This is a genomic window from Enterococcus sp. DIV1758 (assembly GCF_051711985.1).
Classification (GTDB): Bacteria; Bacillota; Bacilli; order Lactobacillales; family Enterococcaceae; genus Enterococcus; species Enterococcus faecalis.
This window is the reverse complement of the sequence record NZ_JBIOOA010000001.1, coordinates 2,603,186-2,660,856: the sequence shown is the minus strand read 5'-3', so window position 1 is coordinate 2,660,856 and position 57,671 is coordinate 2,603,186. Positions and strand designations below refer to the sequence as shown.

The window sequence follows — 57,671 nt, the reverse complement described above, 5'->3', positions numbered from 1 at the left end:
AAATCAGAGACAAAGCAATGGCTAAGTTGGCATTGGAAATGATAAAAACATTGTCTGGTTTTGTCATCATGACTTCTTGAACAATTTTTTGATTGACGCTACCACCATATAAATCTGTTAAAATAATAGCTTGTTCTTCTGTGCCAAGGGACTGAAGAAACGTTTGAATAATTGGCGTGTAGTCCTCAGGAGTCACATAGGCATTGATGACCGCCAGCTCTTTTCCTTTGTCTGCGAGAATATCCAAGGAACTTTGGAAGCCTTTCGCTAAGTTTCCGTGACTAGCAATTAAAAATTTTCTTTTCATTCTTTTCACCTCACTTTTATATAAAGCAAGTTCTGTGCCAAAAAAGAGAACTCTAAATCCTTGATTTGAAAGGGTTTTGACGCTCTTGAAACTGTTTAAACAGTTTCAAGTCAAAATAAACACGTTATTCGTTGGCTAGTTTGTTGTTGAAAAATAGCTAAGCAAAACTGTGAAATTTAATCAAAATAACCCCCGTTTTTATCGAGAAGTGTTACAATAATACTCATGAATATTTATACATTAAGGAGAGTTACGAATGACTGATGCTCTTGTGATACAAGATTTACGCAAAGTGTACGCTTCAGGTGTTGAAGCGTTGCGGGGGATTGATTTAACAGTCGAAGAAGGCGATTTTTATGCTCTTTTGGGACCGAATGGCGCAGGAAAATCAACGACGATTGGGATTGTGACCTCGTTAGTTAATAAGACTTCGGGGAAAGTCAAAATTTTTGGGTATGATTTAGATACGGAAATAGTGCGGGCGAAGCAACAGATTGGGTTAGTGCCGCAGGAGTTTAACTTCAATCCGTTTGAAACGGTCCAGCAGATTGTGGTCAATCAAGCGGGCTATTATGGGGTGTCTCGTAAAGAAGCCATGAAACGGAGTGAAAAGTATTTAAAACAATCCAATTTATGGGAAAAACGGAACGAGCGGGCTCGAATGCTTTCTGGCGGAATGAAACGTCGCTTGATGATTGCTCGCGCGCTGATGCATGAGCCGAAGTTATTGATTTTAGATGAACCGACTGCAGGTGTCGATATTGAATTGCGCCGTGAAATGTGGGCCTTTTTACAAGAGTTAAATGCGCAGGGAACCACGATTATTTTGACGACCCATTACTTAGAAGAAGCTGAGATGTTGTGTCGCAACATTGGGATTATTCAGTCTGGTGAATTGATTGAAAACACCAGCATGAAGCACTTGTTAGCAAAATTACAATTTGAAACGTTTATTTTTGATTTAGCACCTTATACGCAGGCGCCAGTTATTGAAGGCTATCAAAGCGTATTTGAGGACGAGTTAACGTTAGCGGTGGAAGTGGAACGAAACCAAGGAGTCAATCACTTGTTTGAACAGCTAAGTCAACAAGGAATCAAAGTATTGTCAATGCGGAATAAGTCCAACCGTTTGGAAGAGCTCTTCTTGAAGATTACTGAGGATACGTACCAAAGGGAGGATCAACATGTTTAGTCTGTATTTTACTGCTTTAAAAAGTTTAGCTGTGAAGGAAACCAACCGTTATTTACGGATTTGGGTCCAAACACTGGTACCGCCAGTGATTACGACGTCCTTATATTTTGTGATTTTTGGGAAAATGATTGGCGGGCGAATTGGCGACATGGGCGGTTTTTCTTATATGGAATTTATCGTGCCAGGTTTAATTATGATGTCAGCCATTACAAGCTCGTACGCCAATGTTTCATCTTCCTTTTTCTCACAAAAATTCCAGAAAAATATCGAAGAAATTCTCGTGGCGCCAGTTCCAACTCATGTGATTATTTGGGGATTTGTGATTGGTGGCGTTGGTCGTAGTATTTTGGTCGGTGCGTTAGTCACCATCATTTCTCTATTTTTTGTGCCGTTGCACGTTGTTTCTTGGCTGATGGTCATCATGACTTTATTGATGACAGCGATTCTTTTTTCTTTAGCTGGTTTGTTAAATGGTATTTTTGCGCAATCCTATGATGATGTATCGATTGTGCCGACCTTTGTGTTACAGCCTTTAACCTATTTGGGTGGGGTTTTCTATGCCATTTCCATGTTGCCGCCATTTTGGCAAGCTGTCTCAAAAGTTAATCCGATTGTTTACATGATTTCTGGGTTCCGCTACGGTTTCCTAGGGGTTCAAGATGTGCCAATTGGTATTTCTATGACCATTTTAATCTTATTTATTGTCGTTTTATATGGCATTTGTTGGTACCTTGTAGAAACAGGGCGTGGCTTACGTAGTTAAGCCGTAAAAAGATTAAACTGTCTGAATCACTCATTCTAGCGAGCAGATTCAGACAGTTTTCTTGTTTCTAAGTATGCCTTTTTTGATTCTTCGTGCATTTCCCTGTATAATAGCAATGTTTCGCACCAGAATATGTCGACAAGTTGTCGTTGAAAATAAAGAAAAAATCAGAAACGGAGTATATGAAGATGAGCAAGAATTTTTGGGCAACATTGCCAAAGCCCTTTTTTGTTTTAGCACCGATGGAAGATGTTACTGATGTGGTCTTTCGTCATGTCGTGAAAGAAGCTGGAGCACCAGATGTGTTTTTTACAGAGTTTACTAATTCAGATAGTTATTGTCATCCTGCAGGAAAAGACAGTGTGCGCGGGCGCCTCGTTTTTACAGAAGATGAACAGCCAATGGTGGCACATATTTGGGGGGATAAACCGGAATTTTTCCGTGAAATGAGTATCGGTGTAGCGGAGATGGGCTTTCAAGGATTAGACATAAATATGGGCTGTCCTGTGCCCAACGTGGCTGAGCGTGGAAAAGGCAGCGGATTAATTTTGCGCCCAGAAGTCGCGGCTGAATTGATTGACGCCGCCAAAGCAGGTGGCTTACCTGTTAGTGTCAAAACACGCATTGGGTTTACTGAAATGGCGGAAATGGAGGCGTGGATCACGCATTTATTAGAGCAAGACATTGCGAATCTATCCATTCATTTGCGAACACGAAAAGAGATGAGCAAAGTGGATGCCCATTGGGAGGTCATTCCGCAAATTATGGCTATTCGGGACCGTGTCGCACCGCAAACGACAATTACGATTAATGGGGATATTCCCGATCGTCAAAAGGGCCTAGAATTAGCAGAACAATATGGTGTAGATGGCATCATGATTGGTCGGGGGATTTTTAAAAATCCTTATGCCTTTGAAAAAGAACCCAAAACACATACGCCACAAGAATTACTGGGCTTGTTACGTTTACAATTGGATTTGCAAGACAAGTATGCAGAATTGGTGCCTCGCTCCATCGTTGGGCTGCATCGCTTCTTCAAAATTTATGTCAAAGGCTTTCCAGGTGCCAGTGATTTAAGAGCACAATTAATGAATACAAAATCAACGGATGAAGTGCGCCAGTTGTTAGCGACGTTTGAAGCAGAACATGGTGTGCTTGACTAAATAAAAAAAGAGAGGAGGTAGCATTTTAGCTAATGCTACCTCCTCTCTTTTGAATGCTTAATGCGCAATCATTTCTTGGGCAATTTCTTGTTTGCTTAAGTCGCTTGGATAATACGTTGGCCAGTTGTCCATTTCATTGAACAGACTTTCTTGGCTATCGCCGCCGAAGAAGATGTGGAAATGAGCGGCTTTCGTTGGTGCAATGTTGTGGTCGCTAAATTGGACGTATTTAAACCGCCCAGCATTGGCATCGTCTGTTTCAAAAAGGAAACGGACGCCACGGTTGCCTTTTGCATAGTTTAAAATTTTATAACCGGCTGCTTTATAGGTGAATTTTTGTGGTTTGCCATCGACCAGAAACTCGATGGTGGAATCAGTGATGTTGATGTGGTCGACATCGGTTTGATAGCCGGCATCATAGTAGGTTTTGTATTCGGCTGGTGTTTTATCTTTTTTCAGTTTCGCTTTGTAATCGAAGACTTGGTCTAATGTGCCATCTTTTAATAAAGGATAGACGGATTGCCAATTTCCAGCGTAATCTGCCAGTGTTCTCTCAGCCACCTCACTGTCTTTGAAATAGCCGTTAGCCACGGTTTTTTCTGTTTTTTCAGAGGTTTCTGGCTGAACCTCTTTCCCGGCTGTATCTGTTGTTTTTTTCAAAGCAGTTAAGTTTTCTTTCATTACAGAAAGATAATCTTCGCCATTGTCCATTTGTTTTTGTGTCAAACTTTCTAGCGGGTTTAGGACTTCCAATTGAACATTCGCTTCGTCAGCTAACGTTTTAGCAATTTTATCGTTGGCATTTTTTTCAAAATAAATATAGCGAATTTGGTTGTCTGTGACATATTTTTTCAACTCTGCCAAGCGCCCTGCTGTTGGCTCTTGTTCAGGTGTTAAACCAGCTATTGGCACTTGTTTTAAGCCGTAATCTAAGGCAAGATAACCAAATGCAGCATGTTGGGTAACAAAACTTTTTTGCTTAGCGTCTTTCAAAGCTGTTTGGAACTCTTTGTCTAAGGCTGTTAATTTTGTTAAGTATTTTTCTGCGTTTGTTTCAAATGTTTTGGCTTTTTTAGGGTAAAGTTTGACTAATTGTTCTTTGATGTTTGTAACTTCTTGGATGGCACGATGGGGCGAAACCCAAGTATGCGGATCTAATTCATGGTGGTGGCCTTCTTCGCCATGTTCGTGGTCATGGTCGTGTCCGTCTTCGTCACTGCCAGGAAGTAAGACCATGTTTTCGGTACCTTTAATGACGTTCGGGGCTCCTTTTTTCCAGCCTTTAGCAGCTTTTGGTACCCAAGATTCCATATTTTCATTGTGGTAAACGAAAACATCCGCATCATGGATGGTAGCCATATCTTTGGCGGATGGTTCATAATCGTGGGGTTCAGAACCAGCAGGGATTAACAATTTGACGTCTCCTTCATCGCCTACAATATTTTTAGTGAAATCGTACATAGGATAAAAAGTCGTGACAATGGATAGTTTTTCTTTACCGTCAGCGGTTTTATCAGAGGTGTTTGTTTTGCCGCAAGCGCCGAAAAGGATTAGCGATAAGGCGGCTAACAGGGGAAGAGTAAATTTTTTCATAGGTGTGCTCCTTTAGTGAATTACGCAATTTTCTTTTGTTTATTGCGCTTATGTTCTTTAATGATTTTAAGTGCGCGTTTTCGTGTTTTGATGTTGGGACTTTTCAGTCGACGATAAGCGCTAGATAAGTCAGTTTTTTCCATTATATATAGGACCTCCATTTCGTAAAAAAATAATTTACGGAGTAGCTATTTTGTTGAGGGTTTGAAAGGTTTCTTGAATTTTTTTTGTCTCTAATTCTTTGCCAATCAGAACAATTGTCGTTTCTTGAGGGGGTTGATTCGTCATTTGAAAGGCCACTTGCTGGTTGACGCCTTGCATGGCAATGGCCAAGTCATGCTCCTGTAAGGCGAGAATCCCTTTGAAACGGTATAACTTTTCTTGATGCGTATACATTAACCAATCAAGCCAACGAGTGAAAAGAGGTTCGTTGAGGGCTGAGGACGCCGTTAGCGTGAGGGAGTGAAAGGTATGGTGATGATGCTCGTGGGCGTGCTCATGCGGGGAATGAGTCATTTCGTGTTCTGTAAGTGTTGCCGTAAACTTATTTAATTGAAAAAAGTCACTAGCCAAAAGGGGCTCGTTGGCTTGAAAGGATAAAATATCAGCAAAAGGATTAATGGTACGAAGGGTTTCTTGGAACGTTGGTAGCTGAGTGATGTCTGCTGGTTCCTTGACAGAAAAAAAGAGGCGATCTGCTAAGGCCAGTTGTTTGATGGCTTCGGTTTCTTGAAGTTGCTGTTGCCAATGATGCCCATCAACGACCGTTAAGAGACTGTCTATATAGAAATGATTTTTGATGTGCGGGGTCGTTAAAATTGTTTGAATGATTGGTTGCGGATCAGCAATGCCCGTTGTTTCTAAAATGACTTGGGCAACGGTTTGTTGTTCTTCTTGGTACACTTCTAAGATTGCTGATAAAGAGGCAAGAAGATCTCCTCGTAAGCTGCAACACATGCACCCATTATTTAATTGAATAATTCGTTCCGTGGTTTGTAAAAGTAATGCGTGGTCAACGCCTGTTTGACCAAATTCATTTTCAATAATAATAATTTCTTCTTTAGGAAACGGTGACTGCGCAAGCGCATGGTTAATTAAGGTTGTTTTTCCTGCGCCTAAAAAGCCAGAAACAATGGTGATTGGAATGCCCATCAAGTTTCCCTCCTGTTATTTGACTTCAGTGAAAAGTGCACGGCGCCGTAATTTTGGTGAATATTTTTTCAGCTGTAATTTTTCTGGTGTATTTCGTTTGTTTTTACTTGTTAAGTAAAGGCGCTCGCCAGTTTCAGCGCAAGCTAACGTAATGGTTTGGCGCATAGTTCCGTCCTCCAATTTGATTTTTTTAATTGCGTATAAAAGATAAAGGGGGCTGCGAGGTCAGCCCAAAGGCGACTGTCCTCGCTAGTTGTCTTTATCGAAATAATGAGTTACCAGCTTGCTTTTTTGACGCCAGGAATCAAGCCTTGGTGAGCCAATTCACGGAAACGAATCCGCGACATGCCAAATTTACGCATGTAGCCACGTGGGCGCCCATCTGTTTGATCGCGGAGTTTTAAGCGACTTGGATGAGCATCTTTTGGCAATTTGTTAAGACCTTCATAATCGCCAGCTTCTTTTAAGGCTTGGCGAATAGGCGCATATTTTGCAATCATTGCTTGTTGTTTTTTTGCTTTAGCAATTTTTGATTTTTTAGCCATAAGGCACTTCCTTTCTTTTTGGATTTATAAAATCTAAATCGTAATGGTTACGATTTGAACGGAAGTATATTATCAGGTGTTGCGTTGTTTGTCAAGTGAGAATTTCGTTTTTTTTAGGACTTGCTAAGTTGAGAAGTTAGAAATGTTTGTTTTAGCGCTGTTTTGTAGTATCTTTTAAGAAAGAGTAAAAAGGAGTGAAGATGGCAATGGTAGAACGTTTGACGATTATTCGTGGTGTGGAAAAATTTGAATTACAAACGAAAACAGCGCGCTGGGTGTTAGCAAAAGAAGAGGGATACTCGCCAGTTCAAATGCTCGTTTCGGCAATTGGCGCTTGTGGGGGGTACGTGTATCAATCCGTTTTGGAAAATTCGCACATTCCCTTTGAGTTTGAAAAAATAGAAGTCACGTATTCAAGAGAAGTAGAGAGACGCGCACAACCATTAAAACAGGTGACGATTCTCTTTTATGTGTCTGTTCCAGAAGCCTTTCAAGCACGGGCGACACGGTGTTTGAAGCTTGTCTCCCCAAACTGTCCAGTGATTCAATCATTAGCTGAAAGAATTACTGTCGAAGAAACAGTTGTATTTAAAAAGTAAACCATTAGAGACATTATCGTTACGAGCGCTTTTCCCTTTTTGGATGCCTCGTTTCTGAGAATGTCTTTTTTTAGTAGGAGCGTGGGGAAATAGCTGTAGAAACAGGAAATTTTTAATTCATTTGTACAAAATAATACAGACAAAAAACAGATAGTGTTTTTTTCACAAATAAAAAGGTTGCTTTTTTTTCTGTTTTAGTAGATGATGTAAGTAGTTACATCTCTGATATACCGCTGTTTTTCGAAACGTGTGTTATTTTTTAATTCGTAATAGTTTTTTTAAATCGTTTCACAGAATTACTTTAATTGTTATACAGTTTTTTTAGTTGTTATAGTTTGTTTGTCGGCCTTTAGGAGGTAATCATGATTGAGTTAGTGAATGTGTCGAAAGTCTATCAAGAGACACACGCGTTAAAAAATATTCACTTTTCTGTCCAACCAGGAGAAATCGTTGGGATTGTTGGGAAAAGTGGCTCTGGCAAGTCCACGTTGTTACGTTTGTTGAATTTAATGGAACAACCGAGTGAAGGGGAGATTCGTATTGATGGCAGAAATGTTCAAACCTTCTCTAAAAAAGAAGTTCGCCAGCAGCAACAACAAATGGGGATGGTGTTTCAGCATTACAATTTGTTAGAAAATTTGAAAATTTATGATAATGTTGCGTTGCCTTTGAAACTTTTAAAAGAGAAACAGCCTGAAAAAATTGAGCGTTTATTAACGTTTGTTGATATGGCCCATAAGGCAGAAGCGTATCCTGCTCAGCTTTCTGGTGGGGAAAAACAGCGTGTCTCTATTGCTCGAGCGTTGAGCCGTAATCCAAAATGGTTATTATGTGACGAGGCAACGAGTTCATTAGATGAAGAAAATACAGAAAGTGTCGTTCGACTATTACATAAGACGCATCAGGAATTCCGACCGACTATTTTCTTTGTCAGTCACGAATTAGAAACCGTGAAGCGCTTATGTAATCGTATCTTAGTGATGGAAAAAGGTCAGTTAATTGGCGAATTTCTGAATAATCCTCAGCAATATGAGGAAGAACCGCTTTCCTATTTAGAAAAAGTGGAAAGGAGTTTGCGTCCATGACTTTTTCAGAAACCTTTGCCGAATATTGGCCATCTATGCTGGTGGGTTTAAAAGAAACAGGGATTATGATGTCGATTTCGATGGCTATCTGTTTGCTTGTCGGCTTGCCTTTAGGCTTAGGACTATTTTTGGCTAATCCGAAAGTCAAAGGGCATCAACCTTGGCTGTACTGGGTTTTAAATTTCATTGTAACTGTTATTCGCTCGTTTCCTTATTTATTATTTGTGATTGCGTTGATTCCAGTCACTCGTTCTGTTTTAGGAAAGGCGTTTGGCCCAATTCCTTCCTCTGTGCCATTGAGTATTGTTGCGATCGCGATTTTTGCTCGCTTGGTTGAACAAGTGCTGTTGGATGTTCCAGAAGAAATTTATTTTTTAGCTAATTCGTTAGGTACCTCGAAAGTCCAATACATTTGGCACTTTTTATTGGTGGAAGCACGTAGTGGATTAGTCCTTGCTTACACAACCACGACAGTGAGTATGGTTTCATATTCCACGGTGATGGGTGTTGTTGGTGGCGGCGGGATTGGCGATTTTGCAGTTCGTGTCGGGTATCAACGTTATGAATACGGTATTATGTATGTTGCCATTGTGATTATGATTGCACTGGTCTTCATTTTACAAATGCTTGGGAACTTCATTGCCCAAAAACTAGACAAAAGAAAGTAGGAGGACAAAAGAATGAAGAAGTTTTATTTAGCAACATTCGCTGTTATTGCAACAGTCATTTTAGCTGCCTGTGGGGGAAATAAACAAGCAGATCAGAAAAAAGACAAGGAGATTACCGTTGCCGTGCAATTGGAATCTTCAAAAGATATCTTGGAAATTGCCAAGAAAGAAGCTGAGAAAAAAGGGTACAAAATTAACATTATGGAAGTGAGCGACAATGTTGCCTACAACGATGCCGTGCAACATGACGAAGCGGATGCCAATTTTGCCCAACATGAACCATTTATGGAAATGTTTAACAAAGAGAAAAAAGCTGATTTAGTGGCTGTGCAACCGATTTATTATTTTGCTGGTGGTTTCTATTCAAAAGAATACCAAGATGCGAAAGATTTACCTGAAAATGCCAAAGTGGGGATTCCTAGCGATCCAACCAATGAAGGCCGTGCTTTAGCAATTTTAAATGCAAACGGCGTGATTAAATTAAAAGAAGGTGTCGGCTTTAACGGCACGGTGGCAGATGTCGTGGAAAATCCTAAAAACATTACTTTTGAAAGCATTGATTTACTGAATTTAGCTAAAGCCTATGATGAAAAAGACATCGCTATGGTGTTCTGCTACCCAGCCTACTTAGAACCTGCTGGTTTAACAACGAAAGATGCGATCTTGTTAGAAGATGAAGAAGCAAGTAAACATTACGCATTACAAGTTGTGACACGTAAAGGCGAAAAAGATAGCGAAAAGATCAAGGTTTTAAAAGAAGCGATGACAACAAAAGAAGTTGCTGAATACATCAAGAAAAATTCTAAAGGCGCCAATATCCCTGCGTTTTAATGAATAGAAAAAATGAAGCCTCTTTTTTGAGAAGCTTCATTTTTTTCTTTTCCTTGATTTATAGTATAGTTAATAGGAAGGAGGTGCCGGTGTGGTCGAATTATTTATTTTAATGATGGAACGGGTGGGCTTAATTATTTTACTGGCCTTTCTTTTAGTGAATGTGCCTTATTTTAAGCGTGTTTTATTAAGTCGTGAAAAAATGTCTTCAAAAGTTCAGTTGATTTTGATTTTTGGTTTATTTGCTATTATTTCTAATTTTACAGGTATCGAAATCGCTAAGAATCAGATTGTTCCCAATAATTTACTAACCTATTTAAGCAGCAATGCTTCCATTGCGAATACGCGTACGTTAGTAATTGGCGTTTCTGGATTAGTAGGTGGTCCGATTGTCGGCAGTACGGTTGGTTTAATTGCTGGCTTTCATCGGGTTATTCAAGGCGGGGGGCATAGTTTCTTTTATGTGCCTGCTTCTTTAATTGTTGGCTTAATTGCCGGTTTTTTAGGGAGCCGCATGGCAAAGCAAACCGTTTTTCCGTCTGCCGGCTTTTCTGCCATTGTCGGAGCGTGTATGGAAATGATTCAAATGATTTTTATTTTCTTTTTCAGCGGTGATCTAGCGGATGGGGCTACGTTGGTTCGTTTTATTGCGCTGCCGATGATTTTGTTAAATAGCGTAGGAACGTTTATTTTTATGTCGATTCTAACGACGACATTGAAACAAGAAGAGCAGGCCAAAGCGGTTCAGACGCACGATGTTTTGGAATTAGCAGCGGAAACACTGCCATATTTTCGAGAAGGCCTCAATAAAAATTCCAGCAAAAAAGTTGCGGAGATTATTAAGCATTATACAAAAGTCAGTGCGATTAGCATGACAAACAGTCATCAAATTTTAGCTCATGTTGGCGCAGGAAGCGATCATCATATTCCAGAGCTAGAAGTCATCACGGAGCTTTCTCGGGAAGTGTTACGGACGGGCCAAATGACCATCGCGCATGCCAAAGAAGAAGTTGGTTGTTCGGACCCTAATTGTCCGTTGCAAGCGGCGATTGTGATTCCATTATTTTCCCATCAGCAAATTGTTGGCACCTTAAAAATGTATTTTACGGATCCAGCGCAGTTAACGCATGTCGAGGAGCAGTTAGCAGAAGGTCTTGGGACAATTTTTTCTTCACAAATTGAATTAGGTGAAGCGGAAGTACAATCAAAATTACTTAAAGAAGCTGAAATTAAATCCTTGCAAGCGCAAGTGAACCCACATTTCTTCTTTAATGCCATCAATACTATTTCCGCATTAATGCGGAAAGACAGTGAAAAAGCGCGGAAACTATTGCTCCAATTAAGTAAATACTTTCGAGGCAACTTACAGGGAGCCGTGCAAACTACGATCCCAGTTTCACAAGAACTAGAACAAGTAAAAGCCTACTTATCATTAGAACAAGCACGGTTTCCGAATCGTTATCAAGTAACATTTGACGTGGAAGAAGCGGTTGCTTCAGAAAAAGTACCGCCGTATGCGATTCAGGTGTTAGTGGAAAATACCATCAAGCATGCATTTGGCAGCCGGAAGGAGAACAATCAAGTTCGGGTAGTGGTCAAAGCAAAACAACACAAATTACATGTGGATGTGTATGACAATGGGCAAGGGATTCCTGAAGAACGCCGCTTGTTATTAGGAAAGACGACAGTGACTTCGGAAAAAGGCACCGGCACGGCACTGGAAAACTTGTCCCGCAGAATGGCGAACCTTTATGGATCAGAAGGTTGTTTTTTAATTGAAAATTTAGAGACAGGCGGGAGCCATGTTCATTTAGAAATCCCGATGGAACAGGAGGAATTAGATGCACGTATTAATCGTTGATGATGAACCCTTAGCACGAGAAGAATTGAGTTATCTTGTTTCCCAACATCCGCAAGTGACGAGCGTTGCAGAAGCGGATTCTGTGGCGGAGGCAATGGAAGAGATGATGGATCAAAAGCCAGATTTGTTATTTTTAGATATTCATTTGACCGATGAAAGCGGGTTTGATTTAGCGGAAAAATTAACTCATCTTAAAAAAGCGCCCTACTTGGTCTTTGCAACCGCCTATGATCAATATGCGTTAAAGGCCTTTCAAGTGAATGCAAAAGATTATATTTTGAAACCTTTTGAAGAAGAAAAAATAACACAAGTCATTGAAAAAGCATCGAAAGAAATGGGTCAAGCTGTCCCAGAAAACACTGCCGAAAAAGGACCAAAATCTGAAGCAATACCTATTCAAGGGGAAGACCGCATTTATCTTGTGGCGCCAGAAGATATTTACCTCGTTTCTGTCGAAGAACGGCAACTGAGCATTTTTGTAGATCAACAGGTCTACAAGATGACAGGGACCCTCAACAGTATCGAACAGAAATTACCTGCCACGCTCTTTATTAAAACGCATCGAAGTTTCATCTTGAATCGAACAAAAATTCAAGAAATTCAGCCGTGGTTTAATAACACGTTGCAAGTAATTTTAACCAACGGCTCAAAAGTACCTGTTAGCCGTTCATATGTCAAAGAATTTAAAGAAAAACTTGGCTTAAGTTAAAAAATCACCACTTGAAATGTCGAATGCATTTCAAGTGGTGATTTTTGCATTTGGTGAAGAAATTCTGGCATTTCATGAAAAAAAGCCCTTAAAAAAACGTTTTCTTTATATACTTAACCCATAGAAAACAGACAAAAGGGAGCGAAGAAGAATGGAAAAGAAAGTATATTCATTTTTACAACAAGCAGCAGTTTTTGCCATTATTATGTTAATCGCCAACGGCTTGGCGTTCATTTCCCCAATACCAATGCCTGCTTCAGTAATTGGCATGGTGTTATTGTTCATTGGTTTATGTACAAAAGTTGTTAAATTGGAGCAAGTGGAAGGGCTAGGTAATAGCTTATCAACGGTTATTACATTTTTATTTGTTCCTTCAGGGATTTCCTTAGTTAATTCTTTAGGGATTATGCAACAATTTGGCGTTCAAATTGTTTTTGTTATTTTAGTAGCGACACTAGCGTTACTAGCAACGACTGGTTGGACGGGCGCCTTTTTATTGCATATGAAAGATGCTCGAAAAGAAAAAGAACCCGCAGCAACGAAGAAAGCGAAAGGAGAGGTTCGCGCATGAATCCGTATGTTGGTATTATTATTTCATTAGCTGTATTTGGCATAGGTACTTGGTTGTTTAAAAAAAGTAAAGGTTTCTTCTTATTTACGCCATTATTCGTTGCGATGATTTTAGGCGTTGTCGTTTTAAAAGTAACAGGAATTAGTTACGAGCAATACAATGAAGGTGGCAAATATATCAGCTTCTTTCTAGAGCCTGCGACAGTAGCGTTTGCGATTCCTTTATATAAAAAGAGAGACGTGTTGAAAAAATATTGGTTAGAAATTTTAACGGCGTTAACAATTGGTTCTTTTGGTTCGCTAGTGGCTGTTTATTTTGCAGGAAAAGTGATTGGCATGGATAATCATTTAGTGGCCTCAATCTTACCACAAGCAGCTACAACAGCGATTGCCGTACCTATTTCTCAAACTGTTGGCGGCATTGCTTCTATTACGGCGTTTACCGTAATCTTCAATGGTGTACTAACCTATGCCTTGGGTCGAATTGCATTGAAATGGTTTAAGATTAACAATCCAATCGCCAAAGGTTTAGCTTTAGGTGCGGCCGGACATGCCCTAGGTGTGGCAGTTGGCATGGAAATGGGTGAAACAGAGGCTGCTATGGCTAGTATTTCTGTCGTAGTGGTTGGTGTAGTTACTGTTTTAGTGGTTCCTTTCTTTGCAACGGTCATTGGTCTATAAAAAGTGGGCTTCCCCACTTTTTATGAGTAGCTAATTTCTATCAACTAACAGTCTCTGCTTATTCTGTGAATGCTAGTTATCACTAATCCGCAGGCTCGGAGTTAAAATGAGTGTAAAAAAGCCAACCTTATCCATAGTAAGGTTGGCTTTTGTGTTGTTTACAGGATTTTTTGAATATAGATAGGGCGCACGGAAGGATTGACTAGTCTTTTTATAGAATGGTTGCTCCTAAAGTTTGTTTAAAGTGGCGTAACGCCCATTCGTGTCCTTGTTCATCAAAACTAGCAACGGCGCGTTCAGGAATCATTAATTGATAGCCTAAATTATAGGCATCGACAGCCGTATGCAACACGCAAATATCTGTACAAACACCAGTTAAACAAAGCTCTGTAATTCCTCGTTCTCGTAACCGAATGTCCAAATCCGTGCCACTAAAAGCAGAATAGTGCCGTTTGTCCATCCAATAAACGGTTGCCTCATTTTTGTGAGCTTGATAAAAATCAGCTAGCGAGCCAAACAGATTACGCCCGTCAGTTCCTAAGACATTGTGGGGCGGGAAAAGTTTATTTTCAGGATGATAGTGATCTAGGGGATCATGCCCATCAATGGCAAAAACCACAAAATCGCCATTGTCAAAATAGTGCTTTGTTTGTTGAACAAGGGCCGTTTCAATGGCTTGTCCAGCGGCACCAGTGGTTAGTTTTCCGTCTGTGGCGACAAAATCATTCGTATAATCAATGGAAATCAGAGCTTTCATTTGGCAACCTCCTAAAGGTTAAAGTCATTTTGTTCATTTTACAGCTTTTAAGAGGGCATTTCAAATGATAAAAGTACATCAAATTCTAAAAAAGCTGTTTCAAAATAAACGCTTTGGCTAAAAAACATGCTATAATTTTGCTACAAATTAAAGCAGGTGAATAGAGTGAAAAGAAAAATCGTACGTTTTATCCTTTGGTTGTTAGGAATCCTTGTGGTTATTTGCTTAGGTGTGTTTCTCGCCTTTCAATTATCTCCTAAGCCAGGCGCTTGGGTCATCAACCAGTTATTCGCAGGCGAAGTTGAAATAAAAGATTCAGCTTCCTATGATAAAGCATTGCCCAATGTTCAATTGCAAGAAAATCAAACATACCCTTCTTCAAGAAAAAAGAATACCTTTGATTTGTATTATCCCCAAGCGTCAAAAAAAGCGGTACCAGTCGTTTTATGGGTCCATGGTGGTGGCTATGTGGGAGGAGATAAGTCTGGGATGAAAGAGTTTGCGACACGTTTAGTGGCTGATTCCTCAGTTGCCTTTATTTCAATGAATTATGAATTAGCACCAGACGCACCTTATCCAAGCCAGCTCCAGCAGGTCGATGAACTTGTTCAATTTTTATTAGAAAAGAAACAAGCATATCCCATGTTAGATTTATCTAAGCTTTTTATTGGCGGGGACAGTGCGGGTGCACAGATTGCTCTACAATATGCAACAGTTCAAACCAATGCCAACTATGCCAAAGAATTAGGTATGACTGCAGCGTTGCCAGCTAACCATTTAAAAGGTACACTCTCGTATTGTGGTCCGGTGGATTTGAAACAAATGGCCAACCAACAAAGTGATAATCGTTTTATGAAATTTTTCGTTAAAACAGTGGCTTGGTCCTTGCTCGGCACTAAAGATTGGCAGACGAGCGCGGAACTGCAAGAAGTGAGTTTAGTGGATAAAGTCACCAAAGAATTTCCCCCGACGTATCTAACAGATGGCAATAGTTTTTCATTCCAAGAGCAAGGACTAGCCTTGGTTCAGCGGTTAAAAACTTTAAATGTTCCAGTTTCAGCTCTCTTTTTCAAAGATAAGAAAGCAACGATCACCCACGAATATCAATTCGACTATCAAACAAAAGAAGCTAAACAATGTTACCAAGAAACAGTCCAGTTTGTGAATACGTATAAATAAACAGAGGCCTTAGAAATATTTCTAAGGCCTCTGTTTATTTATTTTTGTCATTTTTTTAGCTGGGAAATATGTATAAATTAAACAAAAATGTTTATTTAATGATGTTTACATGAGAAAAAATCCGTGCTATACTACGAACTCGTTTGTTAATTTTAATGTTAAAAAACAACGTTTTTGTTATTTTTGTGAACAAATTAACATTTTATCTTACAGAAAATAGCAAAAAATTCGTTTAGTTAACAAAAAGAAAATTAAAAAATAAATTTTTTTTTTGAAATTAAGAAAATATCTTTAAAAAAATCAGAAGAAAACTTCGTATACTTGAGCCATAGGTTGGTTGTGGAAAGTTTACTTCGAGGGAGGAGTGATGAAGTTAATGAAAAAGAAAATCGCTGTTTTATTGGCAACTTGTTTACTTGTACAACCGTTTTTATCTGTTTCAGCGTGGGCGATTGAAGAGGAGCAACAAACGGAACGTACGCAGACACAGCCAAAAACAGCAGAAACCAGTACAAGTGAAGCAACAAAAGAAAGCAGCGCACATTCTACAGAACAGTCATCAATGACGGAATCTAGTGCTATCACAGAAAAAGTAACCACCTCTTCCACAGAAACAAAACCAAGCGAAGAGCAGAAGCAAATCACCTTGACCTTTGAAACAACGGATCAAGCTTTGTTTCTAAATGATGCCAAAAGTTATCAAGTGGTAAAAGAAAAAAATCAGCCACTTCGGACAGAAGAATTACCAAAATGGGCGAATAGTGAGGAAAATGCGACTTTCGTTGGCTGGTCTTATCAAGGAAAAACATATACAAATGAAGAACTTCTTCAATTAGAGTTTTCAGAAGATACACAACTTACGGCTGTCTTTAAACAGAAACTGACACGCATGGCCAGAGCTATCTCAGTTGATCAGTCCATTGCGGACACAATTGCTCCTGCAGATAAAACAAAAGTGATTGTTGTGCCAAGTCCAGCAGGAGATGGAGCAGCGTACAAAGAATATGCATCGACAGAGGCTGGCTTGAAAGAAGCCTTGTTTGATTTGTATCAACAGGGAAACAATGGCGATTTCACTCTTTATATAGGAAACAATATTACGACGAGTGCGGCGACCACCGCTAAAGTGATTCCTGACACCGTTACGGCAAGTAATATGACTTTTTACGCCTTGCAAGGCAAGGTCAATCATTTAGTGATTACTGGAAACAGTGCAGATCCGATTAGTATGGATCAAACGGCGCCAACGGGTTCTAAGACGTTAGGATTTAATCAAAATATCTTTTTTGGCTCAAACATCACTTTGAGAAATCTAAACTATACAGGTACGAATATGTATTTAAATGGTTACAGTTTGAACTTGAATGGCGGCTCTAGTGGAAACGGTCTGACCGTATACGGTGGAACGGATACAGGAGATGTTTCAGGAAACCCAACTTTAACAGTAAATAGTACAGGTACAGGGACATGGAATTTCTATGGCGGAAACCAAAATGGTGGTAATTTAGCTGGAAATCCTACGATTGTTATTAACAATACACGGAGCGGACTAAATACATTAAGTGGGGGCGCCAATATTGGGACAGTGACTGGGAATACTTCATTGGTTGTCAATGATTCTGGTGGCAGAATTGCTTCAATTTATGGGGGCGGTTATGGAACCAACGCAACCAACACAGCGAATGTTACTGGTAACGTCTCAACAAAGGTTGCAATTACGAATGCTACTACAGGTTTCCAACTAAGTACGTATTATGGCGGTGTTCAATACGGAAATATTGGTGGAAAAGTAACAAACGATATTTCTGGATATGGCCGTTGGTATACAGCGGGACAACGTTTTATTGGTGGCTCTTCCCGCGGCGATATAGGAACGAATCGTGCGACTGATGGAATTACTACAAATTTAAATACACAGTTGTATAGTGCGGGTCGTGCAGATTTTGAAGGAGGCAACCAATATTCTGGAACGATCATCGGAAATATTACGAATGTGGTTACAGCAGGAACGAATACCGCTGGTGGTATTAATGATTTTAACGGCGGTGCTGGTAACAATGTTTCAAAATTTAACAAGAGTCAAATTGGGGCCTCAAATGAAGCAACGTATGATGCTTATACACCACAGCAAAGAGCAGAATTAGCCAAATCGGCAGCAGCTTTTAAAGTTTTCGGAAATATTTCTTCTAAATTAGTCAGCGGTTCGTTTAATAATGGTGCAATTTATTCAACTGCAGCTGGCCGCGGCGGCTATATTGAAGGAAATACAACAATTGAAGTGGGAACAGCGAATGGTGATGGGTCTTTAGGTGGCGATGGTATGGCTTATTCAGGCGCAAAACCGACAAGCTTAGATTATTCAACGACCAATAAAAGTCGTGGGTATAATTCAGGTTGGGATATTGTTGGTGGCGGCGGCTATCCTGCTAGTAATGATACTTGGGATATCTATATAAAAGGAGATACTAAGACTGTTTTAAATAATACCATTGCTCGCTGGACATATGGTGGCTCTTTTTCAGGTGTTGTTGAAGGCAATACTTCTAACACATTGAATGGCGGGATTGCTGACACATTAGAAGGAACAGGCTATCAAGCAGCTCGAGTTTATGGAAACGGTCAAACAATTGTTAATAATGGCCAAGTCGATTGGTTTCTTTCAGGCGGTGGCTGGAATGATGCCAAAAATGTTGGGAATGTCGGCGTAACGGTTTATGAAGGAGTAATTAATGCTTCGATGGGCGCTTCTTATGGAGCAAGCGGTGGCCATACAATTACTGGTAATTCAGACAATCGCATCTACGGAGGAAATTTCTCAGGAACTCCTCGGACAGGCGCGAACGGTTTTTCAGGTGGTATTACCAATGCGGGCTCACTTCTTGGAAATGCCAAACTCTTAATTGATTTAAGAAACTACAACGGAGAGTTTAAGTTGCCTGGTAATACCTACATTACTGGTGGTCGGCCCTATGGTCAAAATACGACACTAGGAACGGATGAATCAAACACAATTACTTTAAATATTTTCACTAAAACAGGTGTGGAATCTCTAAATGGGGCCAGCATTTACGGTGATGGTGGAACCAATGCTGCGTATACCAAGAACGGCAAGATTACAATGAATATTCAAGCAGCGGGTTCTAGTATTGGAAATTTATATGCAACACAGTATTCCAATATCAGTGGCGGAAAAATTTTACGTGATGTTACCGCAAATGTTCAAGGTGCAGTTAGTATTAACGGTTTATCCGGTGGTTCATCAACAGATAATTTTACTAATGCAATTGTGAATGCTAGTTCAAATAAAGTGGCCTTTAACTTTGGGACTAACGTTGACGGCACCAATAACTATCAAACAGAACCACTAAATGCGACAGGCTTAGGCGTTGTCAACTTTACGGAATTGAATGTCACCAATGGCATTAAATTAATGGCTAATGGTGGGAACATCAAAAATGGCGTTTCTGCTACTGCCGCGAACCACAGTACGACTTACAATGAATTCGGATCAATTCATCTATCTAAAAACGCTGGAATTGGGATCACCAACACAGCCAATTTAATTTCAGCTAGCAAACTAACGGTTCAGGATCATGCAACATTAGAAACAATTCCTGGTACAGGTAAGGTAAACATTGCGGATTTTGAAGCCGTCGATCCAACAAAAGATGAACTTTTATGGATTAAACCAACGACAGATACAACTGCTTTGGTGGATAGCACAGGGACTTGGTTTGGAAATGTCAAAGCCTATCAGGTCTTAACGATTAATCCAACGGTCAATAATGCTACAAAACTTACGCCAACAACGTTTCATGGGATTGAAAAAGCGACTGGAAAAACATTTATTGGCGATAACGATGTGACCAAGGGTGCCAATGGCTATGGGATAGCAATTCCTGGCTCTATCATCGATTATGAAGTGGAAAACCCTGGAATTGTGGCAGGTGCAGGTACTATTTCTCATGATGTAAAAGAGGTCAAAGCTGGCAATGCGCCGTTAACCTTACAAGCGTGGGGCACCGAAGTAGCTGGACAAAAAGTTCAAAAAGGACGTTTGATGATTCCGACCTCAAGTACTTTAACACCAACCCTAAGCTTCCTTCCTGACGAAGTAACAGGTTCTTGGTTGCACCAAGGAACGGTTAAATCTAGTGAAGTTGGGAGCACGATAGAGCAAATTCCAGAGCAGAAAGATACCACCCCGCTTTCATGGAAAGCAACGAATACGAACTACAGTTATCAGGTAAAAGTTCAATTTTCAAATAAAGTGGAACTTTCAGGGCAATCGGTGATTGTCACAGAAGATGAGGCAGCGCAACTAACGACTGTCGATAAAGTAATAGAAATGCTTGGCGCAAAAGGTCGGCCGTTTTTCAAAACCTCATTAAAAGAGACGGATTTACCACAAATCCAAGCGCCGTTAGCAGAAAAAACTGTATCGCGGACACATGATATTCAATTAGAAGCAGGGACGTCAGGAGATAATTTGCAAAACAAAACGGTTCATTTAGTTGTTGTGAAAAATGAAAGTGTCCTTGCCAAAGATCGTTCGTTTGCCTTGTATGCGACAAGTGCGCATTTGAAATTAAAAGAAGCAAATGGCTTAACGAATTCAGACGAGTTGGCACAATGGACACAAGCAACGGTGATTTTCGCAGATGGTCGGGCCAATCAAACACCAAGTCTTGATGCCGCAACCTTCCAAGCCATTCAGCAAGCGAAACCAGAAGAATTAGCCAAAACAGTGCCAGCCAATTATCAATTTACAGAAGCTGGTGAAACGTTAAATAAAAAAATCAATGTGTCTATTTCAGGTGAATTAACGTTAGAAAAAGTACCTAAAACAATTGATTTTGGCAAACAAAAAATTTCTGCCAAGCCAGAAGTTTACTGGCCAACTCTTTCAGATGATTTAGTCGTTCAAGACACACGCGGGACAGAAAGTACGCCTTGGAAACTGAATGTTCAGGTAACGAATCCCTTAACGAACGGCACAGATCAATTGGAAGATTTGTCATTGGTTACAGACAAAGGAGAATTTTTACTCAATAAAGGAGATACGGTTGTTACAGAAAATGAAGGCTCCGGTTCAGGTAGTTATACAATTAACCAAGGTTGGGGTGCGGCAAACCAACGGGGACTTAAACTATCTGTGCCAGTCGAGAAACAAAAAGTTGGCGAATTCAAAGGGACATTGTCATGGTCATTAGTCATGGCACCATAACAAGGAGGAGAGAAGTGAGATGAAAAAATACCTTTTGCTTAGTTGTTTTTTAGGTCTTTTCAGCTTCTGTCATTCAGACACTGCGTTTGGGGAAGCAGCTTATGAAAATAGTGGTGTTGTCTCCTTTTATGGAACGTATGAATATCCCACAGAAGAGTCGACAACAGCGACTAGTAATTCTTCCACAACGACCGAACCCACCAAACCAGCTGACGGAGGCGCTTCATCCGTCCTTTCTTCTGGCGTATATGGGTCGCGACAAGGAAGATTACCAGCGACAGGTACCACCAATCAAGGACCATTTATTTATTTGGGAATCAGCCTTATCACTATAGGCATATTATTTATTAAAAGGAGAAGAGAAGATGAAAAAAACAGTATTAGCAGTAGTAGGGATTGTAGGATTTAGCGGTGTCCTAGCGACACAACAAGCATTTGCGGAAGATATTAACGTGAACTATACAAGTAATGGTGCCATTACATTTGAACCAGATACAGATCCAACGAAGCCAGTTAATCCAACCAATCCAGATGAAAAAGTTGAACCAGAAGATCCAACTGACCCAACTGGACCAAAACCAGGGACTGCAGGCCCCTTATCAATTGACTATGCTTCAAGCTTTCAATTTGGCGCCCAAAAAATCACTTCCGACACGAAAGATTATTACGCACAAATTCAAACATTTAAAGATGGAACAACAGGTCCAAACTATGTTCAGGTAACGGATAAACGTGGGACACAAGAAGGCTGGACGTTAAGCGCTGTACAAAATGCGCAATTCAAAACAGCCCAAAATGAAGAATTAGTGGGGGCCGCTTTATCGATTGCCAATGCAGGTGTGACATCGATTGTTGATGCCGCATACGCGCCAACACCAACAGCAGCACATACCTTTGTTCCTGGAACAGAAGTAGAATTAGTCAAAGCAGAAGATGGCAAAGGAATGGGGACTTGGGTCTATCGTTTTGGGAAAGATGCGACAGAAGGTGCTACTGCCGTGAAATTAAATGTCCCAGGTAAAGCGATTAAATTAGCAAAAGAATATCGTACGACCTTAACATGGACATTGAAATCTGTACCAACGAATGTTGGAGGCTAAGTAAATGAAAAAAACAGTCGTCTACTCCTTGTTATTCGGAACAATGTTGCTTGGCGCCACTGTTCCTGCTGAAGCGGCGACGGTCGTTTTTGATAGCGAACAGTCGATTGTTTTTACCCCAAGCACAGATGGGACGGATCCAGTAAATCCAGAAAATCCTGATCCAGAAAAACCAGTTCGACCAGTCGATCCAACGAATCCTGATGGACCTAATCCAGGTACCCCTGGGCCGCTTTCCATCGATTATGCCTCAAGTTTGGATTTTGGGAGTAATGAAATATCGAATAAGGATCAAACGTATTTTGCCAGAGCGCAAACCTATAAAAATCCAGATGGTTCAGCAAGTGAATTGGCAACTGCTAATTATGTGCAAGTAAGTGATTTACGGGGAACCAATGCTGGCTGGGTTTTAAAAGTGAAACAAAATGGTCAATTTCGTAATGCAGAAACATTACACAAAGAATTAACAGGCGCCACCGTCGCCTTTGCTGAGCCCAGTGTGCGCTCAAATGCGACGGACGTATTGCCGCCAACTGCTACCGCAAACATTCAATTGGATGCTGCAGGCGCAGAAACTGTTGTCATGCAAGCCCCAGAAAAGACCGGCGCCGGAACGTGGATCACGCTGTGGGGGCAAGCAGAAAAAGTGACCGAAAAAAATCAACAAGGACAGCAAGTAAATGCCACAATCACACGGGCAATCTCACTAACTGTTCCCGGGAAAACCCCTAAGGATGCAGTACAATATAAAACAACATTGACTTGGCTACTTTCAGATGTACCAGTAAATAATGGAGGGAAATAAATGAAAAAGACAAAAGTAATGACATTGATGGCAACCACAACTTTAGGCGCACTAGCACTTGTACCAATGAGTGCATTAGCAGTCGACGGTGGTGAATACCAAACAAACGGAGCGATTCAATTTGCACCAAATACGAACCCAACGAATCCAGTTGATCCGACGAATCCAGACCCGGATAAACCAATTACGCCAGTTGATCCAACTGATCCGACAGGGCCTAAGCCAGGGACAGCAGGTCCGTTATCCATTGACTATGCATCTAGTTTATCTTTTGGGGAACAAACGATTACCTCAAAAAATATGACCTACTATGCAGAAACACAAAAATACAAAGATAACGCTGGTGCCGACCAAGAAGGCCCAAACTTTGTTCAAGTCTCAGATAATCGTGGGACTGAGACAGGTTGGACGTTAAAAGTAAAACAAAATGGTCAATTCAAAACTGAAGCCAATCAAGAACTAACAGCGGCCAAAGTAACTTTAAGCAACGGACGCGTGGTTTCGGCTTCACAATCTGCAAAACCAACGACAGCGCCAGCTACGATTGAATTAAACCCAACTGGGGCTGAATCAGTGGTCATGGCTGCTGGCGATAAAGAAGGTGCGGGTACGTACTTAATGAGCTGGGGCGATAGTGTAGATGCCGCTAAAACAAGTATTTCATTAGAAGTACCTGGTTCAACCACAAAATATGCGAAAAAATACACGACAACTTTTACTTGGACTTTGACAGATACACCTGCTAACACAGGAAACTAAGAACGACAGCATACACGCAAGATCGGGATATAAGTCAAAAATTTTTTGGCTTATCTTTCGGTCTTTTGGTGCTTATAATACAACAAAGAATGACAGACATAGGAGAATGAATATGAACAGATGGAAAGTATATGCAACGGTAATCGCTTGTATGTTATTTGGCTGGATTGGCGTGGAGGCGCACGCTTCTGAATTTAATTTTGCGGTCACACCAACAATTCCCGAAAATCAAGTGGATAAATCAAAAACCTACTTTGACTTAAAGATGGCGCCTGGTGCCAAACAAACCGTAGAAATACAGTTACGTAATGATACAGATGAAGACATTACCATTGAAAATACAGTGAACTCAGCGACAACGAATTTAAATGGCGTAGTAGAATATGGCCAAAACGGGATCAAACCTGACAAAACTTTACGCTTTAACTTAAAAGATTATGTGGAAGCACCGAAAGAAATCATCTTGCCGAAACATTCCCAAAAGACCTTACCTTTAACCATCACGATGCCTAAAGATTCTTTTGATGGCGTGATGGCTGGCGGCATAACACTCAAAGAGAAAAAGAAAGAAACCACGACTTCTGCGGATCAATCAAAAGGGTTAGCTATTAATAATGAATACTCCTATGTTGTGGCCATTATTCTTCAGCAAAATGAGACAAAGGTTCAACCAGATTTAAAATTACTGGGGGTTAAACCAGGCCAAGTCAACGCGCGAAACGTCATCAATGTTTCTTTACAAAACCCACAAGCGGCCTATTTAAACCAATTACATTTAATCAACACTGTTTCAAAAGGAGGCGAAACGCTTTACCAATCCGATACTGAGGATATGCAAGTGGCGCCAAACTCTAACTTTAGTTACCCAATTTCTTTAAAAGGGGAACGATTAACGCCAGGGAAATATGTCTTGAAATCAACGGCCTATGGTGTAAAAGATGAAAAGGGCACCTATCAAGTCAAAGGTGCCAATGGTGAAGAACGGTACCTGTACAAATGGGAATTTACAAAAGAATTTACTATTTCTGGGGACGTTGCTAAAGAATTAAATGAAAAAGACGTAACCATTAAAGGAACCAATTGGTGGTTGTATCTACTGATTGCATTCATCATTCTAGCGCTGCTCTTATTGATTTTCTTCTTGTATCGTAAAAAGAAAAAAGAGGAAGAACAACAATCTGAGCAATAAAAAGAGCTATCTATTGACAAAAAGGGTTTTCCTTGTAAAAGTAAAGGTACTTTTACAAGGAATTGCTTCCCATAAAGTAGAGGTAGAGAGAGTGAGAAGCCATGAGAAAAAAGTATCTTTTTTTATTTAGTTCTTTGCTAATTTTTACGGCTGTCGAAATAGAACCAATTCAAACATTGGCGACACCTATTTATAATCCCTTAGAACCAACGGAAGAAATTCAACCAAAACCAGAATCAATCACCCCTCAGGAAAAGTCAGAACCGGAACAACCTGCGCCAACCCCTCCGGAAGATCAAAAAACAACGGTTCCTTCTGAAGAAAAAAAGCCTTCACCCAAGAAAAAAGACAAACCTGTGGAGAAACCGGCAATGTCAAAAGAAAAAAAGAAACAAACAAAAGAAACAACGGCTCATCCCCTACAAGTGAATAAAGATTTTGTCTTTCCTAACGGACTTGGTGCAGGCGGCGATGAAGAATCTGAAAGCTATTTAGCAGCGGTTGGGTACTTTCTTTCAGGAAATGGATTGTATGGGAAAAAAATGGATGTGAGAGAAGTCTATGATATTGATGATGTTTTTAAATAAAGTGGATAAAAGAAAAATCGCCTTATTTCAGTTACTGGAAAATGCACCGATGTTAACAGAGTCAAAAGAAACCGTAATGCAGGAGTTAGAATTATCTGAATTTATCGTGAACAAAACGGTCGCTGAATTAAATGCCGATTTTATTGAATTTGGTTTATCAGAGGATTTTCAAATTGTGAGCGATGGTATTTTCTTAACTCTTAATGAATCAGGAACGGAAACTTCCGCTACTTTGATTGATTGCTATATTAAAGAGTCGTTACGTTTTGCTATGTTTCAAGATTTCTTTTTTCAGCGTTTTGATTCTGTGAATGAGTTTGCTTTAGAACACTTTGTTAGTCACACATTGGCTTATAAGGAGTTCAAGGAATTAAAGAAAATGCTGGAAAATTACCAAATTACAATTAATAAAGAATTTCACTTAGTGGGAAATGAAACCAATTTACGCGAAGTAACAACACTGGTTTTTTTACAATTATACCAACGTGATTTTTCATTGTACGGTAAAAAAGTTTTAGAGCAGATTCGGAACTTTGAGCTATTTTTTTCTGAGAAGGTTCATCTTAATCAGCGTGCGGGCTATGCACAAGCTAAATGTTTTCATTTTTTGGCGGTTTCTTTAGTACGAACGCAGCAACAGTTTTATGTAGAGAAAAAAGTAGATTCGCAGGTGTTAAAACAATTAGCGGGTGACAATCAGCAGAATGTTTTCAATTGGTTAGAGAGTTTTCAAATCCCAGAACCACAACGAACAAACGAAGGCAATTATTTACTCTTATTTTTAATTGCTGAAGAGTGGCTTCAAGTAGCTTCAGCAGCACTTTGCCAAAGATTTGCAGAAATTCAACAATTGAATCGTGACTTGTTAAGTTATTTAAAATTACAATTTCAGCTTTCCGAGGAAGTCCTGCGAGGTTTTGAACAAAAAGTAACAATCGTTCATTTTAAATTGTTCCATTTTCCAATAGAAGCAAACTATAGTTATCGCAAAATGGATATAACCTACTTTGCAGAAACGTATACAGAGTATTTTTCTGCTAGTCGACAATTTATTCAAGAACAAAAAACGAATCCCGTTGTTTGGGATGCCAGACAGTTTTTATTTTATCGGTATCTGTTGTTAATGGTGGATGCGTTACCATTAAAAAAAGTTTTGGCTCCGATTACATTGTGTGTCGACTTTTCCTTTGGTGAAGCCTATAATCGTATGATACAAAAAAATATTGAAAAAATTACGGAATGGAATATCATTTTCAAAGCACATGTAGATGAAAGTGTACAATTAATTTTATCGGATATTCATTTTGTCGATTGGCCTGAGATTACCCAAATTATTTGGCTAGCACCACCACGTCCTGTTGATTGGTCGCATTTTATTAAAACGCTGAGTGCACTAAGACCGCACTCGGGAGAAGAAAACAAGGTCGGGACAGCACCGCTTAGCTCCGAGAAATAAGAAGAAATTTCCGGAAATTGTTCTTTAATTTTTGGAGACCAAGTAGGTATTGTTCATCATCGAATCACTACGTTCTTCGTGATTCTCAACAATTTCGGCTTATTTCCGAAGGAGCTGGTTCTGTTCCCGCCGTTTATCAGATTTTGAGCGTGAAGCAAAAATCCAAAGTGATTTTTGTACCACGCTTTTTCTTTTAGAATATAAAAATTAAAAATAATAAAAAAGTTGAAACTTTTTATGCTTGTGATTCGTCTATATAAGTGTACAGGAAAGGAGGTTCCAGAAATCGATGGTTTTCGATGGTTGGAAAAGAAAAAAACAAATTCGCGCGTTAGAAACGCTTGTAGATACCAAGTATGAAAAAATGTATCGCATTGCCTTTAACTATACACATTCGAAAGAAGATGCCTTGGATGTGATTCAAGAAAGCTTTGAAAAGGCACTGAAGGCCATCCAAAAAGGACCCGATATTAAGGATTTTGAAGCGTGGTTCTTTCGAATTCTGCTTTCTGTAGCGACAGATTATTGGCGTAAAAAGAAACGAGAAGCTGTTCATATTGAAAAAGATGAACATGTGTTAGCCCTTTTAAATAATCCCCAACGCAGTTTTTTAGAAATTGAAGAAATTATTAATCAATTAGATAGTCCCAATCGTGAAATTATTCTATTAAAATTTTTTGAAGGATTTACGCTAAAAGAAATCGCCTTGATCCTGGATATTAACGAAAATACGATTAAAACGAAGATGTACCGCAGTTTGAATGAACTCCGAAGTCTATTGAATTAGTAAAAGAAAGGAAGCGAAAAAATAATGGAAGATTTTGTAAAAAGCGTTGTTAAAAACTTTTCAAAAGAATACCGCCAACAACCGTTACCAACGGATCTACAAGCGGAAGTCAAAGCGCGTTTTCATAAAGAGAAAAAGCGGTACACCTGGCTTCGTTTTAGAAACCGCTCACTGCAAAGTAGTCTAGTAGTAGCTTGTGGCTTTGTCTTATCAGTCAATTTGTTTCCAGGTTTTAGTGAAGCAGCCCGCAACATCCCTGTGTTAGATAAAATTGTTCAATTAGTCACCATCAAAACGTTGACAGCGAAAAAACAGGAAAGTGAAGTAAACATCGATGTCCCTAAAATCCAAACATCCCAAGAATCTTCAGTAGCTGACACGCTCAACAAAAAATACTTGAAAGAAGCCCAAACAGAATTTCAACAAGTCAAAGGGCAATTGTTTGATGGTTCTCGTGTTTCAGTCACTGGAGATTATGAAAAAGTCGTGGACGACCGTCGCTTCCTAGTGGTCAAACGAACCTTCACAGAAATTAAAGGCAGCTCTGCGACGACAACGAAATATGACACCATCGACAAACGAGCCAATGTTGTCGTTTCACTCCCCTTAATTTTTAAAAATGATTTTTACATTGATGTCATTAGTAGTGAAATTAAACAACAAATAGCAGACCAAATGAAGAACGATAGCAATAAAATATACTGGTCCGAAAAAGAGGATGCCCCCAGTGATGTTCAACCCTTCAAAAAAATTAAAAAGGACCAACCTTTCTATATCAATGAAAAACACCAATTAGTGATTGTGTTTCCTCAAGGAGAAATTGCGCCTTACTATATGGGCACCCCTGAATTTGTGATCCCTAATCAAGTCATTGAGAATGAATTGGCAGCGCCTAATTATTTAAAATAAACTCAGCAAAAAACACGCGACATTTCTTAAAACTGTCGCGTGTTTTTTGCTGACCTAACCAAGTCAGTTGCGGTTTTACTGAGAGAAGCGTACACTAGAATTAAGCATAACAAGAAAGGGCGAATGGCAATGGAAAAATCAGAAAAAATTAGTATTTTACAAGATGTGGTTAAAATTAAATCTGTAAATGGAAACGAAGAAGAAGTGGCAATCTATTTACAAAATCTTTTGAAAAAATATGAGATCCCTTCTGAACTTGTTTCTTATGCACCAAATCGTAGTAGTTTGGTTGCTTATTTAGGTGAAAACCGAGAAAAAGTTTTAGGGTTTAGTGGCCACATGGACGTGGTTTCTGAAGGGGACGAAAGTCAATGGACTTTCCCGCCATTTGCGGCCCATATTGAAGGAAATAAATTGTATGGACGTGGCGCAACAGACATGAAAAGCGGCTTAGTCGCAATGGTTTTAGCAATGATTGAATTAAAAGAAAATAAAGTCCCATTAAATGGAGCGGTTAAATTTTTAGGTACAGTCGGCGAAGAAGTAGGCGAACTAGGAGCCGAACAATTAACTGAAAAAGGCTATGCGGATGATTTAAGTGCCTTAGTCATTGGAGAACCAACCAATTATAACTTGATGTATGCGCACATGGGTTCAATTAACTATTCTGTTGTGTCACACGGAAAAGAAGCCCACAGTTCCATGCCAGAAGAAGGCATTAATGCGATTAATAATTTGAACGAATTTATTACAGAAGCGAACCAACAAATGGCGGAAGTCACAGCAAACTATGAAAATCCTGAATTGGGTCGAACGATTCACAATGTAACCGTCATTAAAGGTGGTACACAAGTGAACAGTATTCCAGGTCAAGCTACCTTGCAAGGGAATATCCGTTCAATTCCAGAATTCAGCAACGACCAAGTTATTGCGTTATTACAAAAAATTGTTGATGAATTGAACAAAAAAGAAAAACATCAGTTAGAATTAACGATTGATTACAATAAAATTCCTGTAAAAGCTGAGAAAGATTCTGCGTTAATTCAAGCCATTCAAGCCCAATTTGACCAACCGTTGCCATTGATAACAGCAGCAGGAACCACAGATTTAGCTGAATTCACTAAATCAAAAAATAAATTTGATTGCGTTGTCTTTGGACCGGGCGTTCCAACTTTGCCACACCAAATCGACGAATATGTCGAAATTGATAATTATTTAGATATGATTGATAAGTATCAAGCGATAGCAAAAAGTTATTTAAATTAAAAAAATGTCACGTCTGAATCGTAAAGTTCAGGCGTGACATTTTTTATAAGGGTTATTCCACCACAGTCCATTCATTTAAGGTTTTGCCGTTCTCATCAACTAGCTCTAACCAGCTGTTTGTTCCAGCAAAATAGAGAAACAAGCCGACTTCATTAACGCTTTTTAAGACGATATCTTCCGTTGTGACAAAGTCTTTAAATTGGCCCTTGCGTTCATCACGAAGTTTTTCACCAAATCTGGCGGAGAAACCGACAGACCCGTCTTTATTTAAAGGGGCTTCTGGCATCATTGTCGCGCCAGCTTTAATAAGCATTTCATTGCGCTTTTGCCAAAAAACAGTTGCTTTGCTTTGTCGAGTATCAATATAAAAAGGAATTTGGCTAACTTCTTTTGTCCATTTGTGGCGTGCTTTGGCTGGTCTGGCTTTTTTCGGCGCCGGTTTTTTAAACAGAGAGTAGCCAAAACGTTCCAAGATAAAGGTGACCGTTTCTTTATAGTTAGTCACTGTCGCTACCGCACTTTTCGGAATTTTGACTGTCGTTGGGGTTGCTTCCAATGTTAAACCACTTTCTTTCGCATCATCTAGGAAAGCTTGCGCTAAATAGGCAAGTTCTGTGTCCCAAGTCGGTTTCAACAAAATCGAGTGATCAAAAGAAACTTCTTTATATGTAGCTTTTTCTTCAGCAAGTCCTAAAGCAACTAGTTGGTTATCTCTTAGCAAGAAAAGAATCGCTGCCTCTTTTTTCGGTAATTTAGTTGTTTGTTCAATGATTAAGTGGGCCTGATCGGCTAAGTCAATGAGTGTCTTTGTTTTTTTTAGATCAACGGTTAAATGTAAGTCCATGAAGTCTGCTCCTTTATCGTTAGTTTCTTCATTGTATCATGAAACAGTGTCTTCGTCTTTTAACGAGTCAGCAACCTTACAATATTGTTTGAAACAAAAAGAAGCTTTCATGATATACTTACTCACATGCATAATTTTTAATGAGGAAAGTAGAGGAACAAGAATGAAAACACTTGGCAATATTTTATGGTTCATCTTTGGCGGCTTTTTTGGTGGCTTATCTTGGCTATTTGCAGGCGTGATTTGGTGTATTACAATCATTGGTATTCCGATTGGTTTACAATGCTTCAAATTAGCGGGGTTGAGCTTTTGGCCGTTTAAAAAGCGAGTCGTGTATAGTGATAGCGGCGTATCTTTGGTGGTAAACATTATTTGGCTGATTATCAGTGGACTACCATTAGCAATTGGGCATTGTATTAGTGGCTTGTTGCTTTGTCTGACAATCATCGGTATTCCGTTTGGGCAACAGTCCTTTAAATTGGCGAAATTAGCATTAATGCCGTTTGGGGCCCGTGTGGTTTCAACAAATGATTTTTATTTTGAATAGTCAGAGGTTTCTCATTGACAAATAAAACGAAACAGCGTATTCTGTAAATGTAACAAATAACGTTACATTTAGTTTGGAGTGATTAGACATGGCCATGTCAACGAAATTAAGTGTTGCGATTCATATTTTAAGTTTGATTGAAACAGGTCCTCAAGAACAAGTGACTTCTGAATACATTGCTTCGAGCGTGAATACTAATCCAGTCGTTGTTCGACGACTAATGAGTCAGTTAAAAAAAGCCGGCTTGATTCATTCCATGCGTGGAGCCAATAAAAATACCTTATTAAAGAAACCAGAAGAGATCTCACTGTATGAAATTTATACAGCGGTTGAATTGGAACGAGAGATTTTCAATATTCATCAAAATCCTAATCCAAACTGTTCCGTTGGGGCAAATATCCAATCGGTACTAGAAACTGAATTTACTAAAGTGCAACAAAAAATGGAAGAAGAATTGAAAAGCATCACCTTAGCAGATGTGATTCATGAAATAGAAGTTAAGAGAGATAAGTAATCTCTCTACTTTTAAAGTGTCAAATGTAACTATTTTAGTTCTATTTAAAAATGAAAGGATGATTTACATGAAAGTAGCAGTATTAGGAGCAACAGGAAAAGAAGGACAATTACTTTTAGCAGAAGCTAAACGTCGCGGGATGGACGTTACAGCCATCGTTCGTAATGCCTCAAAAATAACAGATGGCACACCGACCATTGAAAAAGATGTTTATCAATTAACAACAGAAGATATTCAAGCGTTTGATGTATTAATTAGTGCCTTAGGATTCCCTAATGTGCAAGATTTCCCCAAATCTACCCAGCATTTGATTGAGATTTTAACCAATCAAAAAACGCGCTTGTTTGTCGTTGGGGGCGCTGGAACCTTATATGTGGACCCAGAACACACAACTCAATTAAAAGATACCCCATCATTCCCAGCAGAGATTCAGCCATTAGCTTCGGCGATGGGCGAAGCTTTAAATTTATTGAAAGAAGCTCAAAACATCCACTGGACCTATATTAGTCCTGCAGCCATGTTTGATGCTGAAGGTCCTGCGACAGGTCATTATGAAGTCGCTGGCGAAGAATTAACAACCAATAGCCAAGGTGACAGCTACATTAGTTACGCAGATTACGCCGTTGCCATGTTAGATGAAGTGGAAAGTAATGCACACCCAAATCAACGAATCAGTGTGTATCAATAAAAGAAACAAGAAAATGGGGCATCCGTTGTTTTAACGGAGGCCCCATTTTTCTTGTTTGATTAATTATTGCTAATGTATTTACTGTTTGGGTGCTCGGTATCCTGCTGCTTCTGCTTCTTCAACAGTAGAGAACCAAGCTACTGGATTCGTAGTTCTATTATAATATCTACTTCCAGGCACATGATAAATTCCATTACGTGACCCTTTAATTAAGGCGTTGCCACTTGGCGCTTCTGCAGCAGCCGTCTCGACTTCCGCCGGCGCCTGTGCGGCTTGTTGCGTCTCTGCTTCAGCTTGCGCTTTTGCTGCCGCTTCGGCTTGTTCTTTTTGCGCTTTTTCAGCGGCTAGTTTCTGAGCTTCTGCTTCTTTTCGTTGTTTTTCTTTGTGGGTATCTAACTGAGTTTTAACAACGGCTACCCGTTTTGTTAAAGCTTGATTTGGGGAGTTTAAAGCGTCAATTTGTTTGATCGCTTCATTATAGTAAGCTTCATTAGTTGGTTCTTGTTCAGCTTTTTCAACAGCGGCTGTCGCACTGGCGACTAATTGTTCATTTTTTTCTTTTTCAGCGATAGCAGTTTGAACAGTCGCTAAACGTTGTTGAAAGCCTTCTTTGCCAACTGGGGCAGCAGCTACTAATTTTTCAGCTGCTTGATAATCGCTTTTACTTTTAGATTTTTCAGCAGTTGTAACTGCTTCATCAACAGGTACTGCTTCTTTGATTTTTTCAAGGCGATCATTGTATTCCTCGTATTCTTGACTTAATGAAGATACTAAGGTTGCGGCTTCATCATAGTTTTTCTGAGAAGGTTGTTTTTCAGCGTAAGCTAAGGCTTTTTCTGTTTTGGCCAATTCTTGCTCAGAATCTGTGATGCTCGCAATAAATTCTTTTGACGGTGTGACTTCGACTGATTTTTCAACTTTGGTATCTTTCTTCTCAGCCACAAAGGTGATTTTTTGCGTTTTTTCATCGGACAGTTTTACTTTGTAAGCAAACGTTTTGTCTTTCGTTTTTACTTCCTTGCCATTGGCCGTTAGTTTGCTGTTGCCGTCGTATTCGCCTTTGATGGTGGCTGAGCCATTGGCATCGGTTTCAACACTCTCTGCATCAAGTGAAAGCGTTGGGGAAGAATCTGTCGTGGCAACCCCACCAATAAATAGAGCGGCACTTGCTAATGCGGCATAGCCATATTGTTTTTTCGGTTGTTTCTTAATTAATGCTTTGATAGCCAGTCCCCCGCTGACAAGTAGCCCTAATAGACCCAAAAGTCCTACTACTACACTCATTCATTTCTCTCCTTTCGATATAACGTTATTATACAATGTATTGTGAGAAAATGAACATTTTTTTCGTAATAATTAATAAATTTCCTGATAAAAAAATTATTTCCTGAAGCTCAAATTCTTTTGTAAAAATTTTGTTGTGCTAAAATGGAAAGTGAGTTTAACTACGTATGTTATTAGAGAAGGGGAAATCAATGAAAGCAGAAATCATTGCAGTCGGAACAGAGTTATTACTGGGACAAGTAGTGAATACCAACGCCACCTTTTTATCAGAAGAGTTAGCTGCGCTAGGCATCGATGTTTACTATCAGACCGTTGTTGGTGATAACGGCGGCCGCTTAGAAACGCTATTAGCAGAAGCAGAACAAAGAAGTGATTTAATTGTCCTTTGTGGAGGACTAGGACCAACAGAAGACGATTTAACCAAGCAAGTTGTTGCACAACATCTCCATAAATCATTAGTAGAAGATCAAGAAGGATTGAACCGCTTGCACCAATTTTTCCAACAGTCTAAGCGACCAATGACGGAAAATAATCTACGACAAGTGTTAGCCATTGAAGGTGGACAAGTTCTTCAAAACCAGACAGGATTAGCGGTTGGTTCTTTCGTAACAGAAGGGACAACAAGCTATTTGCTCTTACCAGGGCCGCCCAATGAATTAATTCCGATGTTCCAACAAGCGGCACGACCTTTATTGATTGATGCGTTTCCACAAGAAGAACAATTGATTTCAAGAGTCTTGCGTTTTTATGGGATTGGTGAATCACAGCTGGTGACCGAGATTCAATCGTTGATTGCGCACCAAACGAATCCAACCATTGCGCCTTATGCTAAGCCTAATGAAGTGACACTTCGTTTAACAGTTAAAACAAAAGACTTAGTAGCTGGCGAAGAATTATTAACAGCGACGGAAGAAAAGGTTTTAGCTAAAGTGGGAGACTATTTTTATGGGTATGGGGATGACAATAGTTTAGCCAAGGTAACAGTGGATTTGTTATTACAAAACGGACAAACCGTCACGGCTGCTGAGAGCCTCACTGCTGGCCTATTTCAAAGTACACTGGGGGAAATTGCGGGTGCTTCGAAGATTTTTAAGGGAGGCTTCGTGACGTATTCGCAAGAAACAAAAGAGAACTTTTTAGGAATTTCTCATGAACTTTTAGAAGAACATGGCACGGTAAGTGAAGCGTGTGCCAAAGAAATGGCAGAGAAAGCGCGTCAGTTAGCTAAATCTAACTATGGTTTATCATTTACTGGGGTCGCTGGTGACCCAATCGAAGGTCAACCGACAGGCACTGTTTGGATTGGGCTGGCGGAAGAAGGCCAACCAACCGTTGCAGAATGTTTCCATTTTAACCGTGACCGAAATTATATTAGACAGAGTGCGGTTATGCGAGGGTTAGATCTTTTGCGGCGCCGAATCATTAATAAAAAATAAATATGCGAATGTTTGTTCGGTTTTTTCTTGCTTTTTTGGTACAAAAGAGATATGATAGACCTACTAACAGGAAATGAAAAATAAGTTTATATAAATTAAAGGAGGATTATCCATTGGCAGATGATCGTAAAGTGGCTTTAGATGCCGCACTGAAAAAAATTGAAAAGAACTTTGGGAAAGGTTCTATTATGAAATTAGGCGAAAAAGCTGATCAAAAAATTTCAACTATCCCTAGTGGTTCTTTAGCGTTAGATGTTGCATTGGGCGTAGGTGGGTATCCACGTGGCCGAATTATTGAAGTATATGGTCCTGAGAGTTCAGGTAAAACAACTGTTTCTTTACACGCAATTGCAGAAGTGCAACGAAATGGTGGAACAGCCGCTTTTATCGATGCTGAGCATGCATTGGATCCTCAATATGCGGAGAAACTAGGCGTTAACATTGATGAATTACTTTTATCTCAACCAGATACGGGTGAGCAAGGCTTAGAGATTGCCGATGCCTTAGTTTCAAGTGGTGCGATTGACATCGTTGTCATCGACTCGGTTGCTGCGTTAGTTCCTCGTGCAGAGATTGATGGTGAGATGGGAGCGAGCCATGTCGGCTTACAAGCTCGACTAATGTCTCAAGCACTACGTAAATTATCAGGCTCAATTAATAAGACAAAAACAATTGCTATTTTCATTAACCAAATTCGTGAAAAAGTTGGCGTGATGTTCGGAAATCCTGAAACAACTCCTGGTGGACGTGCATTGAAATTCTACGCAACGGTTCGTCTAGAAGTCCGTCGTGCAGAACAGTTAAAACAAGGAACAGACATCGTCGGTAACCGCACAAAAATTAAAGTCGTTAAAAACAAAGTGGCGCCACCATTTAAAGTGGCAGAAGTTGATATCATGTATGGCCAAGGGATTTCCCAAGAAGGCGAATTACTAGATATGGCTGTGGAAAAAGACCTTATCAGTAAAAGTGGTGCTTGGTATGGCTACAAAGAAGAACGAATTGGCCAAGGCCGTGAAAATGCCAAACAATACATGGCGGATCATCCTGAAATGATGGCAGAAGTGTCTAAATTGGTCCGTGATGCATATGGCATCGGTGACGGTTCAACCATTACAGAAGAAGCAGAAGGTCAAGAAGAACTACCTTTAGATGAATAAATAACGAGTGAATACGACTCGTTAAGAAGAAAGACAACACTTACTGAACAGGACAGGTGTTGTCTTTTTTTGTTTCCTAAGGATAGGAAAAATATTTATTTGTAAGCGAATACAAGTTTTTTCTATAATTAAGACACAAAAAAGAAAGTGGTGGAGAAAATGAAAAATATTTTACTAATTTGTGGTTCGGGTGCATCAAGTGGATTCATGGCTGCAGCGATTAGAAAAGCTGCTAAAAAAAGACAGATTGAAGTGACAGTTAAAGCGACAAGTGAATCTCAACTGGATGAACGTATAAATGAAATTGATTGTTTGTTAATTGGACCACATTTAGCTTATATGTTAAATGATATTCAAGAGCAAATGGCTGAGAAAAAAGTGAAGGCTATGATTATTCCACAAGCTATTTATGGAACCTTAGATGGAGAAAAAGCCTTAGACCTAATAATGACAATGGAGGAATGAGTGAATGAAAAAAATTATGGATTTTATGACGAACTCTTTCGCGCCGAAAGTGAATAAAGTAGTTAAAAATCCTTGGATTTCTGCTATACAGGATGCAATTATGGCGGCTCTTCCATTGGTTTTTGTAGGTTCGTTAGTTACAGTGGTCTCTTTGTTAAAAAATCTCTTTCTAAGCATGCCAGATTTTTCAATGATTAGTAATTTTTCTTTTGGAATGTTTGGGTTAATCGTTTCGTTTATGATTCCTTATTATTTGATGGAGAAGAAAGGTCATAGCGGACAAAAATTAATAGCAGGTGCTACTAGCATTGTTTTGTTTATGATGTTGCTCTTTCCAACGTTATCTGAGAAAGGTGAAATTACCTTTATTCTTTCAAGGTTTGGTGCAACAGGGATGTTTTTAGCGATGATTACAGGCCTTTTTGTTAGTCTTGTGATGCATTTGGCTGCCAAAAAATCTTTTTTTGATGAAGATACACCAATTCCCGATTTTGTGGTTGGTTGGTTTAATAGTCTGCTGCCAATTACCTTTATCTTGTTTGTCGGTTGGTTGATCACTATTCAATTTAGGATTGATTTTTTTGATATCGTTATTCTAATTTTCAGTCCATTAGCAAATATTGTGCAATCATATCCGGGGTTTGTTTTATCTGTGTTTATTCCAGTCTTTCTTTATACATTTGGAATCTCTGGTTGGGTGATGATGCCTGTAATCTATCCTGTTTATATGGCTGGTTTAGCTGCAAATGCGGAAGCTGTAGCGAATGGTGGTCATGCAGTGAATATTGCGACACAAGAAACGTGTTACGCTTTTTCATCGATGGGCGGGATTGGTGCAACATTGTCCTTGTCTGTCATGATGGTTTTACTTAGCAAATCTGCACAACTAAAAGCAATTGGCAAAGCCGTGTTGATTCCTTCAATTTTTAATATCAACGAGCCACTAGTTTTCGGTGCGCCAATTGCCTTTAATCCATACTTGATGATTCCTATGTGGATTAATGCACTCGTTGTTCCATCAATTGCCTACGCTACGATGTATTGGGGATTCGTCAATATTCCTACGCAAAGCTTTTTATTATGGTATATGCCATATCCATTTACCTCTTATTTAGCGACACAAGATATTCGAGCGGTTGTTGTTTGCGTGCTTATTTTTGTCATTACATGGCTGGTATTCTTGCCATTTTTCAAAGCATATGATCAATCACTGCTTAAGCAAGAAAAAGAAGTGCAAAAAGAAGTAATTATTTAAGGTTAAAGGAGAGGTTATTATGGAAGAAAATGAGCAGTTAAATCAGTTATCAATGAATATTTTAATTCATGCAGGAAATGCGAGAGACCATCTAGTTCAAGCGTTAGAAAAATTAGAAGAGACTTCGTATGAGCAGGCACAAAAGGAGTTAATAGAGGCACGGAAAGAAGTCGTTTTAGCACATGGCATACAGACAGATACGTTACAATTAGAAGCTTCAGGAGAACAAATTCGTTACTCGACGCTGTTTTGTCATGCACAAGATACCTTAATGACGGCTCAAAGTGAAATTTTAATTGGTGAGCATTTAGTGAAGCTTTTTAAAAAGTTTAGTCAACAATTATGTCAGGAGGAAAAATAATGTTTAAAGATTATCAGATGCCAAAGGATTTTTTATGGGGTGGCGCAATTGCCGCAAATCAAGCAGAAGGAGCGTTTCAAGTAGATTGTAAAGGCATCAGTTTAGCGGATGTACACAAATACTATCCAGATAAAACAAATGCAGAAATCAGCCAAGAACAAATAAAAGGCATGTCTGTAGCAGACATTCAAGCGAATCTAGCAGATACTGATGGCTACTATCCTAAACGTCATGGGATTGATTTTTATCATACTTATCCAGAAGATTTAGCATTGCTTAAAGAATTAGGTTTCAAAACATTCCGAACTTCTATTGATTGGACGCGGATTTTTCCAACAGGGGAAGAAGAAACACCAAACGAAGCGGGCTTGGCTTATTATGATCGATTAATCGACAAAATCATTGAATTAGGGATGGAACCAATCATCACTATTCTACATTATGAAACTCCGATTGAAATTTCATTGAAATATGGTGGTTGGAACAATCGAAAAGTTATTGATTTATTTGTAAAATATGGCAAAGTCCTTTTGGAACGTTACAAAGAAAAAGTAAAATATTGGATTGTCATTAATCAAATTAATCTGATTCAATTTGAACCGTTTAACTCAACAGCAATTCCTTATGATACAGTGGATAATTATGAAGAAGCAAGTTTTCAAGCGATTCACCATCAGTTTATCGCAAGTGCACAATTAGTTGCGTACGCTAAAAAAATTAATCCTCAAATGCAAATGGGAACAATGGTTGCCGACTGTACTGTCTACCCTTTTTCGTGTAAGCCAGATGACGTCATTTTAGCCATGAAGCGAAATCGAATGGAATACTTTTATACAGATGTTCAATTTCGTGGTGAGTACCCGCAATATGCGTTGAACTATTTTGAAGAACACGGAATTGAGATAGATATTACACTTGAAGATCAACAAATGCTAAAAGAAAATACGATGGATTATTTAGCAATTTCTTATTATTATTCACAGATGGTTGATTCAGAAAAAAATTCAATGAATCCAGCATCTGTCACGCCAAATCCAACACTGAAAGTCAATCCTTGGGGCTGGGCAGTAGACCCTCAGGGATTATACAACTCACTTTCTCAATATTGGGATCGTTATGGGAAACCGATAATTATAGCGGAAAATGGGTTTGGTATGTATGATAAAGTGACAGATGGTCAAATCCATGATGATTATCGAATTTCTTATTTATCTGAACACATCCAACAAATGAAAAAAGCCATGTATGATGGCGTAGATGTGATTGCTTATTGTGCTTGGGGACCGATTGATATCATTAGTTGTTCTTCAGCGCAAATGGAAAAACGATATGGGTTTGTTTATGTTGATTTAGATAATGAAGGGAAGGGAACAGGAAAACGTATGAAAAAAGATAGCTTTACTTGGTATCAAAAAGTGATTGCAACCAATGGTGAAGAAATCTAGATTAATTGAAGAAGTTGATTATTGTTTTAATAAAAAGCAATCGTCTTCTTCTTTTCTTTTAAAGGGATGTGGGAAGGTTGGAAAGTAAGCAAAGAGAGATAATACTTTTTTTAGAAAGTCAGCAACATCATTGGGTGACAGCCAAAGAGTTAGCAGAATTTTGTGGTTGTACAACAAGAACGATTCGCAACCGTGTCGCAAAAATCAATGAAGCCTACCCAGAAGCTATTTTGTCTAGTCAACGGGGCTATCGTAGAAATGATCAAATTTCGATTTTACAGGAAACGCCCAGTAAGGAACGAAAAGCTAGAATTTTTCTTGAACTATTAAAACATTCCTCTGAAGGAGTGAACCTGTACGATTTAGCTGATTGTTTATACATTTCTGAATCAACCGCCAAAAATGACCTTCAACAATTAAAAGAAGAGTTAGCAAATCAACAAACAACGATTTGTTTTAAAGGAGCGAATATTTGGTTAACAGGAACAGAACGCGCTAAACGGCAATACATGGTTTCATTATTATATGCAGAAAGTGATTTTCAAGAAAAATTGACCCGTAGTGTACGGGAAATGATTGGCTATATTTCGTTAGAAGAGTTAGAGGAAATGATTCAACAAACTTTTTTTAATTATGAAAGAAGGTTAAACCAGTATGTCTTGAACAATATTGTTTTACATTATGCGATTAGCATTGAGCGTATCCGACAAGGCCACACCTTGTTAACGAAACCAAAATTAGCAGAAAATCACTCAGAAGAATATCAAATGGCCAAAGAAATTGCCCTACGTTTAGAAGAAACTTACGACATTCTATTCTCGAAAGAAGAGTTAGCGCAACTTTCGTTATTATTTGTAGGAATTCAAAAAGAACACACAGTGAATAGTGAAAAAACACAATTACAACAGATTGTGAATCCGAAAATTATTGAAGTGTTAGAAGAAGTTTTACAAAAGGTTGAGCAAATCTATTTTATTCAATTGAAAAACAAAGAGTTTTTCAATAAATTAGCAATTCATTTACAGGGACTATATGATCGTTCAAATGTTGAAGCTTTTACAAGGAATAGTCGTTTATGGGACTTAAAGACAGGCTATCCTTTGATTTATGACATTTCTGTTTACATTTCCTCCTTTATTCAAGAACGTTTAAATATTTGGTTTACAGAAGATGAGATTTCTTTTATCGCTTTACATCTTGGCTCATTTTTGGAAAGTCAGCGAACAGAACAGCAACCATTTCTCCTTTTACTAGTGGTGGAAGATTATCATAATATGCGTGAAGTGCTTCAGAAAAAACTTCAAGAACATTTTGGGAACCAAATAAATATAAAAGTCGTTCGTCAGACCAATATTGATCAGAAAAAATTTGATTTGCTAGTCACTACTAATCGTAGGTTAGCCACAAAATATGAAGGAGCAATCTTTATTCATCCCTTTATTACAACAAAAGAACTGCGGAAAATTGAAAATCGAATGTATCTTTTAAAAGGACAAAAGCGAAAGCGGCAGATGGAGATAAGAACAGATCAGTTCATTGCTAAGGAGTTATATTTTAGCCAGATTGATCCAGCAGATTTAACCCCTGAAATGTTACTTGATCAAATGATTCAACGAATGAGAATACAAAAATATTGTTCGAGTGATTTTAAAAAAAGTGTGAAAAAACGAGAACAGCTTTCTCCAACAAGTTTTCCATCAGGTATCGCTGTCCCCCATGCTATTGATCGGACAGCAGAGAAAAGTGGTATTTCAATCATGACCTTACAAGAGCCGATTCGGTGGGCCAATTATGAGGTGAAGTTGGTGGCTTTAGTAGCAATTCGTCAAGAAGACGCACCAATCTTTGATGACTTTTTTGAAAAATTTATTGAAATCATGTCCGAACCCATCCACATCAAGCAGCTTAGTCAAACGGCAGACTATGCGGCGTTTGTTCTAAAATTTAAACAATTCGTGACGGCGGAAACCTAAAAATGTGACGTTGTCTAATATTTGCTGCCCTTTCCAAAAGAAAGGGCTTTTTTAAGTTGACACCTTTCGCGACAAACATTAGAATAAAATTGTGTGTATGCACAAATATGCAAGTAGGCATATTGATAATTGATTTTAGTTTATCAAAAAACTACAAGATATGAATTAACAAAAAGATAGTATGGAGGTGGAAATATGGTTTTAAATATTCTCCTCGCTATCGTCGGTTTGATTGTCGGTCTTGGTTTAGGATTTGTTATTGCAAAGTCACGTCATGATAAAGCAATAAATGGTGCAAAAATTTCAGCGTCCAGTATTCTCGAGAACGCTCGGAAAGAATCAGAAACACTGAAAAAAGAAGCATTGCTAGAAGCTAAGGAAGAGAACCAGAAGTATCGTTCAGAAATTGAAAGTGAGTTGAAAGAAAGCAGATTAGAACTTAAATCTCAAGAAAATCGTTTAATTCAACGGGAACAAACGTTGGATCGTAAAGATGACTCTCTTGAAAAACGTGAAGGCTCACTGGAAGAAAAAGAAGAGAAACTTGGTGCTAGACAGCAATTAATTGATGAGCGAGAAAAAGAAGTAGAAAACTTAATTAATCAGCAACATCAAGAATTAGAACGAATTGCTTCCCTTTCAAAAGAAGAAGCAAAATCGATTATTATGAAGTCAACAGAAGAAGAGTTGAATCATGAACTAACCTTGATGGTCAAGGAGTCAGAACAACGTGCCAAAGAAGAATCTGATCGCAAAGCGAAGAACTTGCTTTCCCTAGCAATTCAACGTTGCGCCGCTGATTCTGTTTCTGAAACAACTGTTTCCGTGGTCACTTTACCAAATGATGAGATGAAAGGTCGCATTATTGGTCGTGAAGGACGTAATATTCGTACATTGGAAACATTAACAGGGATTGACTTAATCATTGATGATACGCCAGAAGCGGTTGTGTTATCCGGATTTGATCCAATCAGACGAGAAATCGCTCGAATGACCTTGGAAAAATTAATCCAAGATGGTCGGATTCATCCCGCTCGTATCGAAGAAATGGTAGAAAAATCACGTAAAGAAATGGATGAACGGATTCGTGAATACGGAGAACAAGCAGCCTTTGAAGTAGGTGCTCATACGTTACATCCTGATTTAATTAAAATTTTAGGCCGTTTACGTTTCAGAACAAGTTATGGTCAAAATGTCTTGAACCACTCAATCGAAGTAGCAAAACTGGCTGGCGTTTTAGCCGCCGAATTAGGCGAAGATGTTCAATTAGCCAAACGTGCAGGTTTACTACATGATATTGGGAAAGCATTAGATCATGAAATTGAAGGTTCTCACGTTGAGATTGGCGCAGAATTAGCTGCGAAATATAAAGAAAATTCAGTAGTTATTAATGCCATTGCCTCGCATCATGGTGATGTGGAAGCAACCTCAGTTATTTCTGTTTTAGTGGCAGCCGCAGATGCGTTATCTGCAGCCCGTCCAGGTGCACGTAGTGAATCGTTAGAAAACTACATTCGCCGCTTAGAAAACTTAGAAAATATTTCTAATAGTTTTGAAGGCGTGGATTCAAGTTTTGCTGTTCAAGCAGGACGTGAAGTTCGTGTCATGGTGAAACCAGAAGAAATTTCTGATTTAGAATCTGTTCGTTTAGTTCGAGACATTCGGAAGAAAATTGAAGATGACTTGGATTATCCAGGACATATCAAAGTAACGGTTATCCGTGAAACACGTGCCGTTGACTATGCGAAATAAAATAAAAAGCGAATAAGTATCGCGTGTAGTGTCTCAACGAACAATTGCAAGGATTGTTCGTTGAGACACTTTTTTTAATCTTTTAAAACCAAAACTTTCTTTTCAAAGCGAAAACAACTATAATAAACAAGAGATGTTAAAAAGAGAAGAGGAACCTTTTTGCGTATATTATTTATAGGAGATGTTGTCGGTTCTTTAGGAAGAGAAGCCTTAGCAACGTATGTCCCTAAATTAAAGAAGAAATATCGTCCACAAGTGACCATTGCCAATGGTGAAAATGCGGCATCTGGTCGGGGAATTACTGGCAAGATTTATAAGAAATTTTTGCAAGATGGTGTCGATGTTGTTACGATGGGTAACCATACGTGGGACAACAAGGATATCTTTGAATTCATTGATGATGCGAAGAAAATGGTTCGTCCAGCGAACTTTCCAGAAGATGTGCCTGGTCAAGGAATGGTTTTTGTGAAAGTCAATCAATTGGAACTAGCGGTGATTAATTTACAGGCCCGCACATTTATGGTGCCATTGGAAGATCCTTTCAAGAAAGCCGCCGAGCTAGTGGCTATCGCTCGCAAACGGACACCGCTCATTTTTGTGGATTTTCATGGCGAAACGACGAGCGAAAAACAAGCCATGAGCTGGTTTTTAGATGGCCAAGTTTCAGCCGTTGTTGGAACACATACGCATGTTCAAACAAATGATGCTCGGATTTTACCGAAAGGGACAGCCTTCTTAAGTGATGTCGGTATGACCGGTCCTTATGATGGGATTTTAGGAATGAAGCGTGAACCGATTATTGAGAAGTTTATGACAGCATTGCCGAAGCGCTTTGAGGTAGTCGAAACAGGGCGGACAATTTTATCTGCCTGTATTTTAGAGATTGATGACCAAACGGGCCAAGCGAAGATGATTGAGCCGATTCAGATTAGTGAAGATCGCCCGTTTCAAGAATAATAGAAGAAAAGTTAATCTCGGATCATTAAGAGGTTAACTTTTTCTGCTCTTATAGAAAAAGTGCCGGTGAAAGATGAAGGTGAAAAAAATGGAGCCGTTGAATTTAGATGCACAAAGTAATAAAGAATTAGAAAAATTGTTACATTTAATTGGACAAGATGAAGTCATTCAGCGCTACCAAGCGATTGAAGAAAAGGTAAAGAAAAACAAAAAGCTGACAGAATTAGTGGAAGAAATCAAAGCTGCGCAAAAAGATGCGGTTCAATTTGCTCACTATGGCAAACCAACTGCTGAAAAAGAAGCCATTCAACGAGCTGATGCGAAAACAAAAGAATTTGATGAGCACCCACTCGTTGTAGCCTACCGCGAACAACTGATCGAAGCCAATGACTTAGTCCAACATGTCACGGCGCTCATTCAATACCGCGTGAACGAAGAGCTAGAGAAGGAAGGGAATTAAATGCCACAAAAGACAAAAAATACACCCATGATGGAACAATATTTATCCATTAAGGCCCAATACAAGGATGCGTTTTTATTTTATCGCTTAGGTGATTTTTATGAATTATTTTATGAAGATGCTATCAATGCAGCGCAAATCTTAGAATTGACGTTAACCAGTCGTAACCGCAATGCGGATGATCCGATTCCTATGTGTGGCGTTCCTTATCATGCCGCGCAAGGCTACATTGATACGTTGATTGAGCAAGGCTATAAAGTAGCGATTTGTGAGCAAGTGGAAGATCCAAAGACTACCAAGGGCATGGTCAAACGAGAAGTGGTCCAGTTGGTAACGCCAGGAACGGTGATGAATAGTAAAGGCTTGGAAGCTAAAGACAATAATTACTTAACCGCTGTGCTAACAGATGGTAATCAGTTCGGTTTTGCCTATGTAGATTTGAGTACAGGCGAATTAAAAACAGCAGTCTTGGCTGATGAAGAGGGCGTTTTAAACGAAGCTTCTGCGTTGCAAACAAAAGAAATGGTCCTAGGTTCAGGGATCCCTGAATCGTTAAAAGAGAACTTAAGTTTACGTTTAAATATTATCTTTTCGACACAAGAAACGGTGGAAGAAAATGCCGAGTTTAGTTTTTTAACCAATGAACTGATTAATCCATTAGAAATTGAAATTACAGGCAAGTTATTATCTTATTTATCTGTTACCCAAAAGCGGAGCTTGTCCCATATTCAGAAAGCTGTGGAATATCAGCCAGATCATTTCTTGAAAATGGATCATTATTCTAAATTCAATTTAGAATTGAGTCAGTCGATTCGAACAGGACAGAAAAAAGGTACTCTTTTGTGGCTATTAGATGAAACGAAAACAGCTATGGGCGGCCGTTTGTTGAAACAATGGTTGGATCGTCCGCTAATTCAGGAACGTCAAATTAAGGCGCGTCAAGAAATGGTGCAATCCTTATTAAATGCCTATTTTGAACGCTTAGATTTGCAAGCAGCATTGACGAACGTTTATGATTTAGAGCGGTTAGCAGGACGCGTGGCATTCGGCAGTGTGAATGGGCGTGATTTAATTCAATTACGGACCTCTTTAGAACAAGTACCAACGATTCGACAGTTAATTGTCGGGATCAATCAAGGGGAATGGGATGATTTGTTAGTCGACTTAAACCCTGTTGAAGATTTAGTGGCATTGATTGCGACGGCGATTAATGAAGAAGCCCCTTTACAAATTACTGAAGGAAATGTTATTAAAGACGGCTATAACGACCAATTAGATGAATACCGTGATGCCATGCGTAATGGTAAGCAATGGTTAGCAGAGTTAGAAGCGAAAGAACGCCAAGAAACAGGCATTAAAAACTTGAAGATTGGCTACAATCGTGTCTTTGGTTATTTCATTGAAATCACTAAGTCAAATTTAGCGAATTTAGAAGAAGGAAAATACGAGCGGAAGCAAACATTAGCTAATGCGGAGCGCTTTATTACGCCAGAACTAAAAGAACTAGAACGTTTAATCTTAGAAGCCGAAGAAAAATCAGTTGAACTAGAATATCAATTGTTCTTGGCCGTGAGAGAACAAGTGAAAACGAACATTGATCGGTTGCAAACACTGGCTAAAACCATTAGTGCGGTTGATGTTTTACAATCTTTTGCAACAATTAGTGAACGGTATCAATACGTTCGACCAACGTTAAGAAGTAACACGAAAAATTTGGCGATTGTCGAAGGACGACACCCAGTCGTGGAAAAAGTTTTAGGGCACCAAGAATACATTCCAAACAGTATCCGCATGAACCCAGAAACAGATATTCTCTTGATTACTGGACCAAACATGTCAGGGAAAAGTACCTACATGCGTCAATTGGCTTTGACGGTGGTCATGGCGCAAATTGGCTGTTTTGTACCAGCGGAAAGTGCTGAAATGCCAATTTTCGATCAAATTTTTACACGGATTGGGGCCTCTGATGATCTAATTGCAGGGCAAAGTACCTTTATGGTAGAAATGATGGAAGCCAACCAAGCACTGCGGCACGCCACGCCTAACAGCCTAATTTTATTTGATGAATTAGGACGCGGCACGGCAACCTATGATGGAATGGCGCTAGCGCAAGCCATCATTGAATATATCCATCGTGAAGTACAAGCCAAAACGCTATTCTCTACACATTATCATGAACTAACTGTTCTAGATGAAACCTTAAAAGGCTTGAAGAATATTCACGTGGGCGCTGTCGAAAAAGATGGCGAAGTGGTCTTTCTTCATAAAATGATGGAAGGACCTGCTGATAAGAGCTATGGGATACATGTTGCTAAAATCGCTGGTTTACCAAGCCAGCTTTTAGAACGAGCAGCCACCATTTTATCTGCTTTAGAAGCGGAAGAAACAACGATTCCAAGTTCAGTTCATCATGAAGAAGTTTCAGAAGTCCATGAAGAAACCGAGCAACTTTCATTGTTTAAAGAAGTTTCAACAGAAGAATTAAGTGTCATTGACACATTGAAGAAAATGAATCTATTAGAAATGACACCACTAGATGCGTTAAACATGCTTCATCAATTGCAAAAACGTATCTAATTAGGAACCGAACCGGTTAGGAGGTCGTGAAATGGGGAAAATTCAAGAACTATCCGAACAACTAGCCAACCAGATTGCTGCTGGTGAAGTTGTTGAACGTCCCGCTTCTGTCGTCAAAGAATTGGTGGAAAATGCACTGGATGCAGGAAGCACCCAAATTGATATTTTTATTGAAGAAGCTGGCTTGAAAACCATTCAAATTATTGATAATGGTGAAGGAATTGCCAAAGAAGATGTACTGAATGCCTTCAAACGCCATGCCACAAGCAAAATTCATACAAGAGATGATTTGTTCCGAATTCGCAGCTTGGGGTTCCGAGGCGAAGCCTTACCAAGTATTGCCTCAGTTTCTGAAATGATTGTCGAAACTGCCACAGCTGAGGAAGAAGAAGGCAGCTATGTGATTCTAAAAGGGGGCAAGGTCGAAGAAAACCGACCAGCAGCCCTCCGTAAAGGCACAAAAATGACCGTTTCTAATTTATTTTATAATACGCCTGCTCGTTTGAAATACGTCAAAACGATCCAAACGGAATTGGCCAATATCGGTGACATTGTCAATCGTCTGGCGTTAAGTCACCCTAAAGTCGCTTTTCGCTTAGTTCATGACGGCCACAAAATGATGAGTACAACAGGCAATGGTGATTTAAAACAAACGATTGCGGGGATTTATGGCATTAGCACCGCAAAGAAAATGTTGAAAATTGAAGGAAAAGACCTTGATTTTACTTTGACAGGGTATGTCTCATTGCCAGAAGTCACACGGGCCAGCCGCAACTATTTATCAACGATTATCAATGGTCGCTATATTAAAAATTTCGCGTTAAATAAAGCAATTGTAGCCGGCTATGGTTCGAAACTAATGGTGGGGCGTTTTCCAATTGCTGTGTTAGAAATTGAAATGGATCCGCTGTTAGTCGATGTCAATGTCCATCCTACTAAGCAAGAAGTTCGTTTAAGTAAAGAAAAAGATTTAATGGCATTAATTGAACAGGCGATTCAAGAAGTGTTGAGCCAAGAACAGTTGATTCCCAATGCGGCAGACAATTTGCGTTTTAAAAAGAAACTACCGCCAGAACCTAAAGCCGAACAAATGGAAATTCCTTTATCGACTGAACAACCTGCGGTAAAACAACGACCAGGCAGCTTAAGCTATAATCCCGCAACAGGTCGCTTCTATGCGGAACATGCGACAGACGAAACACCAGTCTCAAGCGCCCCTGAAACTGTCAACCAGACAGAAAGAGCAGTGGACCCAATGGACGATCCATTTGCGCCGCCAGTACCAGAATCAACGAGTGTAGCGGAAGAAACGTCAGCTTACGAAATCTCTTCGGCAGCTGTTGATTCCGCAAATCATTGGGAAGCAGCTAGTAATGAGCAACAGATAATAGCCGAAGAAACGAAAATAACTGAAGTACCTGATTCAGAACCTTCTCTGCGTTCATCAGAGGCTGCTGACGAGGTTTTCCAAGAAGAAATGAAACTTCACCCAGAATTTGATACCAATAGCGCTGCGAGTCAAAGAGAACTGAAACAAGCCCTGAATAAGTTGGAAGAAGAACGACCGACAGAACGTTTTCCTGAGCTAGAATACTTCGGTCAAATGCACGGAACTTATTTATTCGCACAAAGCAAAGATGGCCTGTTTATTATCGACCAACACGCTGCCCAAGAACGAATTAAATACGAGTACTTCCGTGAAAAAATTGGCGAAGTCAGTGATGATTTACAAGAATTATTGGTACCAATCGTTATTGATTATCCAAATAGTGATGCCTTGAAAATTAAAGAGCAGAAAGAAACCCTTGCGGAAGTTGGCATCCATTTGGAAGACTTTGGACAAAATAGTTTCATTGTGCGGGCGCACCCAACTTGGTATCCTGCAGGCGAAGAGGAAAGCATTGTTCGCGAGATGATTGATATGTTGCTAACAACTGGCTCGGTCAGCGTGAAAAAATTCCGTGAAGCAACTGCCATTATGATGAGCTGTAAGCGATCCATCAAAGCCAATCATTACCTCAATGAGCAACAAGCACGCGTGCTATTAAAAGATTTAGCTTTGTGCGAAAATCCGTTTAATTGTCCGCATGGACGTCCGGTGCTGATTCATTTTACGAATTCAGATATGGAACGAATGTTTAAACGCATTCAAGACCCCCATTAAAAAGAAACGAGGCGTCATCAATTTATGCAAATTATTTTAGCATCCCAATCTCCTCGCCGTCAGGAGTTATTAAAGCGTGTGGTCCCAACTTTTACGATTGCACCAGCCGATATCGATGAAACTGTTGGCAAAGACGGCTTACCAGCAGAATATGTGGCGCAAATGGCTGCCCAAAAAGCAGCGGCTATAGCAGAACAAACCCCCGAAGCACTAGTCATTGGCTGCGATACAATTGTGGCATTGGCGGGAGAAATCCTCGGCAAACCCACTTCTCGGGAAGACGGTTATCGCATGTTGCGCCTCCTAAGTGGCAAAACACATGACGTGTATACAAGTGTGACGTTGAAACAAGGGGAAAAAGAGCGCTCCGCGACAGTTCATTCAACCGTGACGTTTTATCCACTGACAGACACGGAAATCCATGCTTACTTAGATACCGCAGAATATGCCGACAAAGCAGGCGCTTATGGTATCCAAGGACAAGGAGCATTATTAATTGAAGCAATCGCTGGCGATTATTACGCCATTATGGGCTTACCAATTGCCAAAGTAGCCCGACTACTAAAAGAATTCAACTAATAAAAGACAGTCCTTTTCATTCGTCAAAAAGAGAAAGGACTGTCTTTTACTATGCAAACTATTAGGTGCCTGTTTGGCAAACGTGGTATCATTGAACCCAATAAATTGAACAGAAGAAAAGGAGTGGACAGAATGACAAAACCAACAGAAGAAGAATTAAAACAAACCTTGACGGATCTTCAATATGCCGTCACACAAGAAAACGCAACAGAACGCCCTTTTTCAGGAGAATATGATGACTTTTACCAAGACGGAATCTATGTAGACGTTGTTAGTGGCGAACCGTTGTTTAGCTCCCTGGACAAATACGATGCTGGTTGCGGCTGGCCATCCTTTACCAAACCAATTGAAAAACGTGGCGTCAAAGAAAAAGCTGATTTTAGTCACGGCATGCACCGAGTAGAAGTTCGCAGTCAAGAAGCGGATTCACATTTAGGGCATGTTTTCACTGATGGCCCACTCCAAGAAGGCGGCTTACGTTATTGCATTAATGCGGCAGCTTTGAGATTTGTGCCAGTGGCAGATTTAGAAAAAGAAGGCTATGGCGAGTACCTTTCTTTATTCAAATAATCCTCATTTTTTAGACAAATACGATAAAATAGTTAGAAGAAAGCGACTTTTGATGAATATCTTGTATGAAATACAGAAAATCTCTTGATTTATTTGGCTAGGACTACTATTATTTTAGAAGGAAAGTATTGTTCAGTTTTAACGAATTGGCTGAAATAGAAAGTGGAGGTTCTAATGTCGAAACATTATTTTGATCCAAGATTGAAAATCTTTTCTTTGAACTCTAATCGTCCCTTAGCAGAAAAAATTGCGGATGCTGTGGGTGTGGAGCTAGGAAAGTGCTCTGTAACACAATTTAGTGATGGCGAAATTCAAGTGAATATTGAAGAAAGTATTCGTGGTGCACATGTTTACGTCATTCAATCAACAAGTAGCCCTGTTAACGATAACTTAATGGAACTATTAATCATGATTGATGCGTTAAAACGTGCGAGTGCTAAAACAATTAACGTGGTTATGCCTTATTATGGGTATGCACGTCAAGACCGTAAAGCACGTGCCCGGGAACCAATCACTGCTAAACTTGTTGCAAACATGATTGAAAAAGCTGGCGCAACAAGAATGTTGACATTGGACTTACATGCGGTCCAAATTCAAGGATTCTTTGATATTCCAGTGGATCATTTGATGGGTGCACCATTAATTGCCGATTACTTCATCGAACACGGCATTCAAGGCGATGACGTCGTTGTTGTTTCCCCTGACCATGGTGGTGTAACGCGTGCGCGTAAATTGGCAGAATTCTTAAAAGCACCAATTGCGATCATTGACAAACGTCGTCCAAAAGCGAACGTAGCAGAAGTAATGAATATCATTGGTCATGTGGAAGGCAAAACATGTGTCTTAATTGATGACATGATTGACACAGCGGGGACAATTTCTCTTGCTGCAAACGCATTGAAAGAAGCTGGAGCAAAAGACGTTTACGCTTCTTGTACACATCCCGTTTTATCAGGACCAGCCTTACAACGTATTGAAGATTCAGCAATTGAACGCTTAGTTGTAACAGACTCTATTTACCTATCTGATGATCGTAAAATTGCTAAAATTGACGAAGTCAGCGTTGGTGAATTAATCGGAGATGCGATTAAACGTATCCACGAAAACAAACCAGTTAGTCCGTTATTTGAAACAAAAAATAAATAATTACAAAAAAACCGCCCACATCATTTTTCTGATGTGGGCGGTTTTTTTTGTGTACTATAAATTATTTAATAGCAAATGAATCGCAAGAGGATACGTGAGATTGTTATTACAGAAATAATAGGTAGAGGCTAAAACCCAGCCCATTCCACAATAAAAAAGCATGGAAATTGATGGTAATAGTCCATGGCTAAGACCAAAAAAAAGACCAGAAAAAAATATTTTACATAAGACACTTCGAGAGGTGTTTTTTATAAAAAATAAGTTCATAAAAATGCCACGAGTCAGGAGTTCTTCTATTATAGGTGAAAAGAGTCTAGTATGAAGGGCCATTAAAACAGGTGCTACATTTCGGACTTCATTAATATAATATTGATTTTCTGGAGTAGGAATGCGTGAGAAAAGTAAATTTAGAATAATAGAAAATAAGAACATGCCAATAGCTAGTAATAGACTTTTAAAGATAGCTTGCTTTTTTTTCTTTACTATTTTTTTATAGAAAACTGACAGCACGATAATAATAATTAAAGATAGTATACTATCAAAGATGATCAAGGTTTTTTCGTTATTTTTTATAGCTATTAAGCTCATTCCAGTTAATGCTTCTATGCTGGGTAGGGCTGTCAAAAAAGTGAACAGGAGATAAAGAAGTGTTTTTTTCTTTGTAGATAATTTTGTTTCGATACTATAACAACCCCCTTTTCTATTTTGTCAGAATGATATGTTTACAAATTGAACTACTAATCAAGGAATAAAAAGGAAATGAAAAAATGATGCTTCCTCTATTGTGACTTTTATTATAATTAGATAAAATATAGATGTCAAAAAGATTAAAAAGGTTGAAGCTTTAAAAATATTGGAAAGGAGTATACAAATGAAAAAGATAACTGAACGACCAATTGTCAAAATCTTAATTAAGATTTTGATGTTTGCCCTATGTTTTTATGCGGGGATAAAATTCGTTGATTTCATTTTTCCGTTAGTAGGATTTAAACAATAAGCAAAAGAAATGAACGTGGAGACAAGCACAAAGTACCATGAACTTCGTTGCTAATAGTAAAGTATTGATCCTTGGAAACTAAAAAGCTGTTAAAAATGACAATAAAAAATAACCGTCAACTTTGATCGGTACGGTTATTTTTTGTAACAAAATCGGTCACCGTCTTAAACGGCTCTGCATCAGAGAGGTATGTTGAAGCATATCTCTCTTTTCGTTTTCATTATAGCACATTTTCCTAAAAAAATATATTTGAAACTAATTATTTTTTAGTTTTACATGGTATAATCTAAGTGTAGAGAAGTTATGGCGGTGGCCATCTAATCTGAAAGTGAGGTGGTGCGTATGAGCGTACTTCCAAAATTTACGGAAAGGAGAGGCCTGTTGTCAGCATATGAAACAATTCAGACGATCCTAGGGTTTGGTATGTTTACCATTGCTTTGATTGCGCTGATTGTGAAATTGCTTAAAAATGACAATAAAAAATAACCGTCAACTTTGACCAAGCACGGTTATTTTTAAATAATTAACATGGTCACCGTCTTAAACGGCTCTACATCAGAGAGGTATGTTGAAGCATATCTCTCTTTTCATTTTCATTATAGCACATTTTCCCGAAAAGCACGAATAAATTTATCGTTAATCCGTGAAATCCTAAAAGCTGTTAAAAATGACAATAAAAAATAACCGTCAACTTTGACCAAGCACGGTTATTTTTGTAACTAAAAAGGTCACCGTCTTAACCGGCTCTACACTAAAGAGGTGCCTGCTGCTAAAGGTTCTTGTCCTTCTTTAGCGATTGAGCAGTACATCAACGCTTAGTTCAGTCATTTCAGAGACTTGTATGTCGGCTCCGAGTAAGGGTTGGCTGGCCGACAAGCCGACGGCATAGATGCCCGCGGCTTTCAAGCCGTCAATGCCTGATTGTGCATCTTCAAAGCCAATGGCGTTTTGCGGTAGCACGCCAATACTGTCAGCGGCGGCTAAAAAGATTTCAGGATCAGGTTTGCCTTTGCTTAACGAGTCGGGATCGACAATTGTGGCGAAGTACGCGCGCACGCCTAATTTTTCCAAAATCAGGGGGGCGTTTTTTGATGCCGAAGCCACGGCACAGGGAATGTGACGTGCTTGGGCTTGCTGTAGCAATGGCACGACACCAGGTAAAACATCTTCTGTCGTTAAATGTTCTAATAATTGAACGTAGTGGTCATTTTTTTGCTGAGCTAAGGCTTCTTTTTCTGCTGGAGTAAACGCATTTTCACGGTGGCCATGGGCTAAAATGCGGTCCAAGGAATCCATCCGACTAATGCCTTTTAATGTTTCGTTGAAGGTTTCGTCAATGGGGATACCTAGCGAATCGGCCAACGCTTTCCAAGCTTGATAATGAAATTTGGCGGTGTCAGTAATGACACCATCCAAATCAAAAATAAATCCAATCGTCATTGTGGTTCGCTCCTTTATTGATAATGTACTTCTTTTGGTCGTTCGGCGGTTAACGGAATTAACGCGCCCTGAACCAATAATTGTGTGTCTTTATCTGCTGTAATCGTGACACTGGTTTGTGTTAATGAAAATTGATACGTCACGCCTTGATGAATAAACTGGAAGGCCAGCGATTGCCAATGTTCAGGTAAGTTTGGACAAATTGATAACTCGTTTTGGCGCGTGTCAACGCCTGCATACGTCGCTAAAGTAACGTGGATCGTCGCAGCCATGACCCCTGTATGAATCCCTTCAGCGGTTGTGCCACCTTGAATGTCACGATAATCGGAATACAACGCTTCTTGATAAAGTTGCCAAGATAGCTCATGGAATTGCGCCATTTCTGCCAATTGAGCATGAACAATTCGTGACAAAGTCGAACCATGAGACGTCCGTTTTAGATAATACAAAAGATTTTTTTCCAAATAATCCGCAGGCAATTGATACCCTAAATCTTCTAAAATTTGATCCACCCGAGTTTTGTCTAAGTTGTAGAACAACATTAACGTGTCGGCTTGTTTCGCCACTTTGTAATCATCGGGAGATTCTCCTTCGGCTTTTAAAATTCGATCCATGCGGTAAATATTGCCGTATTTCTCTTTCATCGCTGCCCAGTCAATCTCTTTTAAGCCGAAATACCCTTCATATTGCGCAATAATGCCGTCAGAATTAACTTCAATTTCCAGTGAATTTTGAATTTGCTGCATGCGGGCTAGATCACCCGAAGTGGTCTGAGTTTTGGCAAAAAGTTGTGCCTGTTCTTCCTCAGAGAAAAGTGCCAAAATGTTGGTTAATTCTTCGAATAGCCAAACCACCATCAAATTCGTATAGGCGTTGTTTTTCAAGCCGCTTTCCGCTTGGTCTGGATAGCCCTCGTGAAATTCATCAGGTCCCATCACTTTATCAATAAAGAACCGTCCTGTTGCGTCATCTAACGTCGCAGCGCTGTTCCAAAATTGAGCGATTTCTAACAACATTTCGCCGCCATATTGTTTCATAAATTCATGATCCTGTGTACTATGCCAATACAACCAAGCATTGTAAGCAATCGCCAAGGACACATGCCGTTGCAAAATACTATGATCCTCGCCCCAATGTCCATTCAACGGATTTAAGTGAAGTTTTTGCGTGGTTTCCCGCCCATCACGTCCTGATTGCCACGGATACATTGCGCCACGATACTGGCTGGCCGCCGCATTTTCCTTCGCCTTCTCTAATCGATGGTAGCGATACAGCAACAATTGTTTCGCCGTGTCAGGATAATGTTGAATATAAAAAGGTAAAATAAAAATTTCATCCCAGAAAATATGTCCACGATACGCTTCACCGTGCAAGCCTCGGGCGGTAATCGAGACGTCCAATGCTTGCGCTTGGTTACTAAAAGGCGAAGCCGAAGCCAGCAAGTGATAACTGTGAATCCGTAAAAGTTTTTGAGACATCAAATCGCCTGTCACAGTAATGTTGGCTTGTTGCCAAAGGGTTTGCCAAGCGCGGGCGCTTTCCTGAGCGGCGGCCGCAAAAGAGTCCTTCGGCGTAAATGGTACCTGCCAACTTTGTTCGGCGTGGCTGGCTTGCACATAGACTTGTTTTTCTAGCGTATAGCGCGTTCCTTGGTGCGCCATCACGGTCACCACTTGGGCGATTTTTTCCGCTTCTTCTTGAATCGTAATCGCTTCTTTTTCAAAAAAATCACCGGTTATCAAGGCCGTTTCTCGGACGCTCAAGTTGGATTGATTGGTACAAACCTCAATCACGGTTTTGTTTTCCTGCGCGCTTAATGCTGTCACCTGAAAATGTTTGGCTGTTAAGTTACGATACCGCGCCACGTTATAGTTGTAGACACTGCCATCAGTGACGGTTTTCAAAGTAATCGGGGCTGAAAAGTTTAACGGCTCAAATGTATATTGCAGATGATAGTCATTCGGCTGTGCCATATTGGCGATTTTTTTCGTCGTTAATTTAATTTGCTGATTGTCCGCATCTTTCAAAATCATTTCTGCGACAAACAACCCTGTTTTCAAGTTCAATTGACGATGTAATTGTTGTAGTGTGTCTGGAGAAATCGTTAACCAGTCAGTGGCATCGCCAATTTTTAAAGCGATGTGTTGGTTATCAGGAGCATTGACGAAATCTTCATTTTCCACTACTTGACCCGCAACTTCCGAAGCCGCTGTATTATAAAGCCCCGCAATGTAGGTCGCTGGATAATGATCATCAGAAATCGACATCTCAGGGATTGTGCCGCGCAAGCCTAAAAAGCCATTGCCGACAGTTAATAGGGACTCCACCGCATATTCATTTTTCCCAGGCACGTAGCCATAATAGTCCAAATGCCAAGCCAGATACTGCCGTTTTTCTTCAAATGCTTCCAGCAAATTCGGTGCCGCCGCTTGTTCGGCTGCCGTTAAAAGTGGCGTGTTCAACTGTTCCGCGAATGCTTGAATCACCGCTTGCGGAACCAGCGCCAACGTTTCCTCTGGCGAAAAGAAGTCCGCTGGGAAATCAGCCACAATCCCCCCCAGAATCGGTGCAGCCTCTGCCAAAATCAATTGGCACAGTTCAGGAACCGTTTCTTCGATAGTCAAGGCTTCAAAAGGGAACGTTTTTTGGTGAAGCGGTTCCAATTTATGGTTAAAAAAAGTCGTCGTTAGTTGGTTCGTTGCGAATGTTAATTCTAAAATAGTCATGTTTGGCGCCTCCTCGTTAACTTGTATAGACATGTTGTGTTTGACTACAGTATAGTATGAACGAATCAGAATTACAAGGATTTTCCCTAGATTCTTGGGAAAAGTTTTCCAGAAGGGGGCTGTAACAGACTGCGCTGGTTCCGAAAAAAAGGCGGTCAAGCAGTGGTTTAGCTGGGGGAGTCAGTGCGTAAGCAAGGCAGAAAGTGCGGGGGATTTTTCTGACCAGCTCTAGGTTTTTCGGAGGGAATATGCTATGCTTTTAGAAAAGAAATTGTTGGTAGAGGAGGATCGGCATGAACAAGTTTCATGACATATTTTTAGAATTAGAACAACAAATTGTCCAAGGCGACTATCAGCCAGGCGATTTATTACCTAGTGAAAATCAATTAGTGGAAACCTACAATGTTTCCCGTGAAACAATTCGGAAAGCCTTGAATTTACTGATTAACGCTGGCTATATTCAGAAAAAACAAGGCAAAGGCTCGATTGTCTTAAACTTTAAAAAATTTAATTTCCCTATTTCAGGAGTGACCAGTTACAAGGAGTTACAACAAACGCAACATATTGAAAGTCATACTCATGTAGTTTCCT

At 39.6% G+C, this 57,671-nt stretch carries 56 protein-coding genes (2 of these 56 running past the window's edge); 44 read left to right on the top strand and 12 right to left on the bottom strand.

All coding sequences use genetic code 11. The features are described from left to right. Nucleotides 1-307, bottom strand: partial view of a PTS sugar transporter subunit IIA gene (locus IGJ52_RS12935; RefSeq protein WP_261998595.1) — the 5' portion only. It extends 113 nt beyond the left edge of the window; the window shows 307 of its 420 coding nt (coding positions 1-307); it begins with the start codon at nucleotides 305-307; the stop codon falls past the left edge of the window. A 256-nt stretch (nucleotides 308-563) separates the two neighbouring features. Here IGJ52_RS12935 and IGJ52_RS12930 point away from each other — a divergent pair, with 256 nt between their 5' ends. The 3 genes from IGJ52_RS12930 (at nucleotide 564) to IGJ52_RS12920 (ending at nucleotide 3,425) form a co-directional block, all read left to right on the top strand. Next, entirely contained in the window at nucleotides 564-1,499 is a 936-nt protein-coding gene (locus tag IGJ52_RS12930; protein WP_002383178.1) for an ABC transporter ATP-binding protein, read from the top strand. Continuing rightward, a complete protein-coding gene (locus IGJ52_RS12925) occupies nucleotides 1,492-2,262 on the top strand; it encodes an ABC transporter permease (protein ID WP_002354811.1) in 771 nt (256 codons plus the stop codon). The genes IGJ52_RS12930 and IGJ52_RS12925 overlap by 8 nt, the downstream gene beginning before the upstream one ends. A 188-nt stretch (nucleotides 2,263-2,450) precedes the next feature. Further along, nucleotides 2,451-3,425 (top strand): tRNA dihydrouridine synthase, encoded by a 975-nt coding sequence (locus tag IGJ52_RS12920; RefSeq protein ID WP_010715483.1) that lies wholly within the window; start codon nucleotides 2,451-2,453, stop codon nucleotides 3,423-3,425. A 57-nt stretch (nucleotides 3,426-3,482) separates the two neighbouring features. On the opposite strand, the gene IGJ52_RS12915 is transcribed toward IGJ52_RS12920, so the two are convergent. From IGJ52_RS12915 to rpsN, 5 genes are all read right to left on the bottom strand, one after another. Next, nucleotides 3,483-5,018: a zinc ABC transporter substrate-binding protein AdcA gene (locus IGJ52_RS12915; RefSeq protein WP_002389398.1), complete on the bottom strand. Its 1,536-nt coding sequence runs from the start codon at nucleotides 5,016-5,018 to the stop codon at nucleotides 3,483-3,485. Between the two features lie 20 nt (nucleotides 5,019-5,038). Further along, nucleotides 5,039-5,161, bottom strand: coding sequence for a putative metal homeostasis protein (locus tag IGJ52_RS12910; RefSeq protein WP_002383181.1), 123 nt, complete (start codon nucleotides 5,159-5,161; stop codon nucleotides 5,039-5,041). 34 nt (nucleotides 5,162-5,195) lie between these two features. Continuing rightward, nucleotides 5,196-6,170, bottom strand: a complete 975-nt coding sequence (locus tag IGJ52_RS12905; RefSeq protein WP_002383182.1) for a CobW family GTP-binding protein — start codon at nucleotides 6,168-6,170, stop codon at nucleotides 5,196-5,198. Between the two features lie 15 nt (nucleotides 6,171-6,185). Beyond that, nucleotides 6,186-6,335, bottom strand: a complete 150-nt coding sequence (rpmG, locus tag IGJ52_RS12900) for a 50S ribosomal protein L33 (RefSeq protein ID WP_002354818.1) — start codon at nucleotides 6,333-6,335, stop codon at nucleotides 6,186-6,188. 110 nt (nucleotides 6,336-6,445) lie between these two features. Then, nucleotides 6,446-6,715 carry a 30S ribosomal protein S14 gene (gene rpsN / locus IGJ52_RS12895; protein ID WP_010816853.1) on the bottom strand — a complete coding sequence of 90 codons (270 nt, stop codon included), beginning with the start codon at nucleotides 6,713-6,715 and terminating at the stop codon, nucleotides 6,446-6,448. 200 nt (nucleotides 6,716-6,915) lie between these two features. On the opposite strand from rpsN, the gene IGJ52_RS12890 reads away from it, so the two are divergent. The 8 genes from IGJ52_RS12890 (at nucleotide 6,916) to lrgB (ending at nucleotide 13,719) form a co-directional block, all read left to right on the top strand. Further along, nucleotides 6,916-7,314, top strand: coding sequence for an OsmC family protein (locus IGJ52_RS12890; RefSeq protein WP_002394733.1), 399 nt, complete (start codon nucleotides 6,916-6,918; stop codon nucleotides 7,312-7,314). A 362-nt stretch (nucleotides 7,315-7,676) separates the two neighbouring features. Continuing rightward, a complete protein-coding gene (locus IGJ52_RS12885) occupies nucleotides 7,677-8,399 on the top strand; it encodes a methionine ABC transporter ATP-binding protein (protein ID WP_002354824.1) in 723 nt (240 codons plus the stop codon). After that, complete coding sequence (locus tag IGJ52_RS12880) at nucleotides 8,396-9,067, top strand: methionine ABC transporter permease (RefSeq protein ID WP_002368484.1); 672 nt, start codon at nucleotides 8,396-8,398, stop codon at nucleotides 9,065-9,067. Before IGJ52_RS12885 ends, IGJ52_RS12880 begins: the two co-directional genes overlap by 4 nt. 12 nt (nucleotides 9,068-9,079) lie before the next feature. Then, on the top strand, nucleotides 9,080-9,898 hold the full coding sequence (locus IGJ52_RS12875) for a MetQ/NlpA family ABC transporter substrate-binding protein (protein ID WP_002383186.1): 819 nt from the start codon (nucleotides 9,080-9,082) through the stop codon (nucleotides 9,896-9,898). A 91-nt stretch (nucleotides 9,899-9,989) separates the two neighbouring features. Continuing rightward, entirely contained in the window at nucleotides 9,990-11,759 is a 1,770-nt protein-coding gene (locus IGJ52_RS12870) for a sensor histidine kinase (protein WP_002367484.1), read from the top strand. After that, the gene (locus tag IGJ52_RS12865; protein WP_002367483.1) at nucleotides 11,740-12,468 is read left to right on the top strand and encodes a LytR/AlgR family response regulator transcription factor; all 729 of its coding nucleotides are present in this window, start codon (nucleotides 11,740-11,742) and stop codon (nucleotides 12,466-12,468) included. The genes IGJ52_RS12870 and IGJ52_RS12865 overlap by 20 nt, the downstream gene beginning before the upstream one ends. A 151-nt stretch (nucleotides 12,469-12,619) precedes the next feature. Next, complete coding sequence (lrgA, locus tag IGJ52_RS12860; protein ID WP_002354829.1) at nucleotides 12,620-13,039, top strand: antiholin-like murein hydrolase modulator LrgA; 420 nt, start codon at nucleotides 12,620-12,622, stop codon at nucleotides 13,037-13,039. Then, complete coding sequence (gene lrgB, locus IGJ52_RS12855) at nucleotides 13,036-13,719, top strand: antiholin-like protein LrgB (RefSeq protein WP_002354830.1); 684 nt, start codon at nucleotides 13,036-13,038, stop codon at nucleotides 13,717-13,719. The genes lrgA and lrgB overlap by 4 nt, the downstream gene beginning before the upstream one ends. A 211-nt stretch (nucleotides 13,720-13,930) precedes the next feature. Here lrgB and IGJ52_RS12850 read toward each other — a convergent pair whose 3' ends face one another. Next, nucleotides 13,931-14,476, bottom strand: a complete 546-nt coding sequence (locus IGJ52_RS12850; protein ID WP_002383189.1) for a cysteine hydrolase family protein — start codon at nucleotides 14,474-14,476, stop codon at nucleotides 13,931-13,933. Between the two features lie 165 nt (nucleotides 14,477-14,641). Between IGJ52_RS12850 and IGJ52_RS12845 the strand changes: the two genes are divergently transcribed. The 12 genes from IGJ52_RS12845 (at nucleotide 14,642) to IGJ52_RS12790 (ending at nucleotide 29,740) form a co-directional block, all read left to right on the top strand. Next, nucleotides 14,642-15,655 carry an alpha/beta hydrolase gene (locus IGJ52_RS12845; protein ID WP_438792164.1) on the top strand — a complete coding sequence of 338 codons (1,014 nt, stop codon included), beginning with the start codon at nucleotides 14,642-14,644 and terminating at the stop codon, nucleotides 15,653-15,655. A 367-nt stretch (nucleotides 15,656-16,022) separates the two neighbouring features. Further along, nucleotides 16,023-20,882 (top strand): hypothetical protein, encoded by a 4,860-nt coding sequence (locus IGJ52_RS12840; RefSeq protein ID WP_438792163.1) that lies wholly within the window; start codon nucleotides 16,023-16,025, stop codon nucleotides 20,880-20,882. A gap of 19 nt (nucleotides 20,883-20,901) precedes the next feature. Then, nucleotides 20,902-21,291 (top strand): LPXTG cell wall anchor domain-containing protein, encoded by a 390-nt coding sequence (locus IGJ52_RS12835; protein ID WP_002365408.1) that lies wholly within the window; start codon nucleotides 20,902-20,904, stop codon nucleotides 21,289-21,291. Beyond that, complete coding sequence (locus IGJ52_RS12830) at nucleotides 21,248-21,982, top strand: WxL domain-containing protein (protein ID WP_002354838.1); 735 nt, start codon at nucleotides 21,248-21,250, stop codon at nucleotides 21,980-21,982. The genes IGJ52_RS12835 and IGJ52_RS12830 overlap by 44 nt, the downstream gene beginning before the upstream one ends. Nucleotides 21,983-21,986: 4 nt before the next feature. Continuing rightward, the gene (locus IGJ52_RS12825) at nucleotides 21,987-22,787 is read left to right on the top strand and encodes a WxL domain-containing protein (RefSeq protein ID WP_002383194.1); all 801 of its coding nucleotides are present in this window, start codon (nucleotides 21,987-21,989) and stop codon (nucleotides 22,785-22,787) included. After that, entirely contained in the window at nucleotides 22,788-23,546 is a 759-nt protein-coding gene (locus IGJ52_RS12820; protein WP_002383195.1) for a WxL domain-containing protein, read from the top strand. It abuts the gene before it with no gap. 106 nt (nucleotides 23,547-23,652) lie between these two features. Then, a complete protein-coding gene (locus tag IGJ52_RS12815) occupies nucleotides 23,653-24,735 on the top strand; it encodes a DUF916 and DUF3324 domain-containing protein (protein ID WP_002372747.1) in 1,083 nt (360 codons plus the stop codon). Between the two features lie 101 nt (nucleotides 24,736-24,836). Next, complete coding sequence (locus IGJ52_RS12810; protein WP_002354843.1) at nucleotides 24,837-25,322, top strand: hypothetical protein; 486 nt, start codon at nucleotides 24,837-24,839, stop codon at nucleotides 25,320-25,322. Further along, the gene (locus IGJ52_RS12805; RefSeq protein ID WP_010816848.1) at nucleotides 25,297-26,778 is read left to right on the top strand and encodes a helix-turn-helix domain-containing protein; all 1,482 of its coding nucleotides are present in this window, start codon (nucleotides 25,297-25,299) and stop codon (nucleotides 26,776-26,778) included. Before IGJ52_RS12810 ends, IGJ52_RS12805 begins: the two co-directional genes overlap by 26 nt. Nucleotides 26,779-27,067: 289 nt before the next feature. Beyond that, nucleotides 27,068-27,565 (top strand): RNA polymerase sigma factor, encoded by a 498-nt coding sequence (locus IGJ52_RS12800; RefSeq protein WP_002354845.1) that lies wholly within the window; start codon nucleotides 27,068-27,070, stop codon nucleotides 27,563-27,565. A 24-nt stretch (nucleotides 27,566-27,589) separates the two neighbouring features. Further along, on the top strand, nucleotides 27,590-28,474 hold the full coding sequence (locus IGJ52_RS12795; protein ID WP_002365402.1) for an RsiV family protein: 885 nt from the start codon (nucleotides 27,590-27,592) through the stop codon (nucleotides 28,472-28,474). Nucleotides 28,475-28,603: 129 nt separating this feature from the next. Continuing rightward, complete coding sequence (locus IGJ52_RS12790; RefSeq protein ID WP_101732081.1) at nucleotides 28,604-29,740, top strand: ArgE/DapE family deacylase; 1,137 nt, start codon at nucleotides 28,604-28,606, stop codon at nucleotides 29,738-29,740. Between the two features lie 52 nt (nucleotides 29,741-29,792). Here the strand turns inward: IGJ52_RS12790 and IGJ52_RS12785 are convergent, their stop codons facing one another. Continuing rightward, the gene (locus IGJ52_RS12785; protein ID WP_002367471.1) at nucleotides 29,793-30,584 is read right to left on the bottom strand and encodes a hypothetical protein; all 792 of its coding nucleotides are present in this window, start codon (nucleotides 30,582-30,584) and stop codon (nucleotides 29,793-29,795) included. A 163-nt stretch (nucleotides 30,585-30,747) separates the two neighbouring features. Between IGJ52_RS12785 and IGJ52_RS12780 the strand changes: the two genes are divergently transcribed. The 3 genes from IGJ52_RS12780 (at nucleotide 30,748) to IGJ52_RS12770 (ending at nucleotide 32,333) form a co-directional block, all read left to right on the top strand. Next, complete coding sequence (locus IGJ52_RS12780) at nucleotides 30,748-31,131, top strand: YccF domain-containing protein (RefSeq protein WP_002358999.1); 384 nt, start codon at nucleotides 30,748-30,750, stop codon at nucleotides 31,129-31,131. A gap of 88 nt (nucleotides 31,132-31,219) precedes the next feature. Further along, the gene (locus tag IGJ52_RS12775; protein ID WP_002383201.1) at nucleotides 31,220-31,645 is read left to right on the top strand and encodes an Rrf2 family transcriptional regulator; all 426 of its coding nucleotides are present in this window, start codon (nucleotides 31,220-31,222) and stop codon (nucleotides 31,643-31,645) included. Between the two features lie 58 nt (nucleotides 31,646-31,703). Beyond that, entirely contained in the window at nucleotides 31,704-32,333 is a 630-nt protein-coding gene (locus IGJ52_RS12770; protein ID WP_016614229.1) for an NAD(P)-dependent oxidoreductase, read from the top strand. Nucleotides 32,334-32,411: 78 nt separating this feature from the next. Here IGJ52_RS12770 and IGJ52_RS12765 read toward each other — a convergent pair whose 3' ends face one another. Beyond that, entirely contained in the window at nucleotides 32,412-33,617 is a 1,206-nt protein-coding gene (locus IGJ52_RS12765) for a sunset domain-containing protein (RefSeq protein WP_101732065.1), read from the bottom strand. Between the two features lie 191 nt (nucleotides 33,618-33,808). On the opposite strand from IGJ52_RS12765, the gene IGJ52_RS12760 reads away from it, so the two are divergent. The 15 genes from IGJ52_RS12760 to IGJ52_RS12690 all read left to right on the top strand — a co-directional run bounded on the left by IGJ52_RS12760 (nucleotide 33,809) and on the right by IGJ52_RS12690 (nucleotide 51,917). Continuing rightward, complete coding sequence (locus tag IGJ52_RS12760; RefSeq protein WP_438792162.1) at nucleotides 33,809-35,053, top strand: competence/damage-inducible protein A; 1,245 nt, start codon at nucleotides 33,809-33,811, stop codon at nucleotides 35,051-35,053. A gap of 113 nt (nucleotides 35,054-35,166) precedes the next feature. Next, nucleotides 35,167-36,213: a recombinase RecA gene (gene recA, locus IGJ52_RS12755; protein ID WP_002354860.1), complete on the top strand. Its 1,047-nt coding sequence runs from the start codon at nucleotides 35,167-35,169 to the stop codon at nucleotides 36,211-36,213. Nucleotides 36,214-36,372: 159 nt separating this feature from the next. Continuing rightward, nucleotides 36,373-36,678, top strand: coding sequence for a hypothetical protein (locus tag IGJ52_RS12750; RefSeq protein ID WP_010715477.1), 306 nt, complete (start codon nucleotides 36,373-36,375; stop codon nucleotides 36,676-36,678). Nucleotides 36,679-36,682: 4 nt separating this feature from the next. Beyond that, complete coding sequence (locus IGJ52_RS12745) at nucleotides 36,683-37,933, top strand: PTS sugar transporter subunit IIC (RefSeq protein ID WP_438792161.1); 1,251 nt, start codon at nucleotides 36,683-36,685, stop codon at nucleotides 37,931-37,933. A gap of 19 nt (nucleotides 37,934-37,952) precedes the next feature. Continuing rightward, nucleotides 37,953-38,294 (top strand): PTS lactose/cellobiose transporter subunit IIA, encoded by a 342-nt coding sequence (locus IGJ52_RS12740; RefSeq protein ID WP_002359005.1) that lies wholly within the window; start codon nucleotides 37,953-37,955, stop codon nucleotides 38,292-38,294. Then, nucleotides 38,276-39,739 carry a glycoside hydrolase family 1 protein gene (locus IGJ52_RS12735; RefSeq protein WP_002419633.1) on the top strand — a complete coding sequence of 488 codons (1,464 nt, stop codon included), beginning with the start codon at nucleotides 38,276-38,278 and terminating at the stop codon, nucleotides 39,737-39,739. The genes IGJ52_RS12740 and IGJ52_RS12735 overlap by 19 nt, the downstream gene beginning before the upstream one ends. Before the next feature lie 68 nt (nucleotides 39,740-39,807). Then, on the top strand, nucleotides 39,808-41,712 hold the full coding sequence (locus IGJ52_RS12730) for a BglG family transcription antiterminator (RefSeq protein ID WP_002383208.1): 1,905 nt from the start codon (nucleotides 39,808-39,810) through the stop codon (nucleotides 41,710-41,712). A 195-nt stretch (nucleotides 41,713-41,907) separates the two neighbouring features. Next, nucleotides 41,908-43,464 (top strand): ribonuclease Y, encoded by a 1,557-nt coding sequence (gene rny, locus IGJ52_RS12725; protein WP_002354863.1) that lies wholly within the window; start codon nucleotides 41,908-41,910, stop codon nucleotides 43,462-43,464. A gap of 159 nt (nucleotides 43,465-43,623) precedes the next feature. Next, entirely contained in the window at nucleotides 43,624-44,421 is a 798-nt protein-coding gene (locus IGJ52_RS12720) for a TIGR00282 family metallophosphoesterase (protein ID WP_002354864.1), read from the top strand. A 73-nt stretch (nucleotides 44,422-44,494) separates the two neighbouring features. After that, entirely contained in the window at nucleotides 44,495-44,881 is a 387-nt protein-coding gene (locus tag IGJ52_RS12715; protein ID WP_002359008.1) for a RicAFT regulatory complex protein RicA family protein, read from the top strand. After that, nucleotides 44,882-47,458 carry a DNA mismatch repair protein MutS gene (gene mutS, locus IGJ52_RS12710; RefSeq protein ID WP_438792160.1) on the top strand — a complete coding sequence of 859 codons (2,577 nt, stop codon included), beginning with the start codon at nucleotides 44,882-44,884 and terminating at the stop codon, nucleotides 47,456-47,458. Nucleotides 47,459-47,489: 31 nt separating this feature from the next. Further along, nucleotides 47,490-49,622: a DNA mismatch repair endonuclease MutL gene (gene mutL / locus IGJ52_RS12705; RefSeq protein ID WP_438792159.1), complete on the top strand. Its 2,133-nt coding sequence runs from the start codon at nucleotides 47,490-47,492 to the stop codon at nucleotides 49,620-49,622. Nucleotides 49,623-49,646: 24 nt separating this feature from the next. Next, nucleotides 49,647-50,201: a Maf family protein gene (locus tag IGJ52_RS12700; protein ID WP_002419630.1), complete on the top strand. Its 555-nt coding sequence runs from the start codon at nucleotides 49,647-49,649 to the stop codon at nucleotides 50,199-50,201. Nucleotides 50,202-50,333: 132 nt separating this feature from the next. Next, a complete protein-coding gene (msrB, locus tag IGJ52_RS12695) occupies nucleotides 50,334-50,771 on the top strand; it encodes a peptide-methionine (R)-S-oxide reductase MsrB (RefSeq protein WP_010715474.1) in 438 nt (145 codons plus the stop codon). Nucleotides 50,772-50,945: 174 nt separating this feature from the next. Further along, nucleotides 50,946-51,917 (top strand): ribose-phosphate diphosphokinase, encoded by a 972-nt coding sequence (locus IGJ52_RS12690; RefSeq protein WP_002381060.1) that lies wholly within the window; start codon nucleotides 50,946-50,948, stop codon nucleotides 51,915-51,917. 54 nt (nucleotides 51,918-51,971) lie between these two features. Here the strand turns inward: IGJ52_RS12690 and IGJ52_RS12685 are convergent, their stop codons facing one another. Next, nucleotides 51,972-52,505, bottom strand: a complete 534-nt coding sequence (locus IGJ52_RS12685; RefSeq protein WP_438792158.1) for a CPBP family intramembrane glutamic endopeptidase — start codon at nucleotides 52,503-52,505, stop codon at nucleotides 51,972-51,974. A 283-nt stretch (nucleotides 52,506-52,788) separates the two neighbouring features. Here IGJ52_RS12685 and IGJ52_RS12680 point away from each other — a divergent pair, with 283 nt between their 5' ends. Together IGJ52_RS12680 and pepG1 are read left to right on the top strand one after the other, a co-directional pair. After that, nucleotides 52,789-52,914 (top strand): hypothetical protein, encoded by a 126-nt coding sequence (locus tag IGJ52_RS12680; RefSeq protein WP_002383214.1) that lies wholly within the window; start codon nucleotides 52,789-52,791, stop codon nucleotides 52,912-52,914. Between the two features lie 342 nt (nucleotides 52,915-53,256). Next, nucleotides 53,257-53,400, top strand: coding sequence for a type I toxin-antitoxin system toxin PepG1 (gene pepG1 / locus IGJ52_RS12675; protein WP_002392696.1), 144 nt, complete (start codon nucleotides 53,257-53,259; stop codon nucleotides 53,398-53,400). A gap of 303 nt (nucleotides 53,401-53,703) precedes the next feature. Here pepG1 and pgmB read toward each other — a convergent pair whose 3' ends face one another. Both pgmB and IGJ52_RS12665 read right to left on the bottom strand, forming a co-directional pair. Next, on the bottom strand, nucleotides 53,704-54,354 hold the full coding sequence (pgmB, locus tag IGJ52_RS12670) for a beta-phosphoglucomutase (RefSeq protein WP_016614233.1): 651 nt from the start codon (nucleotides 54,352-54,354) through the stop codon (nucleotides 53,704-53,706). Nucleotides 54,355-54,368: 14 nt separating this feature from the next. Continuing rightward, complete coding sequence (locus IGJ52_RS12665) at nucleotides 54,369-57,113, bottom strand: glycoside hydrolase family 65 protein (protein ID WP_368015330.1); 2,745 nt, start codon at nucleotides 57,111-57,113, stop codon at nucleotides 54,369-54,371. Nucleotides 57,114-57,373: 260 nt separating this feature from the next. On the opposite strand from IGJ52_RS12665, the gene treR reads away from it, so the two are divergent. After that, nucleotides 57,374-57,671, top strand: partial view of a trehalose operon repressor gene (gene treR, locus IGJ52_RS12660; protein WP_002354877.1) — the start only. It continues 416 nt past the right edge of the window; only the first 298 of its 714 coding nucleotides appear in the window; the start codon lies at nucleotides 57,374-57,376; its stop codon lies beyond the right edge, outside the window.

Excerpts from the sequence above, each read along its gene's own strand:
- IGJ52_RS12930 (WP_002383178.1), top strand. The coding sequence starts at position 564 with ATGACTGATGCTCTTGTGATACAAGATTTACGCAAAGTGTACGCTTCA.
- IGJ52_RS12925 (WP_002354811.1), top strand. The coding sequence starts at position 1,492 with ATGTTTAGTCTGTATTTTACTGCTTTAAAAAGTTTAGCTGTGAAGGAA.
- IGJ52_RS12920 (WP_010715483.1), top strand. The coding sequence starts at position 2,451 with ATGAGCAAGAATTTTTGGGCAACATTGCCAAAGCCCTTTTTTGTTTTA.
- IGJ52_RS12915 (WP_002389398.1), bottom strand. The coding sequence starts at position 5,018 with ATGAAAAAATTTACTCTTCCCCTGTTAGCCGCCTTATCGCTAATCCTT.
- IGJ52_RS12910 (WP_002383181.1), bottom strand. The coding sequence starts at position 5,161 with ATGGAAAAAACTGACTTATCTAGCGCTTATCGTCGACTGAAAAGTCCC.
- IGJ52_RS12905 (WP_002383182.1), bottom strand. The coding sequence starts at position 6,170 with ATGGGCATTCCAATCACCATTGTTTCTGGCTTTTTAGGCGCAGGAAAA.
- rpmG (WP_002354818.1), bottom strand. The coding sequence starts at position 6,335 with ATGCGCCAAACCATTACGTTAGCTTGCGCTGAAACTGGCGAGCGCCTT.
- rpsN (WP_010816853.1), bottom strand. The coding sequence starts at position 6,715 with ATGGCTAAAAAATCAAAAATTGCTAAAGCAAAAAAACAACAAGCAATG.
- IGJ52_RS12890 (WP_002394733.1), top strand. The coding sequence starts at position 6,916 with ATGGCAATGGTAGAACGTTTGACGATTATTCGTGGTGTGGAAAAATTT.
- IGJ52_RS12885 (WP_002354824.1), top strand. The coding sequence starts at position 7,677 with ATGATTGAGTTAGTGAATGTGTCGAAAGTCTATCAAGAGACACACGCG.
- IGJ52_RS12880 (WP_002368484.1), top strand. The coding sequence starts at position 8,396 with ATGACTTTTTCAGAAACCTTTGCCGAATATTGGCCATCTATGCTGGTG.
- IGJ52_RS12875 (WP_002383186.1), top strand. The coding sequence starts at position 9,080 with ATGAAGAAGTTTTATTTAGCAACATTCGCTGTTATTGCAACAGTCATT.
- IGJ52_RS12865 (WP_002367483.1), top strand. The coding sequence starts at position 11,740 with ATGCACGTATTAATCGTTGATGATGAACCCTTAGCACGAGAAGAATTG.
- lrgA (WP_002354829.1), top strand. The coding sequence starts at position 12,620 with ATGGAAAAGAAAGTATATTCATTTTTACAACAAGCAGCAGTTTTTGCC.
- lrgB (WP_002354830.1), top strand. The coding sequence starts at position 13,036 with ATGAATCCGTATGTTGGTATTATTATTTCATTAGCTGTATTTGGCATA.
- IGJ52_RS12850 (WP_002383189.1), bottom strand. The coding sequence starts at position 14,476 with ATGAAAGCTCTGATTTCCATTGATTATACGAATGATTTTGTCGCCACA.
- IGJ52_RS12840 (WP_438792163.1), top strand. The coding sequence starts at position 16,023 with ATGAAGTTAATGAAAAAGAAAATCGCTGTTTTATTGGCAACTTGTTTA.
- IGJ52_RS12835 (WP_002365408.1), top strand. The coding sequence starts at position 20,902 with ATGAAAAAATACCTTTTGCTTAGTTGTTTTTTAGGTCTTTTCAGCTTC.
- IGJ52_RS12830 (WP_002354838.1), top strand. The coding sequence starts at position 21,248 with ATGAAAAAAACAGTATTAGCAGTAGTAGGGATTGTAGGATTTAGCGGT.
- IGJ52_RS12825 (WP_002383194.1), top strand. The coding sequence starts at position 21,987 with ATGAAAAAAACAGTCGTCTACTCCTTGTTATTCGGAACAATGTTGCTT.
- IGJ52_RS12820 (WP_002383195.1), top strand. The coding sequence starts at position 22,788 with ATGAAAAAGACAAAAGTAATGACATTGATGGCAACCACAACTTTAGGC.
- IGJ52_RS12815 (WP_002372747.1), top strand. The coding sequence starts at position 23,653 with ATGAATATGAACAGATGGAAAGTATATGCAACGGTAATCGCTTGTATG.
- IGJ52_RS12810 (WP_002354843.1), top strand. The coding sequence starts at position 24,837 with ATGAGAAAAAAGTATCTTTTTTTATTTAGTTCTTTGCTAATTTTTACG.
- IGJ52_RS12805 (WP_010816848.1), top strand. The coding sequence starts at position 25,297 with ATGATATTGATGATGTTTTTAAATAAAGTGGATAAAAGAAAAATCGCC.
- IGJ52_RS12800 (WP_002354845.1), top strand. The coding sequence starts at position 27,068 with ATGGTTTTCGATGGTTGGAAAAGAAAAAAACAAATTCGCGCGTTAGAA.
- IGJ52_RS12795 (WP_002365402.1), top strand. The coding sequence starts at position 27,590 with ATGGAAGATTTTGTAAAAAGCGTTGTTAAAAACTTTTCAAAAGAATAC.
- IGJ52_RS12790 (WP_101732081.1), top strand. The coding sequence starts at position 28,604 with ATGGAAAAATCAGAAAAAATTAGTATTTTACAAGATGTGGTTAAAATT.
- IGJ52_RS12785 (WP_002367471.1), bottom strand. The coding sequence starts at position 30,584 with ATGGACTTACATTTAACCGTTGATCTAAAAAAAACAAAGACACTCATT.
- IGJ52_RS12780 (WP_002358999.1), top strand. The coding sequence starts at position 30,748 with ATGAAAACACTTGGCAATATTTTATGGTTCATCTTTGGCGGCTTTTTT.
- IGJ52_RS12775 (WP_002383201.1), top strand. The coding sequence starts at position 31,220 with ATGGCCATGTCAACGAAATTAAGTGTTGCGATTCATATTTTAAGTTTG.
- IGJ52_RS12770 (WP_016614229.1), top strand. The coding sequence starts at position 31,704 with ATGATTTACATGAAAGTAGCAGTATTAGGAGCAACAGGAAAAGAAGGA.
- IGJ52_RS12765 (WP_101732065.1), bottom strand. The coding sequence starts at position 33,617 with ATGAGTGTAGTAGTAGGACTTTTGGGTCTATTAGGGCTACTTGTCAGC.
- IGJ52_RS12760 (WP_438792162.1), top strand. The coding sequence starts at position 33,809 with ATGAAAGCAGAAATCATTGCAGTCGGAACAGAGTTATTACTGGGACAA.
- IGJ52_RS12750 (WP_010715477.1), top strand. The coding sequence starts at position 36,373 with ATGAAAAATATTTTACTAATTTGTGGTTCGGGTGCATCAAGTGGATTC.
- IGJ52_RS12745 (WP_438792161.1), top strand. The coding sequence starts at position 36,683 with ATGAAAAAAATTATGGATTTTATGACGAACTCTTTCGCGCCGAAAGTG.
- IGJ52_RS12740 (WP_002359005.1), top strand. The coding sequence starts at position 37,953 with ATGGAAGAAAATGAGCAGTTAAATCAGTTATCAATGAATATTTTAATT.
- IGJ52_RS12735 (WP_002419633.1), top strand. The coding sequence starts at position 38,276 with ATGTCAGGAGGAAAAATAATGTTTAAAGATTATCAGATGCCAAAGGAT.
- rny (WP_002354863.1), top strand. The coding sequence starts at position 41,908 with ATGGTTTTAAATATTCTCCTCGCTATCGTCGGTTTGATTGTCGGTCTT.
- IGJ52_RS12715 (WP_002359008.1), top strand. The coding sequence starts at position 44,495 with ATGAAGGTGAAAAAAATGGAGCCGTTGAATTTAGATGCACAAAGTAAT.
- mutS (WP_438792160.1), top strand. The coding sequence starts at position 44,882 with ATGCCACAAAAGACAAAAAATACACCCATGATGGAACAATATTTATCC.
- mutL (WP_438792159.1), top strand. The coding sequence starts at position 47,490 with ATGGGGAAAATTCAAGAACTATCCGAACAACTAGCCAACCAGATTGCT.
- IGJ52_RS12700 (WP_002419630.1), top strand. The coding sequence starts at position 49,647 with ATGCAAATTATTTTAGCATCCCAATCTCCTCGCCGTCAGGAGTTATTA.
- msrB (WP_010715474.1), top strand. The coding sequence starts at position 50,334 with ATGACAAAACCAACAGAAGAAGAATTAAAACAAACCTTGACGGATCTT.
- IGJ52_RS12690 (WP_002381060.1), top strand. The coding sequence starts at position 50,946 with ATGTCGAAACATTATTTTGATCCAAGATTGAAAATCTTTTCTTTGAAC.
- IGJ52_RS12685 (WP_438792158.1), bottom strand. The coding sequence starts at position 52,505 with ATGAGCTTAATAGCTATAAAAAATAACGAAAAAACCTTGATCATCTTT.
- IGJ52_RS12680 (WP_002383214.1), top strand. The coding sequence starts at position 52,789 with ATGAAAAAGATAACTGAACGACCAATTGTCAAAATCTTAATTAAGATT.
- pepG1 (WP_002392696.1), top strand. The coding sequence starts at position 53,257 with ATGAGCGTACTTCCAAAATTTACGGAAAGGAGAGGCCTGTTGTCAGCA.
- pgmB (WP_016614233.1), bottom strand. The coding sequence starts at position 54,354 with ATGACGATTGGATTTATTTTTGATTTGGATGGTGTCATTACTGACACC.
- IGJ52_RS12665 (WP_368015330.1), bottom strand. The coding sequence starts at position 57,113 with ATGTCTATACAAGTTAACGAGGAGGCGCCAAACATGACTATTTTAGAA.